The following is a 56275-nucleotide window of genomic DNA, read 5'->3' as shown; positions in this document are numbered from 1 at the left end:
GCGCCGTCGGGGCCCACGCAGGCCAGTGCGAGCAGGCGCCCACCGCCGCCGGAAACCAGGGCGCAGACCACTGCGCACTCCGCACAGAGACCCAGGCCATATGAGACATTCTCCACATTGCAGCCGGTCACTATTCGGTCATCGTCGACCAGGGCCGCCGCCCCGACCGGGAATCCCGAATAGGGGGCATAAGCGTGCTGTGACACATCAATTGCCATGCGCCGCAACAACTCCCAATCGATTTCGGCGCTCACATCAGGCCTTCCCGGCAGACTCTGAATCCATTCCGAACCCCCTGCCTCGTGACCAGCAGTATCAGATAGGCGACCCTAATAAACGCCCGTTTTCGAGGGCATACGGCCACAGGCTAGTTCGTTCGACAGTACAAAGGAGATTAGAGTCGCTGCGAGGTTCGGAGAACCAGCCGACGGGCATATCTTCCGAGCATCCACCGATGGCGTTGGAGGGGTCAGATGAGTACGGCAACATCATCGGGCGACATTGCGGCACCACGCTCGCAGCCGTCGCGCCGACGAACCCTGTATCGCGGCGATCCCGCGATGTGGTCGTGGGTTCTGCACCGGATCTCCGGTGCCTCGATCTTCTTCTTCCTGTTCGTCCACGTGACGGACACCGCGCTGGTCCGGGTCAGCCCGCAGGCCTACAACGAGATCATCGAGACCTACAAGACGCCGATCATCGGCCTGATGGAACTCGGCCTCGTCGCGGCCGTCCTCTACCACGCGCTCAACGGCATCCGCGTGATCCTCATCGACTTCTGGTCCGAGGGACCGCGCCATCAGCGCAAGATGCTCTGGGTCGTCGCCGGTGTCTTCCTCACTGTGCTGATCGCATCCGTGGGCGTCATCGGCATGCACATGGTGGAGAGGTTCTTCTAAATGCCCGAGAACCCGTACGACCACATCAGCGACCGCGGCGGCAGCGCGCCCGTCATGCAGCGCAGCCACGACCGGCCGGCCAGCCTCGACAACCCCCGGGCGCCGCGGCGCGCGGGCGGCATGCCGAACTTCGAGAAGTACGCGTGGCTGTTCATGCGCTTCTCCGGCCTGGTGCTGGTGTTTCTTGCGCTCGGCCACCTCTTCATCATGTTGATGTGGGACGGCGGCGTGTACCGCATCGACTTCAACTTCGTCGCACAGCGCTGGTCCTCGCCGTTCTGGCAGACCTGGGACCTGCTGCTGCTCTGGCTCGCTCAGCTGCACGGCGGCAACGGCATGCGCACGATCATCGCCGACTACAGCCGCAAGGATTCGACCAAGTTCTGGCTGAACACCCTGCTGGCCCTGTCGATGGTGTTCGTGCTGGTGCTAGGCACCTACGTGCTGCTGACGTTCGACGCGTCCATCTCTTGATCGGGAGCTCACGATGATTCAAGAACACCGCTACGACGTCGTCATCGTCGGTGCCGGCGGCGCCGGCATGCGCGCCGCCGTCGAGGCCGGTCCGCGCGTGCGCACCGCCGTGCTGACCAAGCTGTACCCGACGCGCTCGCACACCGGCGCGGCCCAGGGTGGCATGTGCGCCGCGCTGGCCAACGTCGAAGAGGACAACTGGGAGTGGCACACCTTCGACACCGTCAAGGGCGGCGACTACCTCGCCGACCAGGACGCCGTCGAGATCATGGCCAAGGAGGCCATCGACGCGGTGCTCGACCTCGAGAAGATGGGGATGCCGTTCAACCGCACCCCCGAGGGCCGCATCGACCAGCGCCGCTTCGGTGGCCACACCCGCGACCACGGCAAGGCTCCCGTGCGTCGCGCCTGCTACGCCGCCGACCGCACCGGGCACATGATCCTGCAGACGCTGTACCAAAACTGCGTCAAGCACGACGTCGAGTTCTTCAACGAGTTCTACGCCCTCGACATCGCGATGACCGACACCCCGTCAGGCCCGGTCGCCACCGGCGTGATCGCCTACGAGCTCGCGACCGGTGACATCCACATCTTCCACGCCAAGGCGGTCGTCTTCGCCACGGGCGGCTCCGGCCGGATGTACAAGACCACCTCCAATGCTCACACGCTGACCGGCGACGGGCTGGGCATCGTCTTCCGTAAGGGACTTCCCTTGGAGGACATGGAGTTCCACCAGTTCCATCCGACGGGCCTGGCCGGCCTGGGCATCCTGATCTCCGAGGCCGTGCGCGGCGAGGGCGGCCGGCTGCTCAACGGCGAGGGTGAACGGTTCATGGAGCGCTACGCGCCCACGATCGTCGACCTGGCGCCCCGCGACATCGTCGCCCGCTCCATGGTTCTCGAGGTGCTCGAGGGTCGCGGCGCCGGACCGAACAAGGATTACGTCTACATCGACGTGCGCCACCTCGGCGAGGACGTGCTCGAGGCCAAGCTGCCCGACATCACCGAATTCGCCCGCACCTACCTGGGTGTCGACCCGGTGAAGGAACTGGTGCCCGTCTACCCGACCTGTCACTACGTCATGGGCGGCATACCCACGACCGTCAACGGGCAGGTGCTCTCGGACAACACCACCGTCGTGCCGGGTCTCTACGCCGCCGGCGAATGCGCCTGCGTCTCGGTGCACGGCGCCAATCGGCTGGGCACCAACTCGCTCCTGGACATCAACGTCTTCGGCCGCCGCGCCGGCATCGCCGCCGCGAATTACGCACTGGGACATGACTTCGTCGACCTGCCCGAGAAGCCCGCCGACATGGTGGTCGGCTGGGTCGGCGACATCCTCTCCGAACACGGCAACGAGCGCGTCGCCGACATCCGCGGGGCGCTGCAGCAGTCGATGGACAACAACGCCGCGGTGTTCCGGACCGAGGAGACGCTCAAGCAGGCGCTCACCGACATCCACGCGCTCAAGGAGCGCTACGCCCGAATCACCGTGCAGGACAAGGGCAAGCGCTACAACAGCGACCTGCTCGAGGCGATCGAGCTTGGCTTCCTGCTGGAGCTGGCGGAGGTCACCGTGGTCGGCGCGCTCAACCGCAAGGAATCGCGCGGCGGACATGCCCGCGAGGACTACCCGAACCGCGACGACACCAACTACATGCGGCACACCATGGCCTACAAGGACGGCAAGGACCTGCTGTCGGACATCCGGTTGGACTACAAGCCGGTGGTGCAGACGCGGTACGAGCCGATGGAACGGAAGTACTGACACATGAGCGCGCCTGTTCTGGACAAGCAAGACACTCCCCCCGTGCCCGAGGGCGCGGTGATGGTGACGCTGAAGATCGCCCGGTTCAACCCGGAGGCGCCGGATGACGCTGGCTGGCAGAGCTTCCGCGTGCCGTGCCTGCCGAGCGACCGGCTGCTGAACCTGTTGCACTACGTGAAGTGGTACCTCGACGGCACGTTGACGTTCCGCCGGTCCTGCGCGCACGGAGTGTGCGGGTCGGACGCCATGCGCATCAACGGCGTGAACCGCCTGGCGTGCAAGGTCCTGATGCGCGACATGCTGCCGAAGAACCCGAGCAAGGCGCTGACCATCACGATCGAGCCGATCCGCGGGCTGCCCGTGGAGAAGGACCTCGTCGTCGACATGGAGCCGTTCTTCGACGCCTATCGGGCGATCAAGCCGTACCTGATCACCTCGGGCAATCAGCCCACCCGGGAACGGATTCAGAGCCAGACCGACAGGGCCCGCTACGACGACACCACCAAGTGCATCCTGTGTGCCTGCTGCACCACCAGTTGCCCGGTGTACTGGAGCGAGGGGTCCTATTTCGGCCCGGCAGCGATCGTCAACGCCCACCGGTTCATCTTCGACAGCCGTGACGAGGGCGCTGCCGAGCGGCTCGACATCCTCAACGACGTCGACGGGGTGTGGCGTTGCCGCACGACGTTCAACTGCACCGAGGCCTGCCCGCGCGGCATCGAGGTGACCAAGGCGATCCAGGAAGTCAAGCGGGCGCTGATGTTCGCTCGCTGACTTTCTCTGCGACCTGCTCGTCGTAGTACCGCAGGATCACCGCGACGGCCGCGGCCACCGGAACCGCCAGGAACGCGCCGATCACGCCGAAGGTCGACGCGCCCAGCGTCACCGCCAGCAGCACGATCACCGCGTGCAGCTTCATCGACTTCGACTGCAACCACGGCTGCAGCACGTTGCCTTCGAGCTGCTGCACGGCCACGATGATGCCCAGCACGATCAGCGCGTTCACCGGACCGTTGGCCACCAGCGCGACGAGCACCGCCAACCCGCCGGCGACGAACGCACCGACGATCGGCACGAAGCCGCCGATGAACGTCAGGATCGCCAGAGCGTAGGCCAGCGGGACGCCGAGGATCACCAGGCCGATGCCGATCAGCACCGCGTCAACGAGGCTGACCAGCGCCTGGGTCCTGATGAACCCGCCGAGGGTGGCCCACACGCGCTGCATGACTTCCGCCAGGTGCGGGGCTGCGGGCATGCCGGCGACGTGGCGCAGCCACGGCAGGAACCCCGGCCCGTCCTTGAGGAAGAAGAACGCCACGACGATCGCGGTGAACACGGTGACGAGCGCCGACGTCGCAGCGCCGACACCGGTGAACAGTCCGGCCGCGATCTTGGCGCTGCTGGAATTGAGCGTGTCGTTGATCGCGTCGACCGCTGAATTCAGTTGGGCGTCACTGATGTTCAGCGGCGGCCCGCCGAGCCAGTCGCGCACCTGAACCACCCCGGCGGTGGCCTGCTCGGCCAGCTCGCCGGCCTGGTTCACGATCGCCGGCGTGACCGCGGCGATGATCCCGGCCAGCACGGCGACGGCCGCGACCAGAACCAGCAGCGCCGCGGGGGCCGGGGGCAGCCCCTTGCCGCGCAACCAGCGCACCGGCGGCCACAGCACCGTGCACAGGATCAGCGCGAGCGCGACCGGTAGCAGGATCACCCACGTCTTGCCGATCACCCACGACAGCACCCACAGCGCCGCTGCGACCGCCACGAAACGCAGCGATGCACTCGCCACGGACTGGAGATGCCTGTTGTACAGCTGGCCTCGGTCCACCCGCCCTTTCTACCCATCGGCGCGGAATTCACCGCCATCGGCGAGCCAGAAAGTCGCGGATCAGCTCGGTCACCGCGGTGAGGTCGCTCTCCAGCAGGAAGTGGCCGCCGTCGCGCAGGTGGATCTCGGCGTCGACGGCGTCCTCAGCGAAGGCTCGAGCCCCGTCGGGTCCGAAGAACGGGTCCTTGTCGCCCCACACCGCCAGCACCGGCACCGCGCTGGCGCGCAGATACTCGTGCAGCCGGGGATAGAGGCGGGGGTTGCTCGCGTAGTCGAGGAAAAGTTTGAGCTGAATCGCGTCGTTGCCCGGCCGCGACAGCAGCGCGTAGTCGTGGTGCCAGGTGTCCGGGCTGACGACGGTCGGATCGGGCACACCCGCCACGTACTGCGTCTTCGTGGCCTCGAACGACAGGAACTGACGCAGCGCTGCGGCCGTCTCCGGCGTCTGCTCACGCTGGTAATCCCAGACCGCCGCCCAGCCGTCCGGGACGAAGCCCGCGTCGTAGCCGTTGCCGTTCTGCGTGATGATCGCCGTGACCGCCTTCGGGGTGCGCAGCGCGAGCCGCCAGCCCACCGGCGCGCCGTAGTCCTGCACGTACATGGCGTAGGTGGTGACGTCGAGCTGGTCGAGCAGGCCTGCAGTCAGGTCGGCCAGTGCGTCGAAGGTGTAGTCGAACTCCTCGACCGGCGGCGCGTCCGAGTAGCCGAAGCCCAGATAGTCCGGGGCGATCACGTGGTAACGGTCGGCGAGTTCGCCGATCAGCTCACGGAACATGAACGAGCTGGTCGGGAAGCCGTGCAGCAGCACGATCACCGGCGAGCCCGCAGTGCCGGCCTCGCGGTAGAAGATCTGGCGTCCGGCGACGGTGGCGTACCGGTGATGGACTGTGTTCACGACGTAACTCCTAAAGTTGCTTTTGCTGGTTAGTCCCCAGTGAAGCGCCCACGGTGTAACCTGTCAATAGCCTTTGGGAGGTTAGTCATGGAGATGCCGGCCGCGGGACCTGACGACGAGACACTGCTGCTCGATCTGCTCAACACCACGCCCGTCGTCGACGGCGTGCCGACCGACCTGCTGGAACCGCAGTGGCTGACCGAACGCCACATCGAGCCGTCCGAGCTCACGGGCCTGGGAGCTGCGCGGGACGTATTGCAGGCGGTGGTCCGCGGCGAGCGATCGCCGGCAGCGCTACAGCCGTTTCTCGACGCCGTGACGCTGCAGCCCGTCATCTCCGACGCCGGCATCGACTGGCAGTTCACGGCCGCTGACGCCGCGGCGCGGACCGTGATCGCGTGGGACACGCTGCGAATCAGCAGCCCCGGGCGTCTGCGGCCGTGTGCGAACGACGAATGCCACCTGTTCCTGCTGGACCGCAGCAAGCCGAACACCGCGCGGTGGTGCTCGATGGCGATCTGCGGCAACCGCATGAAGGCCCGACGGCACTACCGGCGCAGCCGAGCGGACTGACGGCGCGCGCTCGGCAGTCGCGAGCGCGCGCAGAGTGCCAGCTTTGGCGGCGCGTCGGTGTGCAAACGCGCGCGCTCGCGGGGCACAGTGACACCCATCCGACGCGGGGGCGGTGACGAATGCCAGACATGCCGACTGAACTGGTTGTCCTGGTCGACGACGACGGCCGCCGCCTCGGATCCGCACCCAAGGCGCAGGTGCACCACGAGTCCACGCCGCTGCACCTGGCGTTCTCCTGCTACCTCTTCGACGACTCCGGCAACGTCCTGCTGACCCGCCGGGCCCTGCACAAGCGCACCTTCGCCGGCATCTGGACCAACTCCTGCTGCGGCCACCCCGCCCCCGACGAGTCGATGACCGACGCCGTGCACCGCCGCGTGCGCGAAGAACTGGGCGTCGGCATCGCCGAGCTGACCTGCGTGCTGCCCGACTTCCGCTACTACGCCGTGGCCGCCGACGGCGTCGCCGAGAACGAGCTCTGCCCGGTCTACTGCGGACGCGTCGACGGGCCCGTGCGTGCCGACGCGGACGAGGTCATGGACCAAAAGTGGGTGCCGTGGGAGCAGGCCCGCACCGCCGCCCGGCTGGGCTGGGCCATCAGCCCGTGGGCTGTCGAGCAGATCCCGCTCCTCGACAACGCCGGCGTCCCGCGGAGCCGCTAACCCCTGGTCTGGAACAGCCGCTCGGCGTACGCCAAATCGTCGCGCCACAGCCGGGCCGCCGCGCGTCGCATCAGCGGACGCAACAGCGGGCCGGCCACCAGGCCCTTGCCGAAGTGAGGCCGATCCGAGTGAGCGATCACGGCCTCCACCACCGCGGTCCGCGGCCTCCCGTCAGGACCCGGCCCGAGAGGCGTCGCGTGCGTCTCGACGACGCTGCCCTGCCCCTCGCCCTCGATGATGCGCATCGTGACCGTGCGCGGGCCCGGCGTGGTGAACTCCGCGATCACCGGAACGCCGAGACGGCCGATGCGGAACGTGACGTCGACGACGAACCGGTCCAGCGCGTCGGGCAGATCGTCCTCGGCCGGCGGGGCGCTGAGCACCTTGAGCTGGGTGAACGAATACGGGTGAAACCACGCGCCGTGCCACGGGTCGAGCCGGTTGGCCACCACGTCGGCCGGTTCGCAGACGCCCTCGAGCCGCGTCACCGCGGCCAGCGCCGGATCGCCGGGGCGTGGCATCGGCGGCGGCGTGTCCGAGAGCGGCGACGTCGCCGGGTCGACGGCGTCGTCGAAGCGCACCCAGCACAGCACCCCGTCGTCGTGGGACGCATGCGGCTTCCACGTGCCGTGCCTGCGCTCGCCGAGCCGCAGCCCGTGCCACGGGCACACCAGCGTGCCGCACTCCACCGGCGCGGTCGCCAGATCGGCACCCAGGTGCGGGCACGCCCGCGGCGCGACCAGCAGTGCACCGTCGGCCCCACGCCACGCGACGATCTCCCGCCCGGCGACCGTGGTCCCCAGTGCCGAGGAGGTGAGCGTGGAACTCTCCGCGAACGCGAACCAGTTACCGCCCGCCTTGCGCTGGGCGCGGCGCAGCGCGGCCGAGATCAGCGCGGGATTGGCATCAGCGTAGGTCGGGGTCTGGCCCGCCCAGTCGAGCGCCGGCAACGTCTCGAACGGCCATGCGGCAGCAACCCTTTGGCGCCAGCCCTTCTGCTCGCTCATCGGGCCGCACCCGCAGTGGCCAGCCGGCGCAACACGCCGGAGCGTCCCTGGTTGGGCACCGTGTGCAGAGGATGGCCGGCCACCCCGAAGCCGCCCAGCAGCTCGTTGGCCGCCGTCCAGCCCGTCGTCGCGGCCCGCTCCATCAGGGCGACCGGAAGGTCGATGCGAATACCGTCCCCTGCCAGCATGATTCGCGGATCGGGAGTGGACACGCCCGGCCGGTCGGCGAAGTCTCCGGGGGCGAAGCGCGGACAGTCGTCGCGGCGCAGGAGCCGCTCGTCGACAATCGAGGCAGTCACCGTCTCAGGGTAGAGCTCGTGCATCCGCTCAATCAGTGCGGCGCGCACCGTATCCACCGGTTCGGTGACCGAGTAGGCGTGCAGTTCCACGACCGATCCCCCGGTCCGCGCGGCCCACCGCGCCGCCTCCCGCTCGTAACGCTCCACCACGCTGACATTGTCCAGCGGTTCACGTCCCCCAGTGCCGACGAACGCGGCGCGGTCCGGACGCACCGGACGGTCCAGCCACAGCCGCAGCACCACGAACGGCGGCGCCGTGCCCATCGCCGCGACCCGCTCCCGCCACGGCGCATCCGCCACCCCGGGTGACGCCGCGACGATGCGCTGCAGACCGGCGACGTCGGTGGCCAGCACCACGCCGTCGGCGTCCAGGACGTCACCGCCGGCCGTCTGCACCGTCACCTTCTCCCCTGCCGTCACCGCGTCGACGGTCTCGCCCGTGTGGAACACCACGCCGCGCCCTGCAAGGTAGCCGCGCAGCGGATTCCACAGGGCCACATCAAAATTCGCACTCGCGACGTCGAAGATGAGACCCTCGCTGGAACCCAGGAAGTAGATGTGGAACATCGTGACCAGCTCGCCGGCCGACAACGCCTCGGGCCGGGCGAAGAAGCTGCGGGCGAACACTTCGAACGCGAGGTGGCGCGCCGCGTCAGGAAAGTTGATGTCGCGCAGGAAGGTCTGCGCATCCCGGTGGTCGAGCAGCCGGTACGTGTCGGGCACCGACACCGCGGCCAGCGGCGCGGCGGCCTTCGCGTCGATGCGCACGAGGTCGCGCAATCGAAAGGTGGGGCTGCGCAACGCGAATGCCAACGCATTGAGCGGCGGGGTCTGCGGCAGTCCGCGGAACGTGTCCTGCCGGCCCGCGCCGTCGATCAGCGGATAGTCCGACACCGGCGTCAGCGCCGCCAGATCAGGATCGCCACGCCGCAGCAACGCGCGCAGGTTGTAGTACTGCCGGAAGAACGCGTGGAAGCCGCGGTTCATCCCGGTCTGCGACCCGTCGGCCAGCGTCTCGGTCCACCCGCCCACGCGGCCACCGAGATAGGGCTGGCGCTCGATGACGTCGACGGAGACGCCGCGTTCGGCCAGGCCGGTGGCGGCGGCGAGACCGGCGATGCCGCCGCCCACCACGACCACACGCGGTCGGGCACCGTCACCGGTGATCGCGGGACGCCCGGGGCGGGCGGGCCAGGTCTGCCGGCGACGATCAGTCACCGATCACACGCTCCCGTAGCGGGCGCGAGCCACCCACGACTTGCCCAGGCCGGCCGCAGCAACGACCGCACGCCGCGGCTTCCCCACGGTGGCGCGCCGGCCGAAGATGTCGAAGTCCGACGCCTCGATGCGGTCGAGGATCTCCGAGTACAGCGTCGACGCGGCCGCCACGCAGGGCCGCGAGGCGTGGGCGAGCTTGCCGATCCCCGGTTGCGCCTCGTCGTAGGTCGTGCGGGTGATGGCGTGCTGTTCGGCCAGCGCGGCGCGCAACCGGGGCTCGGTGCGCCGGTTCGCCTGGCACCACCGCAATAGATCCCGGTCCACGCCGTGGGCGGCGAGCTCGTCGGCGGGCAGGTACACCCGACCCCGGTGCAGATCCTCGTCGACGTCGCGCAGGAAGTTGGTCAGCTGGAACGCCTTTCCCAATGCGGCGGCATAGGGTGCGGCCTCCTGCCGCGGGACGACGGTGCCGAGGATCGGCAGCATCTGCAACCCGATGACCTCGGCCGAGCCGTACATGTACTTCTCCAGCGCGGCACGGTCCGGATAGTCGGTCACCGTGAGATCCATGCGCATCGACGCGAGAAAGTCATCGAACAGATCCCAGCCGATGTCGTATTTGCGCGCGGTGTGCACCACCGCGGCCAGCACCGGGTCGTCCCCGCAGGGCTGATTCTCGACCAGGGCGTTGAAGAGCCGCGTGGACAGCTGCTGCAACTGCTCGGCCCGCTGGTCGACGGTGCGCGGATCGTCGAGGTCGTCGAGGATGTCGTCGGCGAAGCGGGCGAAGCCGTAGAGCGCGTGCACGGCGGGCCGTTGCCGCGGCGCCAACAGCCGGGTGGCCAGGAAGAAGGTCTTGCCGTAGCGGGCGTTCAGGCTGCGGCACTGCCGGTAGGCGTCGCGGAGCAACGGGTCCCGGACGCCGGCCGCATCGAGCTCGGTGTGGATCATGAGCGGTTGACCTCCGAGGTGGGGTGGCTGGCGTGCACGCCGGTGATGCGATCGGCGGCAAGCCGCCCGGACAGGATCGCAGTCGGCACGCCGACCCCGGGGACAGTGGAGGAGCCCGCGAGGACGACGTTGTCGACGCCGCGGACGGTGTTGGCCGGCCGGAACGGCCCGGTCTGAGAGAACGTGTGCGCCAACGCGAACGGGCTGCCAGCTGCCATCCCCTGGCGGCCCCAGTCCGCGGGGGTCACGACGTGGAGCACCTCGGCGTCGTCGGCGACACCCGGTGCGCGCTTGCGGACCGCGTCGATCATGTCGTCGACGTAGCCCGGCCCCACGGTGTCCCAATCGACCACGCCCACATCGGTGTTCGGCGCCGGTGCGAGCACGTACAGCAGGTCGCGGCCTGCCGGGGCCAGCGACGGATCGCCGGCCGTCGGGCGGGTCACCAACAGCGACGGGTCCCGCATGGTGGTGCCGTCGTCGATGATGTCGCGGAACGTCTGATGCCAGGCGTCACCGAACAGGATCGTGTGGTGCCCGGCGGCCTCCCCGACGGCCTCGCAGCCGACGTGCGCGACGACGGCCGACGGCGCGGCCCGCAGCTTCACGGGACGGCGCGGCGTGCGACGCACCAGTCGGTAGGTGTCGGGCAGCTCGGTCGTGAGCACCACGGCGTCCGCCGGCACCCGGACACCCTCGGCCGTCCGCACCGCGGTGACCCGGGACCCACTGAACTCGAGCTCGGAAACCGTTGCGTTGTAGACGAATTCGACACCAGCATCCGATGCCGCCGCAGCCATCGCGTCAGGCAGCGCCCGCACCCCGCCCTGCGGGAAGTACACGCCGGCCACCGTGTCCATGTAGGCGATCACCGCGTACGCCGCGAGCGCGCTCTGCGGCGGCACGCCCGCGTAGAGGGCCTGGAAGGTGAACACCCGCAGCAACCGCTCGTCGGTGATGTGGCGGCGCACCATGCGCTCCCAGCCGCGGAAACCGCCGAGCGCGGCGAGCCGGGCCAGCTGTGGCGTCACCAGCGACAGCGGTGAGTCGAAGTTCGCGCCGATGAAGCCGTCGAACTCGGTGCGGTAGAGCCGGGTCAGCCAATCCCGAAGGCGCAGATAGCCGTCGGCCTGCTCGCGGCCGGCGAAACGCTCCACCTCGGCGGCCATCGCCGCGGCGTCGGTGTGCACGTGGACCGCGCTGCCGTCGGCGAAGCGGGCCTCGTAGGCCGGATCGACCCGTTCCATCGGTAGCCGCGCAGCCAGTGTGTCGCCGACGGCGGCGAACGCGTCGTCGATGATGTCCGGCATCGTCAACACCGTGGGACCGGTGTCGATCTTGTAGCCGCGGATGTCCTCGCGGCCGACGCGCCCGCCCGGGTGGGCGCCGCGCTCGACGACGGTGACAGCCCGGCCGCGGCCGGCGAGCTGCAGTGCGGCCGAGAGCCCGGACAGTCCGGCTCCGACGATGACGACGCGGTCGGTGCGTCCGGTGACGGTGCGCATCACGCCGCCCGCTGGGTGCAGGCGACGGCCATGTCGGCCAGCGCGGCTCGGGCGACATCGGGCAGCTCGACCGCATCGAGATGGTCCAGCGCCAGGCTGTGCCGATCGGCGATGAGCTCCTCGATCCACTCGACAGCGCCGCTGGCGACGATCAGGTTGCGCCAGTGCTCGGCGGCCTCGGCATCGATGTGCGGGCGGTTCATCAGGTCGAAGAGCTGATCACGCAGTGGCGGCTCGGCCAGCTGATAGGCCGCGATGATGACGCTGGTGGCCTTGCGTTCCTCCATGTCGGTGCCGGCCGACTTCCCGGTCAACGACGGGGTGCCGAACACTCCGAGGAGGTCGTCGCGCAGCTGGAACGCCTCGCCGATGGCGGCGCCGTAGGCCGAGAGCGCGTCGACGACGGCGTCGTCACAACCAGCCATCACCGCGCCGATCTCCAGCGGCCTGCGCACGGTGTAGTTGCCTGACTTTCGACGGAGCACGTCGAGGACCTCCTCGAGGGTGGGCAGTGCATGTGAACTGTTCACGAGGTCGGCGAACTGTCCGATCGCCAACTCGGTGCGCATGTCGTCGTAGTGGGGCCACACCCGATCGAGGGCGCGCTGGCCGACGCCGCTGCGGCGCAACATCTGTTCGGCCCACACCAGGCACAGATCTCCGAGCAAGATCGCGGCCGATTCGCCGAACCGATCGGACGACCCCGCGAGCCCGCGCTCGCGGTGCCACCGACTGAACGACACGTGCGCGGCCGGCCGGGCGCGGCGCAGTGGCGAGCAGTCCATCACGTCGTCCTGGATCAGCGCGAAGGCGTGCAGAAGTTCCAAGCTCGCCGAGGCCCGCATCGCGGCTGTATTCACTTCCACGTTCATCTGGACGTTCTCGCGGTCGTCACCGGCTCTGTCGTGTCCTCCGCACAGCCAGCCGATGTACATGAACGTCGACCGCACGTACTTCCCCCCGTCGAGGAAGTCGGCGAGCAGACCGCCCGCGATGTCGACGTTGGCCGCCGCCAAGCGGTCGACGCATTCGGAGCGCACGAATTCGGCGAGATGACCGCGCACCGCCTCGCGCAGACTGCCTCGCCAGGCGTCCAGAGGTGCCACCGGCCGCGCACCCGACATCACCAAGCGAGAGCCCGTCCACTTGCCATCTCTCAAGCTGACCCCTCCTGGTGCACGCCCTGGTCGACTCGCGTCACCACCCATTCGTAGCGCCGTCGGCCCCGGATGGGTCGCCGTGGCGGACAACGACAGTGGCGCGCGCCACACCCGAATCCCGACGAACTGACTCAACCAGTACCCGTTCCAGAGCCAAACACGTATCGGCGGCGAGATCACCTCGAATTCGGACCGGACGTCGAACCCCACCCCCACTGGGGCCGCAAACAACGAATTCCGAACCTGTGAGGTTGCTGAATCGAGGGAATCAGTCGATAGTGATCCCGTTCACAACGGATTCCAAGCAGGAGGCGCGATGACCAGCGTGGAAAGCAAAGGACTCAAGGGCGGGGCGCTCGGCCTCGTCTCGAGCATCGTGGTCGGGATGGCCTCCACGGCTCCCGCCTACAGCCTGGCCGCCACGCTGGGCCTGATCATCGCCAGCGGCGGAGCCATCCTCTCCGGGGTCAAGGCGCCGGCCATCGTGCTGATCTCGTTCATCCCGATGTACCTGATCGCGGTCGCCTACCAGGAGTTGAACAAGGCCGAACCGGACTGCGGAACCACCTTCACCTGGGCCTCCCGCGCCTTCGGTCCGGTCATCGGATGGCTCGGCGGCTGGGGCATCATCGCCGCCGACGTCATCGTGATGGCCAACCTCGCCCAGATCGCGGGCGCCTACTCCTTCACCTTCGCCGGGGACCTGGGCTGGGACGCCGCCGCCACGCTGTCGAACAGCACCTTCTGGTCCACGGTCGCCGGCGTCATCTGGATCGCCGTGATGACCTACATCTGCTACCGCGGCATCGAGGTGTCGGCGAGGCTGCAGTACGCGCTGCTGGCCATCGAAGTGGTGGTCCTGATCGGGCTGTCCATCGTGGCGCTGGTCAAGGTCTACACCCGAACCGCGGAGAGCTACTCGCTCATGCCGTCACTGTCCTGGTTCTGGCCCGGCGGACTGGACTTCAGCACCGTCATCGCGCCCGCGGTACTGACCACGATCTTCATCTACTGGGGCTGGGACACCGCGGTCGCCTGCAACGAAGAATCCGACGATCCCGGTCGCACCCCGGGCCGGGCCGCAGTGATCTCCACCTTCCTGCTGCTGGCCACCTACGCGCTGGTCAGCGTCGCCGCCGTGGCGTTCGCGGGCGTGGGAACCGACGGCGTCGGGCTGGGTAACCCGGACAACTCCGCCGACGTGTTCGCCGCGATCGGTCCGGACCTCTTCGGCGACAGCGTGCTCGGCCACATCGGAATGCTGCTGCTGTCCGCCTCGATCCTGACCTCGGCCTCCGCGTCGACCCAGACCACGATCCTGCCCACGGCCCGCACCACCCTGTCGATGGGCGTCTACCGGGCACTGCCCGAATCGTTCGCCAAGATCCACCGGCGCTACCTGACCCCGACGACGTCGACGATCGCGATGGGTGTCGTCTCCGCCGTGTTCTACGTCCTGTTCACCGTCATCAGCACCAACCTGCTGACCGCGCTGATCGGCTCGGTGGGCCTGATGATCGCCTTCTACTACGGGCTGACCGGCTTCGCCTGCGTGTGGTTCTACCGAAAGACGTTGACCCGCAACACCCGTGACCTGGTGATGCGCGGCGTGGTTCCGCTGCTGGGCGGCATCGTGCTCACCGTCGTCTTCGTCTACGGCCTGCTCCAGTACGCCAAGCCCGATTGGCTCACCGACGACGACGGCAACAACGTCACGATCTTCGGTGTCGGCGCTGTCGCGGTGGTGGGTATCGGCGCGCTGGTCCTCGGCCTGGTGCTGATGATCGTCTGGCGGATCGCGTCACCGGACTTCTTCGCCGGCCGCACGCTGCCCCGCCGCAGCCACGACCTCGTGCTCGAGACCGTGCCGGACCAGGAGGCGGCCGTGGCGCACTTCGGCCTGCCCGATGCCGGCGACATGCCGACCGTCATCGCCCGCGACCTGTCGAACCTGCCGCCCGGCGAGCGTGCGATCGACCCACGCACCGGCGAAGAATTCACCAAGGGCTGACTTTCACACAGGTTTCACGCACTGGCCTGCCAGCAAGCTGACAGGACCGTATATTCCGGCCCATGGCGATCACGGAGGAACCGTCGACACCCGCTGTCGGCGGGAAGGGTCTTCAGGCGGGCGCCCTGGGGCTGGTGGGCAACGTCGTGATCGGCCTGGCCGCAGTCGCCCCTGCGTACAGCCTGGCGGCCACGCTCGGCTACGTGGTCCTCGAAGTCGGCGAGAAAGCGCCGTCGATGTTCGTGCTCGCGTTCCTGCCGATGCTGCTGGTCGCGTTCGCCTACAAGGAACTGTCCCAGGACACCCCGGACTGCGGGACGACGTTCACCTGGGGCACCAAGGCGTTCGGGCCGTGGATCGGCTGGATCGGCGGGTGGGGTCTCGCGGTGTCGGCGATCATCGTGCTGGCCAACGTCGCCGAGGTCGCGGCGATCTACCTCTACAACTTCCTCGGCCTGGACTCGTTGGCCGACAACCCCGTCGCCACGGTGTCGCTGGGCTGCTTCTTCATCATCGCGATGACACTGATCTCGGCCCGCGGCATCGTGGTCAGCGAGCGGGTGCAGAACGTCCTGATCGCCATCCAGTTCGGGGTGCTGATCGTGGTCAGCATCATCGCCCTGGTCCGGGTGTTCTCGGGAAATGCGGGCGCGCAGGCGATCACACCGCAGTGGTCCTGGCTGTGGCCCAGCGGGCTGGACGTGTCGTCGATCGCGGCGGCGGTGATCCTCTGCATCTTCATCTACTGGGGGTGGGACGCGTGCCTGGCCGTCGGCGAGGAGACCAAGGACCCCGGAAAGACGCCGGGCATCGCCGCGGTGATCACCACGCTGATCCTGGTGTGCACCTACGTGCTGGTGGCCTACGCGCTGCAGTCCTTCGCAGGCTTCGGTGACGTCGGGATCGGGCTGAACAACCCCGACAACACCGACGACGTGCTGACCGTGCTCGGCGAACCGGTGGCCGGCGCGATCGCCGCGTCGGCGCTGCTGCTCACCGTGTCGGTCTCGGCGCTGTCCTCCACGCAGACCACGATCCTGCCGACCGCGCGCGGCACCCTGTCGATGGCCGTGTACGAAGCGATTCCGCGACGGTTCGCCAACGTGCACCCTCGCTACATGACGCCGGCGTTCGGCACCATCGTGATGGGCGTGTCCGCGCTGTTCTTCTACCTGATTCTGAAGGTGTTGTCGGAGAACGCCCTTGCCGATTCGGTCGCGTCGCTGGGTCTCGCGGTGGCCTTCTACTACGGGATCACCGCGTTCGCCTGCGTGTGGTACTTCCGCCGCACACTGTTCACCTCGGTGCGAAACATGTTCTTCCGCGGCATCTTTCCGCTTCTCGGCGGCCTCGCGATGGCGGCCGCGTTCGTCATCAGCGCCAAGGACATGATCTCCCCCGACTACGGCTACACCGCGTTCGGCCCGATCGGCGGCGTGTTCGTGCTCGGCATCGGCATGCTGGTGCTCGGCGTGCCGCTGATGCTGGCCTGCTTCGCCTTCGGCACCAAGAGGTTCTTCCGGGGCGAAACGCTCAATGCCCGCACCGAAGTCAAGGTTCCCGACGTCTTCTAAGGACTCACCATGCACCTGACCGTGGGCTATCTCGCCACGCCGACCGGCGACGACGGCGTCGCACTGGCCAGCGCGCTCGCCACGACGTTCGGCGCGACCGTCGACGTCGTGCTCGTCGTGCGCGAAGAGCTGCCGGACGGCCATCCCGGCCGCCAGGAGTACCAGCGCCTTCTGCTCGAACGCGGCGAGGAGTGGGTGGGGCGGGCGGTGGCCACGCTCGCCCGCGACGGTGTCGAGGCGAACTCGTCGGTGATCGTCGGAGAGTCGTTCGCGCAGAGCCTGATCGACGTCGCTCTCGAGAAGTCGTCGGACCTCATCGTGGTCGGCGGGGCGCGGGACGGCTTCTTCGGCAGGCACACCATCGGCCCGGTCACGGGGGCGCTGCTGCATTCCTCGCCGCTACCGGTGGCGTTGGCACCGCGCGGTTACGCCGAAGACCCCGACGACAGTTTCGCGGCCGTGACCGCGGCGGTGCCCACCCGGCCCGGCGACGACAACCCGTTGCCGTTCGCGATCACGCTCGCCAGCGCGGCCGGTCTGCGGATTCGCATGCTGTCGCTGGTGTCGGCGGAGAACCTCGCCGAGGCGGGCAGCGCCCGGGAAGTCCGTCAGCTCCAGGTGGCCGCGGCCGAGGAGAATCTCGCCGTCGCAGCGCGGGCGCTGCCCGACGCGCCGGACATCGAATCGCTGGTGGCCGACGGTATGACGCTGGAGTCGGCACTCAAGAAGCTCAAGTGGGACGACGGCGACCTACTCGTGGTCGGCTCGTCGCGCTTCGCCGCGCCACGCCGCATCTTCCTCGGGTCGACGGCATCGCGGATTCTCGCCGGGGTCGACGTGCCGGTGATCGTGGTGCCGCGCGACGACGAGTAGGCGCCGCGAGCGCAGCCATGGCTGTGATCAGCACGCCATCACAACCAGGAACGCTATTCCGCGGCAGCTCAGCGCTTGGTGAAAATCGTTCGGTGCCACTCCTTGTCGGCCACGCCGGTGATGTCGCTCATCACGTGCTTGATCGACAGGTATTCCTCGAGGGAGTACTGGCTCATGTCCTTGCCGAAGCCTGATGCGCCGAACCCGCCGTGCGGCATCTCGCTGATGATCGGGATGTGGTCGTTGATCCACACGCAGCCCGCGTGGATCTCCCGCGACGCCCGCTGCGCGCGGTAGACGTCACGCGTCCACGCCGAGGCCGCCAGCCCGTAGGCGGTGTCGTTGGCCTGCCGGATCGCGTCGTCGTCGTCGGTGAACGACCGGACCGTCAGCACCGGGCCGAAGATCTCGTCCCGGTAGACCTCGGACTGTTCGGACACGTCGGCGATCAGCGTGGGCCGGTAGAACGACCCCGGGCCGTCGGGTGCGACGCCGCCGGTCACGATGCGGCCGCCCTCGCCCGGCGCGCGCGCCACCATGTCGGCCACCTTCGCCCGGTGCGCCCGCGTGATCAGCGGTCCGAGATCGGTGTCGGGATCCTGCGGGTCACCCACGACGATCTTGCCCATCACCTCGGCGACGCCGGCGACGAAGTCGTCGTAGACCTCGCGGGCGACGATCGCGCGGGTCGCCGCGGTGCAGTCCTGGCCGGTGTTGATCAGCGAGCCCGCCACCGCGCCTTGGATGGCCGCGTCGAGATCCGCGTCGTCGAACACGACGAACGGCGCCTTGCCGCCGAGCTCGAGCTGGGTGCGGTGCCCGTGCACCGCGGCCGCCGCCATCACCTTGCGCCCGACGGCGGTCGACCCGGTGAACGTCACCATGTCCACCCCGGCGTGGCCGGCCAGTGCGGTACCCACGTCGGAGCCGGCACCGGTGACGACGTTCAGCACGCCGGGTGGTAAGCCCGCCTCGCTGGCCAACCGGGCCAGGGTCAGCGTGGTAAGCGGGGTGATCTCGGCGGGTTTGATCACTACCGAGCAGCCGGCGGCCAACGCCGGCAACACTTTCCACACCGCCATCTGCAGCGGGTAGTTCCACGGCGTGATCGTCGCGACCACGCCGACGGCTTCGCGGCGAATCGAGGACGTGTGGTCGCCGGAGTACTCCCCGGAGGCCTTGCCCTCGAGGTGGCGTGCGGCGCCGGCGAAGAAGTCGATGTTGTCGACGCTGCCCGGCACGTCGAACTCGCGCGCCAGGCGCACCGGCTTGCCGGTCTGGCTGACCTCCTCGGCGACCAGCGTCTCCGACGCCGCGTCGGCGAGCTTGGCCAGGGTGGCCAGGACCGCCGAGCGTTCCGCCGGGGTGGCCCCGGCCCAGCCGGACAGTGCCGCGCGCGCCGAGGCGACGGCTCGGTCGACGTCACCGGGGGCGGCCAGCGCCATCTGCGCGACCGGCGAATCGGTGGCCGGGTCGATCACGGTGTGGGAGGCGCCGCCGGTGCGCACCGCTTCGCCGTCAATCCAGCTGCTGGAGACATCAGTCTCGGAAACCACAGTCATGGACCGAAACTACCGTGCCGGCACCGGAGAAATCTACGCATTACGGCACCGTCAACGACTCACAGCAAGTGATTTCATGGTTATGGTTGCTTGAAACGACGGATTCCGTGCACAATCACAGGCATGGTCAACCCGGGCGTTCCGCACGTCGGCCCCGTCTCCTTCCGAGTGAACCAGTCCCGTCCCGGTGCCGCCTTCCAGCTCGACGAACTGTCCAAGGCGATCATCGAGAAGCTGCAGCAGGACGGCAGGCGGTCCTACGCGGGGATCGGGAAGGCCGTCGGATTGTCCGAGGCCGCGGTGCGCCAGCGCGTCCAGCGCATGGTCGATGCCGGGGTCATGCAGATCGTCGCGGTCACCGATCCGATGCAGCTCGGATTCGCCCGTCAGGCGATGATCGGGGTCCGCTGCACCGGGGACACCACCAAGATCGCCGAGAAGCTCGCCGCGCTGGACTCCGTCGATTACGTGGTCCTGACCGCGGGCTCCTTCGACGCCATCGTCGAGGTGGTCTGCGAAGACGACGACCATCTGCTGCAACTGCTCAACACCCAGATCCGCGCGCTGCCGGGAGTGATATCCACAGAAACCCTCGTTTACCTGAAACTCGTTAAACAGCAATACAATTGGGGCACTCGATGACTATCATTTCCGAAACCGCACAAACAACTTCCTCCGACCTGGGGGCCCGGGCCAACCGGCACCTCTGGGGCCACTTCGCCCGCCACGGCGGCGGCATCACGCCGACGGTCATCACCCGCGGCGAAGGCGTCCACATCTGGGACAGCGAAGGCAACAAGTACATCGACGGACTCTCGGGCCTGTTCGTCGTCCAGGTCGGGCACGGCCGCGCCGAGCTGGCCGAAACCGCTGCCAAGCAAGCGGAATCGCTGGCGTTCTTCCCGCTGTGGTCGTTCGCGACGCCGCCGGCGGTCGAGCTGGCCGAGCGCCTCGCCGGCTACGCACCCGGCGACCTGAACCGGGTGTTTTTCACCACCGGTGGCGGCGAGGCCGTCGAGAGCGCCTGGAAACTGGCCAAGCAGTACTTCAAGCTGACCGGTAAACCCGGTAAGTACAAGGTGATCTCGCGGTCCATCGCCTACCACGGCACCCCGCAGGGCGCCCTGGCGATCACCGGCATCCCGACGTTCAAGGCGCCGTTCGATCCGCCGACACCCGGCGGCTTCCGCGTTCCGAACACCAACTTCTACCGGGCACCCGAGCAGTTCAGCTCCGACCCCAAGGCGTTCGGCCGCTACTGCGCCGATCGGATCGCCGAGGCCATCGAGTTCGAGGGCCCCGACACGGTCGCCGCGGTGTTCCTCGAGCCGGTACAGAACGCCGGCGGCTGCTTCCCGCCGCCGCCCGGATACTTCGAGCGGGTCCGCGAGATCTGCGACGAGTACGACGTGCTGCTGGTCTCCGACGAGGTGATCTGCGCGTACGGCCGCATCGGCTCGATGTTCGCGTGCAACGACTTCGGCTACGTCCCGGACATCATCACCTGCGCGAAGGGACTCACCTCGGGCTACTCCCCGATCGGCGCGATGATCGCCAGCGACCGGCTGTTCGAGCCGTTCAACGACGGCTCGACCGTGTTCGGGCACGGTTACACCTTCGGTGGGCATCCGGTGTCGGCGGCAGTGGCGCTGGCCAACCTCGACATCTTCGAGCGCGAGGGCATCAACGATCACGTCAAGCAGAACGCTCCGGCGTTCCGCGCGACGTTGGAGAAGCTGCTCGACCTGCCGATCGTCGGCGACGTCCGCGGCGAAGGCTTCTTCTACGGAATCGAACTCGTCAAGGACAAGGCCACCAAGGAGACGTTCAACGACGACGAGTGTGAGCGGCTGCTGCGCGGATTCCTGACGCCGGCCCTGTTCGAAGCCGGGCTGTACTGCCGCGCCGACGACCGTGGCGACCCAGTCGTGCAGCTCGCTCCGCCGCTGATCTGCGGGCAGCGCGAGTTCGACGCGATCTACGACGTGCTGAGCAGCGTGCTGGGCGAAGCCAGCCGCCGGATGTAGGTCCTTCGGCGAGACTGGGCGGTATGGCCAAACCGCCCATCGATCCCGTCCGCTGGCAGGCGCCCCCGGTGGGGGCCCTGCCCGCGTTCCCATCCGCCGACATCACGCTGAGCCCCGTCCCGGGCGGGGAACCCGAAGACGTCGTCGTCGACGGCGCCGGCCGACTGTGGACCGGCGCCCTCGACGGCAGCATCGTGCGGTTCGAACCCGACGGCACCGCGCCCACGGTGATCGCGAACACCGGTGGGCGGCCGCTGGGCCTGGCGTTCGCGCGCGACGGCCGCCTGCTGATCTGCGACAGCCCGCGCGGCCTGCTGGCGCTGGATCCGGGCAGCGGCCGAATCGACACACTGGTCGACACGATCGCGGGCAGGACACTGCAGTTCTGCTCCAACGTCACCGAAACTGCCGACGGCACAATCTATTTCACCGAGTCCACGTCAGCCTTCACCGTGGCCGACTACCTCGGCGCGATCCTGGAGGCGCGCGGACGCGGCGCGCTACACCGGCTCGAACCCGACGGCAGCGTCACGACCGTCGTGGACGGACTGTACTTCGCCAACGGGGTCACCCCGACTGCCGACGGGACCGCGCTGATCGTGGCCGAGACCCAGGGCCGACGACTGTCGACGTACTGGCTGAGCGGACCGCACGCCGGGACGTTGCGGCCGCTGGCCGAGAACCTGCCCGGCATGCCGGACAACCTGTCCACCGGGGCCGACGGGCGCATCTGGTGTGCGATGGTGACGCCGGCCAATCGCCTGGCCGACCGGCTGGCCGCAGGCCCGCCTTTCCTCCGGACGTTGATCTGGCGACTGCCCCCGCGGTTGCAGCCCACCCCCGAATCGGTGGTGTGGGTGGTCGCCTTCGACCCCGACAGCGGCGCGGCCGTTGCCGGGATGCGCACCACCCACCCTGCGCTACAGATGGTCACCGGCATGGTGGAGAGCAACGGCCGGCTGTGGATGGGCAGCATCGGCGGCCCGTACCTCGGCAGCATCGCGCTGACCTCGACCGTGTTGTGAGACACACCGCGCCATTTTCGGGAAGCATCTCCGGGGCCGCCGGGTTGTACCGCCCGGATCGGACACACCACGAAGTCCGGTCGCAGACCGACAATTTCACACAGTCAGAACCGCGCGACATCGCTCCACGGCTCCGACCCGATCAAGGGAAGAGCACCCCATGAAGTCACTCACGATCACCACGACCGCCGCCGCCCTCACCGCGGGCGTCCTCGGGTTCGCCGCCCCCGCGCTGGCCGCCCCGTCCGGCGCCGGCAGTGCCGCTGACACCATCAGCGCACTCGAGGCGCAGGGCAACCGCGTCGTCGTCAACCGGCAGAGCAGCACCCCGCTCGAGGAGGCATCGGTCGTGTCCGTCACGCACGGGCCCGACGTCCGCCAGGCGGTACCGAACGCCACCTCCAACGGCGACAACAGCCGCTCGGTGAGCAATCAGACGGTCTACGTCAACGTGCGCTGAGCACCTCAGACCACAAAGGGGCACCTCCGCTCAGGAGGTGCCCCTTTGTGTGGGGGGGAATCAGATGGAGTGCAACGACGTGGCACTCGTGCGCGACTGGAAGGACGGATGCCGGCGCATCGCCTCCTGCATAGCGAAGGCCCGCCGCTCGGAGGCGTTGAAGGCTGGATGTGATCGCAGGTCGATCACGCCCGCAGTGCTTGCGTTGGTGTTGCTCGCCGTTGTCGCCATCTCAACGTCCTTCCGCTGAATCGCCTGGATTCCTTCAGCGTGCTCGGCCCACCTGAGCGATTCGGTCAGTGTTAGCCGTGAAGTTGATGAGAAAGTAGCCGCCAGCGAGCACCCGTAAACACGCTCAGCCGCGCAATGTGAGCACGCTGATGTCCGGCGGGGCGCCGACACGCACCGGCGGCCCCCAGAAGCCCGCGCCCCGCGAGACGTACAGCTGCGTCCCGTCCACGGTCGACAGGCCCGCCAGCGAGGGCTGAGCCAGCTCGACCGCGTAGTGGAACGGCCACATCTGCCCGCCGTGCGTGTGACCGGACAGCTGCAGATCCACGTCGCGCCGCGCGGCCTCGGACACCTGGACCGGCTGGTGCGCCAGCAGGATCGTCGGCGTCGCGGCATCCACGCCGCGCAGCGCCGCATCGAAGTCGGGCGGCTGTTGAACCGACCGGCCCGCGAGATCGTTGACCCCGGCCAGATCGAATGCGGATGCGCCCCGCCGGATCCGGGTGTTCTCGTTGCGCAGCACCTGCAACCCGAGCCGGTCGAGCTCGGTCAGCCACTCGTCGGTGTCCTCGACGAAGTACTCGTGGTTGCCGGTGACGAAGAACGCTCCCTCCCGCGACACCAGGTCGGCCAACGGCGCCGCCGCGGACCCCAGTTGCGCGACCGTACCGTCGACCAGGTCGCCGACCACGGCGACCAGGTCGGGCTCGGTCTCGTTGATCATCCGCACGATCCGCTCGGTGTGCCGGCGGCCCAGCAGCGGCCCGAGATGGACGTCGGAGACCACGGCGATGCGGAACCCGTCGAACTCGGCGCCCAGCCGCGCCAATCGCACCGGGACCCGCACCACGTCGGGCGGCCCGAGCGCGGTGGCGACGCCCACACCGGTCACGCCGACCGCCGCTGCGCCGGCGGCCACCGCGCCTGCGCGGGCGAGGAAGAGCCGCCGCTCGAGGTCGGGCGCTTCCTCGGCGGGAAGCCGGCGCCGCCGCAGCCGGGCGACGAGGTGAAGCGGCTCGAGGACCAGCAGCGTCAGCACCAGGTAGGCCAGCAGGCCGAACCACAGATAGCCGGGCCACGCGAGCCAGCTCGAGCCGCCGGGGTCGCGCCGGAGCATCAGCGCCGCCACGAGCAGCGCGGTCAGGATCAGGAGCAACGCGGTGAGGATTCGGCGCGTGCGCCCCGGGCGGGTGGTGGATCGCACGAGGCGAAACCAGACGAACAGAGTCATCAGCCCGAGGGACGAGCCGAGAACAAGCAGGAACATGGATGACTTTCTGGGCGGCTCGGGCGGTCCCGCCAGCCTAGTGAGCGGCGGGGAGTACGGAGTTCGCCGTGTCACTTGCGAAACTCTCTTCACATCTGTCACCGCGTGGCTCACCGACACGAAAGCCGTGATCGCCTAACCTTCAACCCCGATGGCGACCTTCACGACGTTCCCGCTGCGGGTGTCTGCGCTGCTCAGCGCGGCGATGCTGGCGCTGGCCCCGGTCGCTGTGGCCCAGCCCGTCCCCGAGGCCAACACCTGCCCCTACCGCGAAGCGACCCCGCCCGCCGTCGACGCATCGGAGGTCCCGGAATCCGGCGACCCGCCCGCGCCGCTGCCCGTGCCGGCCAAGCCGATGGGCGGCGACGCTCTGTCCGGGTGTGGCGTGATCACCGCGCCAGGCACTCCCCCGCTGCCCGGCGACGTCTCCGCAGAGGCGTGGGTGGTGGCCGATCTCGACTCCGGTGACGTCATCGCCGCCCGCGACCCGCACGGCCGCCACCGCCCGGCCAGCATCATCAAGGTGCTCGTCGCGATGCAGGCGATCCGCGACCTCCCCTTGCACAAGGTCGTACCGGGCACTCAGGACGACGCGAATGCCGAGGGCACCCGGGTGGGCGTCGGCGAAGGCGGCTTCTACTCCATCAACGACCTGCTGCACGGTCTGCTGATGCACTCGGGCAACGACGCCGCGCACGCCTTGGCGATGCAACTGGGCGGGATGGACGCCACACTGACCAAGCTCAACGGGCTGGCCAACAAGCTCGGTGCCCGCGACACCCGCGTCGCGACCCCGTCAGGGTTGGACGGACCGGGGATGAGCACCTCCGCCTACGACGTCGGGCTGTTCTACCGCTACGCGTGGAACAATCCCGTCTTTTCGAACATCGTTCACACGCAGGAGTTTTCGTTCCCCGGCCGGGGCGACGGCAGCTACCCGATCGAGAACGACAACAAGCTGCTGGCCAACTATCCGGGCGCGCTCGGCGGCAAGACCGGCTACACCGACGATGCCGGCCAGACGTTCGTCGGGGCCGCCGACCACGGCGGACGACGCCTCGTGGCGGTGCTGATGCGCGGCACCCGGCAGCCCATCGCCCCATGGGAGCAAGCCGCGCACCTACTCGACTACGGCTACGCCACCGCGCCGGGCACGAAGGTCGGCTCGCTGGTGGAACCGGACCCGTCGCTGCGGACCCCCGACCCGGCCGATCCGGCCGCGGCCGCCACGACGAGCAAGGCGAGCGGGGCACTGCCCGAGATCGACGCCATGCCGGTGCGTGTCGGCGTCGGCGTCGTCGGCGCGGTGATCGTGTTCTGTCTGATCATGGGTGCCCGCGCGCTCAATCGCAGACCCCAGCACTAGAACTCAGCGCTTACGGCGCCGCGCAAAGCTCAGTGCACCCAGCGCGCCGACCGCAGCGGCGCCGGCCGCCTGCCACGGCGCGAGCCCTGGCCGGGTGATGATGCGGTTGCGGATCACGGCAGGGCCCGGCGCCGGGATGGGCGCCTCCGCCATGTTCTCCGGCAGCGTCGCTGCCCACGCCGTCGAGAACAGGATCAGCCGCGCGGTGATGTAGGCGAACACCATCAACCCCAGCACCGGTCCGAACGTGGCACCCGCCGGACCCGTCAGCACCGACTTGAGGTAGATGGAGGCCACCAGCTTGAACACCTCGAACGCGACCGCGGCCAGCAGGCCGGCGCGCACACTGCTGCGGAAGCTCGTCGACTCCCGCGGCAGCCGCGAAATCATCCACGTGAACAGCAGCCAGGACACGAGCAGCGACACCGCGATCGACCCGATACGCAACAGCACTCCGGCGACCGGCGACTCCGGCAAGCCCAGCCAGTCCAGCACGTTGCCCATCACCGAGCGGTTGGCCAGCGCCGACAACGCCGCCGTCACCACGATCGCGGCGAACGTCGACAGCAGGGCCAGCAGATCGGACAGCTTGGTCTTGAGGAATCCGTCCTGCTCCTCGCGGTACAGACCCCACATCTGGCTCAGCGCCTCACGCAGATTGGCCATCCAGCCCAGGCCGGCCCACGCCGCGGTGGCGAGCCCGATGATGCCAACGGTGCCGCGTGACTCGATCGCCGAGTCCATCAACTGCGTGACCTGCTGACCGAGGTCTCCGCTGACCGCCGTGGCGATCTTGGCCTTGAGCTGCTCGAGCAGATCTGGCTGATAGGTGAGCACGAAGCCGCCGATCGCGAACCCGACCATCAGCAGCGGGAACAACGCGAAGATCGTGAAGTAGGTGATGCCGGCGGCGTAGAAGTCACCCTTGCTGTCGTTGTAGCGCCCCTGTGCCCGCATCACGTGGTCGAACCAGGGCATACGCGCCCGCAGCCGATCCAGGAACCCCGGCTTGTCCTCGTCCTTGTCCGGGTCTTCTTCCGGGGCTCTTTCCCGGGAGGCCGAACCGTCCGGCGCCGTCATCGTCAGCCTCCCGTTATCGCGGTGCGAGGAATCCCAGCCGGTCGTATACCCGAGCCACCGTCTTGCCAGACACCTCACGCGCACGCTGCGCGCCTGCGGCCAGCACGTTCTCCAGTTCGGCCGGGTCGGCGAGGAACTCGTCGACCCGCGACTTGATGGGGGTGACGAACTCGACGACGGCGTCGGCCGTCTCCTTCTTCAGGTCACCGTAACCGCGGCCCTCGTAGCCCGCGACCAGAGAATCCACCCGGGTGCCCGTGACCGCCGACTGGATGGTCAGCAGGTTCGAGACCCCCGGCTTGGCGTCAGGATCGAAGCGGATCTCGCGGTCGCTGTCGGTGACGGCGGAGCGGATCTTCTTCGCTGTGCGCGCCGGATCGTCGAGCAGGCTGATCAGCCCGGCATCGGTGGCTGCCGACTTGCTCATCTTGGCGGTCGGGTCGGCCAGGTCGTAGATCTTCGCCGTCGCCTTGGGGATCATCGGTTCGGGGACGACGAACGTGTCGGGGAAGCGCGCATTGACGCGCTGGGCGACGTCGCGGGCAAGCTCGAGGTGCTGGCGCTGATCCTCGCCGACCGGCACCAGGTCGGTGTCGTAGAGCAGGACGTCGGCGGCCATCAGGATCGGATAGGTGAACAAGCCGACGGTCTGAGCGTCGGCACCGTGCTTGGCGGACTTGTCCTTGAACTGCGTCATCCGCGACGCCTGCCCGAACCCGGTGAAACAGCCCAGCACCCAAGCCAATTGGCTGTGCTCGGGGACGTGACTCTGCACGAACACCGTGGCGCGGGACGGGTCGACACCCAGCGCCAGGTACTGCGCGGCGGTGGCCAGCGTGCGGCGCCGCAGCGTCTCGGGTTCCTGCGGCAGCGTGATCGCGTGCAGATCGACGACGCAGAAGTAGGCGTCGTGCCCGTCCTGCAGACCCACCCACTGCGCGACCGCGCCGAGCGCATTACCCAGGTGCAGGGAGTCGGACGTCGGTTGCGCCCCGGAGAAGACGACGGGCTTGGCTGAAATGGTCATGGTGATGACCAGTTTTTCACGGGTGTCCGCGGTTCGGTCCGGCGGCTGACCCGTCCCCGGTAGCATCCGCGCAACCGAGGGGGGTTCTGATGCGACGGTTGTCGTCGGTCCTGGTCGTGCTGCTGCTCGCCGCGCTTCTTCCGTGCGGTGCAGCGCACGCCGCACCCGGTCGCGCGGTCGTCATCGTCTCCGGCGGTGACGCGATCAGTCCCTTCACCACACCGGAGGCGGCATGCCGGTCCGGCCTGGCCGCCGGCAACACCGACACCGCGCTGCGAGAGAACCTGCTCGCCGCAGGCCACACCGTCTTTACGTCGCCGGCCATGGCGGGCCGCGGACCCGTCGTCGACCAGGGCGGGTTCGGCGCGTTCGGGGACTGCCCGATCACTCTGCCCGACACCATGACCGTCGACTCCACGGCGTCGATCGACCTTGCCGGTGAACATCTCGCCCGGTTCCTGACCTACCTGCACGACACCCGCGGGGTGGACGTCGTCGACGTCGTCGCCCACTCGATGGGCGGGCTGTACTCACGATCGGCGTTCCGCGTGATGCAGAACCTCGGCTCGCCCATCCGCATCCGGTCGCTGACCACGCTGGGCACGCCCTGGGAGGGGTCGTTCCTGTCCGACTACGCCAACGGCATCACCCCGCTGGCGGACTGCCAGGGCGACGCCTACTGCGAGAAGGCATCGCTGGCGATGGCCGCCGAGGTGACGCGGCTGCAGACCGGATCGGGACGCGAGGTCAACCAGGGATACCTGATGGGTCCGCAGGGATGGAACGACTTCCAGGCCGGCGTGCTGGACCGGATTCCCGTCGTCCTGATCGGCGGCTCCCACTTCTCCCGACCCGCGCCGGTCAACCCGATGGTGTGGCCGAACGACGGCATCGTGACCACCCGCAGCGCGCTGGCCACCGACATCAGCGATCGCGTGCTGCCGCACCGCCGCTGCGTGTCCTTCGACGACACGCACAGCATCTTCGTCGCCGATTCCGTGGGCCTGCCGTGGGAGGCCGGGATGACGTGGGACCCGCGGGTGTTCGACGTGGTTCGGGGCGCGATCGACGGCGCCGACGGCGCGCTAGCGACCCCCACCCGCGTCGGCTGCTGAGTAGGTGACCGTCACGGGGCAGTGGTCGGACCAGCGCAGCGCATACGCCGCGGGACGTTCGGTGTGTACCGCGGCGACTCGCGCCGCCAGCCCCGGGGTGGCCAGCTGGTAGTCGATGCGCCAGCCGGCGTCGTTGTCGAACGCCTTGCCGCGCCATGACCACCAGGCGTAGGGACCGGGCTGGTCTGGGTGCGCCACCCGCACCACGTCCACCCAGCCGGTCGCCAGCAGCTCGGTGAGCCACTGGCGTTCCTCGGGCAGGAAGCCGGCCTTCTTGACGTTGCCCTTCCAGTTCTTGATGTCGTTCTCGGTGTGGGCGATGTTCCAGTCGCCGCACAGCACCGCGTCGCGGCCGTCGGCCCGCAGAACCGCCATCCGCTCGGCGACCGCAGCCATGAACCGCTCCTTCTCCCGCTGCCGTTCGGTGCCGGCCTCCCCGGTCGGGAAGTAGACGCTCGCCACCGTCACACCGCCGGTGTCGACCTCGACATAGCGGCCGTGCTCGGCGAATTCGTCTGCCCCGCAGCCGATCTGCACGCGGTCATGGCCGGTGCGGGACATCACTGCGACGCCGTTGCGGCCCTTGACGTGTGGCGCGGCCGAGGCCAGGTGCCAGCCGTCGGCCAGCAGCGGCGCCAGCGCCTCGGCCACCTGCTCGTCATCGGCACGGGTCTCCTGAAGGCAGACCACGTCGGCGCCTGTCTGGCCGAACCACGGCAGCAAGCCACGGTTGTCTTCCGAGCGCTGCTTGATCGCGGCGCGGATTCCGTTGACGTTGACAGTGCTGATCGTGAGGGAGCGCGTCACGGCCGTCGACCCTAGCGGGCGTCCTTGCGGTACCGCGGGTATCACCTTTAGGGTCGGGCGCTATGAGCCCACGCGCGCCCATCCACCTCGGCTCCGGGGAGCCGGTGTTGCTGCTGCACCCGTTCATGATGTCGAACAACGTGTGGAAGGACGTCGCGCCGGCGCTGGCCGACACCGGCCGCTACGAGGTGTTCGCACCGTCGATGGCGGGCCACCACGGTGGCAGCCCCAACCGCTCCTGGCTGCTCGACAGCGGCACGCTCGCCGACGACATCGAGCGCCACCTCGACCGCATCGGGTGGGACACCGCCCACATCGTCGGCAACTCGCTGGGCGGCTGGGTGGCCTTCGAACTCGAACGCCGCAACCGGGCCCGATCTCTGGTCGGCATCGCCCCGGCCGGCGGGTGGCACCGATGGACGCCGGCAAAGTACGAGATCGTGTTCAAGTTCGTGATGGGGATGCCCGTCTGGATTGTCGCGAAGCTGCTCGGCGAGCGCGCGGCGCGCGTGCCCAGCGCACGATTCCTGACCAGCCTTCCCGTCAGCGCGCGCCCCGACGGGATCAGCGACGCCGACATCCTCGAGATCATCGACGACGTGCGGCACTGCCCGGCCTACTACCAGCTGCTGGTCAAAGCCCTGCTCATGCCGGGGCTGATGGAGCTCGCCGACACGAAGACCCCCACCTATCTGGTGGTGTGCGAGAAAGACCGGGTGCTGCCCGATCCCCGGTTCACCGCCCACTTCCGCAAGTTCCTACCCCAGTCGACCCGCTACACCAGACTCGATGGCGTCGGGCACATTCCGATGTTCGAGGCGCCCGAGCGGATCGCCGAGGTGATCCGCGAGTTCCTCGACGAACAGACCGGCCCGCAGCGCGCCATCAGCTGAACCCGGTGGCACCCGAACTGCAGGGTGCGTTATTCTTCGAAACGGTCATGAGTGCCAGCGTCAAGCCCCGGCTTGCTGGCCGGCAACCCTCCAACCGCGGTGGGGTGCCCCGGGAGACGACCAGGTTGAGTAGCCGAATCCGGCTATAAGGCAAGCGCGGGTCCGCTGTGAATCGGGCCCCCCGTTCACGGAGGAGACATCGATGAGCCTCGATGACTTGGACGACCCCACGAGTCGCTGGGCGTTCGAGACCAAACAGGTCCACGCCGGCCAGGCACCCGACACCGCCACGGGCGCGCGGGCTTTGCCGATCTACCAGACCACCAGCTACGCATTCCGCAACACCGACCACGCGGCCGCGCTGTTCGGGCTGGCCGAGCCGGGCAACATCTACACCCGCATCATGAACCCGACACAGGACGTCGTCGAGCAGCGCATCGCCGCTCTCGAGGGCGGCGTCGCCGCGTTGTTCGTCTCGTCCGGGCAGGCCGCCGAGACGTTCGCGATCCTGAACCTGGCCCACCACGGCGATCACATCGTGTCCAGCCCCCGGCTCTACGGCGGCACCTACAACCTGTTCCACTACTCGCTGCCCAAACTCGGCATCGACGTCAGCTTCGTCGACAACCCCGATGATCCCGAATCGTGGCGGGCCGCAGTGCGTCCCAACACCAAGGCGTTCTTCGCCGAGACGATCTCCAATCCGCAGATCGACGTGCTCGACATCCCGACCGTCGCTGCGGTGGCCCACGACGCAGGGGTACCGCTGATCGTCGACAACACGATCGCCACGCCCTACCTGATCCAGCCCATCGTCCACGGCGCCGACATCGTGGTGCACTCGGCCACCAAGTATCTGGGCGGACACGGCACCGCGATCGCCGGCGTGATCGTCGACGGCGGCACCTTCGAATGGACCAACGGACGGTTCCCCGGATTCACCGAACCCGACCCGAGCTACCACGGCGTGGTGTTCGCCGAGCTGGGCGCACCGGCGTTCGCGCTGAAGGCCCGCGTGCAGCTGCTGCGCGACTTGGGTTCGGCCGCATCGCCGTTCAACGCGTTCCTGATCGCCCAGGGCCTCGAGACGTTGAGCCTGCGCATGGAGCGCCACGTCGCCAACGCCCAGCGCGTCGCCGAATACCTGGCCGGACACGACGGCGTCGTCTCGGTCAACTACGCGGGCCTGCCGAGCTCACCCTGGCACGAGGTGGGCAAAAAGCTGGCGCCCAAGGGAACCGGCGCGGTCCTGGCGTTCGAGCTGGCCGGTGGGGTCCCCGCCGGCAAGGCGTTCGTCGACGCGCTGACACTGCACAGCCACGTCGCCAACATCGGCGACGTGCGCTCGCTGGTGATCCATCCGGCGTCCACCACCCACCAGCAGCTCTCCGCCGAGGAACAACTCGCCACCGGCGTGACCCCCGGACTGGTGCGCCTGGCGGTCGGCATCGAGGGCATCGACGACATCCTGGCCGACCTCGAACGGGGCTTCGCCGCGGCGCAGCGCGCCGGCAGCACCGCCGATGCGCAGCTGCTCGAGGTCCAGACATGACCGTCGTGGACGTCGCAGCCGATCGCGTGGCGCTGCCGCCCGAAGGCGAGATCGGCGTCGTCGACATCGGATCGCTGCGCCTCGAGAACGGCGCCGTGCTCGACGACGTCTCCATCGCGGTGCAGCGCTGGGGCGAGCTCTCCCCCGAGCGCGACAACGTGGTGGTGGTGTTGCACGCACTCACCGGCGATTCGCACATCACGGGTCCCGCCGGCCCGGACCACCCGACCCCCGGCTGGTGGGACGGCGTGGCCGGCCCCGGCGCCCCGATCGACACCGACCGCTGGTGTGCGATCTCGACGAACGTGCTGGGCGGCTGCCGCGGTTCGACGGGGCCGAGCAGCATCGCCCCGGACGGAAAAGCCTGGGGCTCACGGTTTCCCGCGACGACGGTACGCGACCAGGTAGCCGCTGACATCGCTGCGCTGGAACGGCTGGGCATCACCCAGGTGGCCGCGGTGATCGGCGGCTCCATGGGTGGCGCCCGGGCTCTCGAATGGATCGTCGGCCATCCCGACGACGTGCGCGCGGCGCTGGTGCTCGCAGTCGGCGCTCGTGCGACCGCCGACCAGATCGGCACCCAGAGCACGCAGGTCGCCGCGATCACCTCAGATCCCCACTGGTGCAACGGCGATTACCACGACACCGGCCACTCCCCCGACACCGGCATGGAGATCGCCCGCCGCTTCGCTCACCTGACCTATCGCGGCGAGGCCGAACTCGACGAGCGCTTCGGCAATTCCGCGCAACCGGGTGAAGACCCCACCGCGGGCGGCCGGTACTCGGTGCAGAGCTATCTCGAATACCAGGGCCGAAAGCTGGTGGCACGCTTCGATGCCGGCACCTACGTGGCGTTGACCGACGCGCTGTCCAGCCATGACGTCGGCCGTGACCGTGGCGGTGTCGCGGCCGCGCTGCGGGGTTGCCCGGTGCCGACCGTAGTGGGCGGGATCACCTCCGATCGGCTGTATCCCCTTCGGCTGCAACAGGAATTGGCCGATCTGCTGCCGGGTTGCGACGGGCTCGACGTCGTCGATTCGGAGTTCGGCCACGACGGGTTCCTCGTGGAGACCGATGCAGTAGGGGTACTGATCCGACGCGCGCTGGAGTTGGCCAGCCGGTGAGTGGTTCGGCACAGCAACGGTCGCTGTCCTTCGGCGCCGAAGCGGCCGCCTACGAGCGGGGCCGCCCGTCCTATCCGCCGGAGGCCATCGACTGGCTGCTTCCTCCCGATGCTCACACGGTGCTGGATCTCGGTGCGGGCACCGGCAAGCTGACCACGCGACTGGTCGAACGGGGCCTCGACGTCGTCGCCGTCGACCCCATTCCGGAGATGCTCGAACTGCTGCGCACCTCTCTGCCCGACACGCCCGCGCGGCTGGGTACCGCCGAAGACATTCCGTTGCCGGACAACAGCGTCGATGCAGTACTCGTCGCCCAGGCGTGGCACTGGTTCGATCCGGCACGCGCGCTCGAGGAGGTGGCCCGTGTTCTTCGGCCCGGCGGCCGGCTCGGCCTGGTGTGGAACAACCGTGACGAAAGACTGGGCTGGGTCAAGGATCTCGGCCAGATCATCGGCCACGAAGTCGATCCGTTCACCCAGACCGTCGAGCTTCCCGCGCCGTTCGCCGACGCGTCGAGGCACCAGGTCGAGTGGACCAGTTACCTGACGCCGCAGGCGTTGATCGACCTGGTGGCCTCGCGCAGCTACTGCATCACCTCACCGGAGCAGGTGCGTACCCGCACGCTGGACCGGGTGCGTGAACTGCTTGCCACACACCCGGCCCTGGCGAATGCCACGGGGCTGGCACTGCCGTACGTGACGGTGTGCGTGCGCGCGACGCTGTCGTAGCGCTCGGGCGCCTACGAGTCGATGAGACCCTGCACACGAGCCGCGGCTGCTCGGTGTCGTTCCAGAGCCCGTGGCACATCCACGGTGACGGGTTCACCGTCGCGGACCACGAACTTCCCGCCGACGATGGTGTGCCACGCCGAGGCGGGGCCGCAGTGCATCAGCCCGGTCACCAGGTCGTCCAGCACCCCTGCGTACGGCAGGGTGTCCATCCGCCACACGGACACGTCCGCGTTTGCGCCGACAGACAGCTGACCGATCTCGCCGTCGCGACCCAACGCACTGGCACCTCCGCGGGTAGCCATTCGGAGCGCATCTCTGGCAGTCATCGCCGATGCACGACCCTCCCGTTGGCGACTCAGCAGCATTGCCGTTTTCGTCTCCAACCACAGCGACTGGTGATCTGCGGCAGTCGCCCCGTCACAACCGATTCCGACGTTCACACCGGCGTCGAGCATGGTACGGATCGGTGGTGCCCCACCGGGCAAGCCACCGTCGATCATCGTCATACTCGGGCAGTGCGCGACGGACACACCAGCTTTCGCGAGTGCGTCGATCTCGTCGCGGTTCGGGTAGATGACGTGCGCGAACCAGGAGCGCCGGTCCAGCCAGCCGAAATCCTCGTAGACCTGGAGCGGGCGCCGTCCGAAGCGGGCTCTGACGTACGCCTCCTCGTCGGGGTCGTCCGCGGCGTGGCTGTGCAACCGGACATCGAAAGCGTCTGCGAACGCCACCGATTCGGTCATCGCCGCATCCGAGGAACTCATGAGCGTGCTCGGTCCGACACCGAGGCGAACCATCGAACGCGGGGTCGGGTCGTGGTAGGCCTCGACGAGCCGTCGACTGTCGTCGAGAACGGCGTCGACGCTCTCGACGAGGTTCGGTGGGCAGATGGCACCGTCGGCCTCCCCGAGGGTCATCGATCCGCGCACCGGGTGGAAGCGGACACCGATGTCGGAAGCGGCCTGGATCTGCGCATCGATCAGTTCCGGCTCGGGATGCAGATAGAGGTGGTCGGCGCTGGTGGTGCACCCGCTGAGCGCCAGTTCGGCGAGCCCCACCGTGGTCGAGATGGCCACCGCCTCGGCGTCGAGCCGGCTCCAAGCGGTGAAGTACGCCCAGAACCAATTGGTGAGATTGTCGACGTGCGCAGCAGCGGCGTAACACCGGGTCAGGTTTTGATAGAGATGTTGATGGGCGTTGACCAGACCCGGCAGGACGAGGCACCCGGTCGCGTCGACGACGGTATCGGCCTGCGGCGGCGCGGTGTCCTTGTCTCCGACTGCGACGACGACACCCTGGGCAACGGCCAGCCAACCGCCGGGTAGCTCTGTGCCCTGATCGTCGAAAGCACAGAGCAGCAGCGAATTTCGGATCAGCAGGTCCACGGGTGGGGTCATGACGGTTGCTCCATCGGTTGCGGGAGGGAGGCGGCGGGGACGACGCTGCGACCGGCGCCCACACGACTCCGGCGAGTCCGCGCCGTGCGTCGTCGAATGTCAGTCACGCCGGTCCGGCAGTTGTCCCGAGTGGTCGTCGAGCACGCTCAGCGCGGCGGCGGTGGCGGCGATGGGATCTCCGCGCTCGATGGCGCCGAAGAGTTCGTCGTGGAACTCGCCGTGCGGGTCATCGGCGACGGCCATGCAGTTGGTCCGGCGCACCGAATCCCGCAGGGAGGTCTCGAAACTCTGGTACAGCCCGGCGAGGAGTGTGTTCTTCGACGCTCGAGCGATGCCTAAGTGGAAGGCGACGTCGTGGTCGATGAATGCGACAACGTCGCCGGCTGCGACTGCAGCGGCGCGACCGTCGAGCGCGTTGCGGAGGTCGTCGAGGTCGGCCGGGGACCGGCGTTGAGCGGCCTCGCGAGCCGCCAGTACGTCGAGGGCGCGGCGCACTGCGAGCACTTCCAATTCGTCGGAGGCGTCGAGCGCGTTCTGCAGAGCCACCGTCATCTCGTCCTCTGCCACCACGTAGGTGCCGTCGCCCTGGCGTGTTTCGAGCAGGCCCAGTTGAACCAGTGATCGCACACCCTCGCGGACCGACGGGCGGCTGACCCCGAGCATGTCGACCAGCCGCGCCTCCGTCGGGATCTTGCTGCCGATGGGGAAGTTGCCACTCCGGATCTCGTCGCGCAGACGCTCGACCACAGAGTCCACGAGTGAGACGCGGGCAATCTGCTTCATCGGTGTTCCCTCTCCGGAGTTTGTGTGATAACCATATCATCTGACAAATTTTGTGGTGCCGAACACAGCGCCGACTTTCGAGAAACGTAGGCTCCGATGCTCCAGACCTCAGCCCCGCCCATCGTCGTCGCGGCCCCCCTCGTCGACGCTCACATCCACCCCGACAAGTCGTCGTGGGGCGGGCCGTGGTTCTCCCGCACCCGCGCGGACACCCTTCGCGACTTCATCGACAACGACGTCCGCACGCAGGCCGCCTACACCCGATCGGTCGAGGACCGGGCGCTGGCCTTGTTCCGCACCGCCGCCGGATCGGGGACCCGGGCCATGCGCGCTCACGTCGATGTGGGTCCGGCGTGCGGCGTCGCGAACGTACACGGTGTGCGCGCTGCGGCCGATCGACTCCGCGGTGTGCTCGACGTCGAGATCGTCGCATTTCCTCAGCAGGGATTGCTCACTGCACCTGGCACTTTCGACCTCCTCGACGCTGCGCTCACCGAAGGCGCGGACGTCGTCGGCGGCATCGACCCGGTGGGGCTGGAGGGTGACTTCGACGGACATCTCGACGCGATCTTCGGTCTCGCCGCGAAGCACGACGTCGACGTCGACATCCACCTGCACGACGGCGGAGATGCCGGTCTCGACGAGACGCGCCGCATCGCCGCCAGGGCGGTCGCCGAGGGAATGGGGCCGCGCGTCACGGTGAGCCACGCCTTCGCCGTCGCGGCCGCCAGCGGTGACGCACTGAGCGCCATCGCCGACGACGTCGCCGCGGCTGGAGTGTGGCTGGTGACGTGCGCGCTCGGCGGCGACCCGGCACTGCCCGTCGCATTCCTCCGCGAGCGCGGCGTCAACGTCGCGGCCGGCTCCGACGGCGTGCGCGACGCGTGGACGCCGTTCGGCAGCGGCAGCATGCTCGACCGCGCCCATCTGCTCGCCTACCGCACCGACGCCATGACCGACGCCGACCTCGAGCTGGCCTACGACGTGTGTTCGACCGCCGGCGCGAAACTCCTCGGACTCACCGTCGACGCCTCCCGCGACTACGTCGAGTACCCCGGAGAGTGCCTCGCCCAGATCGTCATCGACCGCCCCACCCCCACCCGCGTGCTGCGCGACGGCGACGAGATCGCACGCGACGGCGCGCTGGTGCCATGACCGCGAAAGACAAAGGAGTCTGCGCGATGCAGTCACTTCACCCGCGCTCCCGGTTCGGCCCCCGATCACTGGCCTGCTGGCTGACCACGGCGATGATGATCGCCGGGTGCTCCATGCCCGGCGCGGATCCGTACGGTTCGGCCGTCGACCAGAACGACCTCGTCACCACCACCACGCCGGGTGCCGCGGACATCGACACGCTCACCTGGAACCTGCCCTACGAACCGCTGTCGCTCGACGCCATGCACTCGTTCAACTACGCCGAGAACACCGTCATCGCGAACATGTGCGAATCGTTGCTCCGACTCACACCGGACCTCGAGATCCGGCCGGGGCTGGCAGTTCGGGTGGACAAGCCCGACGATCTCACCCAGATCTACACGCTGAGAAGCGATGTCACGTTCTGGGACGGCACACCCATGACGGCGCAGGACGTCGCCTACAGCCTCAATCGCCAGCTCGACCCCGACAACGCGTCGTACTTCGTCGGCTACTACGGCCACGTGAAGTCGATACAGGCCACCGGTCCACACCAGGTGACGGTCCGCTTCACCCAACCCGACGCACTGTTCGAGAAGGCGATGGCCACCGCCGCCGGGGCGGTGTCCCAGCAGGCGTTCACCGAACGAGCCGGCGAGGGTTTCGGCACACCTCAGACCGGTGTGATGTGTACCGGTCCCTTCGCATTCGACACCTGGACACCCGGCCGCGATCTGCGCCTCACCCGCAACGACGCCTACTGGGATCCCGCCATGAAGCCCCGCGCCCACCACATCGATTTCAGCTTCATCGCCGACGAGTCGACGGCGGTGAACGCCCTGCGCAGCGGCGAGGTCGACGGGCAGTTCTTCTACCTGCCACCCGCCGGGTTGATCCAGTTGCAGAAGGACAACAACCTGACGCTGAACTTCGGCAAATCGTTGGTGTACTTCGCGCTCGTCACCGCCAATGCCAACGGCCCACTCGGTGATGTCCGTGTGCGACAGGCGCTTTCGGCGATCATCGACCGCAAAGCCATCGCCGGTGTCGTCATGCAGGGGGCGGGGCTACCCGCACCGACGCTAGCGGGGCCAGACTACTGGGGTTATCAGAAGGACGCCCTCGGGGCGGCCTTCGCCGAATTCGGCACGGATCCCGACATCGAACGCGCCAAGGCCCTGCTCGAGCAGGTCGGCAACGTCGGCCCGATCACGATAGGCGTCCAGGGCAGTTCCGCTGTGCACGAGCAGACCGCCAACGTCATCCAGGCGGCCGGCCGCAAGCTCGGGCTCGACATCCGGACGAAGGTCATCCCCGTCGAACAATTCGGCAACCTGTACAGCGATCCGACGGCCCGGGAGGGTCTCGACGCGTTCTTCACCACCTGGTACGGGAATCTGCCGGATCCACTCGAGGCCTACTCGATGTTCGTGCACGACGGGACGAACAATTTCGGCGCCTACGACGTGGTCAGCGACCAGGTGAACCAGGCGATCGGCACGCTCGATCCGGCCGAGCGCGCCAAGCGAGTCATCGCGATACAGCAGAAGGTGACCGAAGACGTGCCATGGACGCCGCTGGTGTACCTGCCCACCATTCTCGTGCAGAACTCGCGCATCTCGGGCGCCACCGCCTCGATCGCCTATCTCTACTACCCGTGGGCGGCCAGCGTCGGCGGAACGGAGGTGTCCTCCAAATGAACCTCGCCACATACGTTCTCAAACGGCTGGGCGGCCTCGTCCTGGTGCTGTTCGTCACGTCGTTCCTGGTGTTCTCACTGCTGTACCTGGCGCCGGGCAGCCCACTGCCGTTCATCCTCGGCCCGCGGGGCGGCACTCCAGAACAGGTCGCCGCCGTCACGGCGAAGTACCATCTCGACGATCCGTTCTACCTGCGGTACATCAGCTGGCTCGGCGACGTGCTGCACGGTGACTTCGGCCAGTCGATCGTGTACCGGCAGAACGTCTCCGACATGATCGACGGACGGATCGGCACCACAGCGATGCTGGTCGCCATCTCGGCGGTCATCATCGCCGTCGCAGGTATCGGCTTCGGCACCGTCGCGGCGCTGAAGGGCGGACGGACCGGCGGCCTCATCACGACGCTGGCGTCCATCGCGCTGTCGACGCCGGTGTTCGTCATCGGTGTCGCACTCATCAGCCTGTTCGCGGTGGCGCTCAACTGGTTTCCGGTGTTCGGCAGCGGATCCGGCGGGATCGACACGCTGCACCACCTGGTGCTGCCCGCGATCGCCCTGAGCCTCGGCAGCATCGGGTATCTGACCCGTATCACGCGCGCGTCGGTGGACGAGGAGCGCGGCCGCGAGCACGTGCAGACAGCGCTCGTCAGGGCCCTACCCGGTTCGGTGATCATCCGCAGGCACATCCTGCGAAACGCGCTGATACCCATCACCACCGTGCTGGGTCTCACAGTGGCGTCGTTGATCGCCGGGGCTGTCGTCGTCGAGAACGTCTTCGCCATCGACGGACTGGGCTCGCTGCTGGTGAAAGCGATTCTGCAGCGCGACTTCGCCGTGGTGCAGGCCGTCGTCCTCGTGCTCGTCTTCGGATTCGTCATCGTCAACGCGGTCGTCGACGTGCTGTACACCGTCATCGACCCGCGCATCGCCCTGGGGAGGAAATCGTGAGCCAAGCGGTATCGATTGCACCCGTGGTACGTGCGGCGCCGCTGTCACATCCGCTGCGTCGCATCACCACGCTGACCGATCGGCTCGGGGTCCTCGGCACCACCGCCGCCATCACGCTCATCGTCATCGTTCTGGCCGCGATCCTCGCGCCGGTCATCGCGCCGTTCGATCCCAACGAGCCCGACCTGCTCAACGTCTTGAGCAATCCGACGACGACACACTGGTTCGGCACCGATGCGCTGGGGCGAGACATCTTCTCGCGCCTTCTGTTCGGCACCAGATACACCTTGGCCGGCCCGGGGTTGGTGATCCTGCTGTCCACGGTGGTCGGCTCGATGCTCGCGCTCACCGCGGCCTGGTGGGGCGGCCGGGTCGACACCGCGATCTCCTGGGTGCTCGACGTGCTGTTCGCCGTCCCGGGCATCGTGTTCGCACTCATCGCCGTCGCGTTGTTCGGGCCGAGTTTCGGCACGGTGGTTGCCGGTTTGACCATCGCCTACATCCCGTACGTGGCCCGGGTGGTGCGCGGTGCAGCACTGCGTGAGCGCAACCTGCCGTACGTGTCCGCGGCCTGGCTGCAGGGCCAGCGCAGTCTGTCGATCACGACGTGGCAGATGCTGCCCAACCTGATGCCGCTGATCGTGGCGCAGGCGGTGTCGTCGCTGGGCTTCGCCGTCATCGACTTAGCGGCAGTGTCGTTCCTGGGCTTGGGTGTTCAGCCGCCGACCGCTGATCTGGGCCTCATGGTCAAGAGCGGCTTCGACAGCGTGCTGCGAGGCTTCTTCACCGAATCCCAGTCCGCGGGCACGCTCATCGTGCTGATCGTCCTGTGCGTCACCGTCATCGGCGACCGACTCACCGCATCAGCAAGGAGTGGTCAGTGAACAAGACTCTGCTCACCATCCGCGACCTGACCGTCGACGCACCGTCGAAGGCGGGCACCAAGCGCCTCCTCAACGGCGTCACCCTCATCGTCGGAGCGGGGGAAGCCGTGGCCCTCGTCGGCGAATCCGGCTCGGGCAAGTCGCTCACCACCCGCAGTGTGATGCGGCTGCTACCCGGGCACTTCGTCGTCGGCGGGACCATCGAATTCGACGGCGCCGACGTGCTCGCGATGAAACATGCTGAGCTGCAGCGCTTCCGGGGTCGCGACGTCGGAATGATCTTCCAGGACCCGAGGGCCCACATCAACCCGGTACACCGTGTCGACGACTTCCTCACCGAGGCGCTGCGGACCACCCGCGGTGTGTCACGGTCCGAAGCCGAGGACCGCGCCGTCACGCTGCTCGCAGAGGTGGGTGTCCGCAACCCGGCCAGCGGATGCGCCAGTACCCCCACCAGCTGTCCGGGGGACTGTTGCAGCGCGTACTCATCGCGTCGGTACTGCTCGCCGAACCCACTCTGCTGCTGGCCGACGAGCCGACCACCGCCCTCGATGTGACCGCGCAGTCCGATGTCATGGCCATCATCGGCGAGCAACGCGAACAGCGCGGGTTGGCGCTGTTGTTCATCACCCACGACCTCGAGTTGGCCGCCGCGTGCTGTGACCGGCTCGCCGTGATGTACGCGGGCGAGATCGTCGAGCAGGGAACTGACGTCTACGACGATCCGCAACACCCCTACACCAGGGAGCTGCTCTCGGCGCGGCCCAGCATCGACCATCGAGTCGACAGACTGCCTGTGCTGCAGTACAACCGGGCACGCCACGATGAATTGAAAGCGGTCTGACATGACGAACACACCGGTGCTCTCGGTCAGAAACCTCTGCAAGCGGTATCCGTCGCCGGTACGGGGCGGAGCGCCTGTCCTTGCCGTCGACGACGTCAGCTTCGACGTGGCCGACGGCGAATGCCTGGCGATCGTCGGCGAATCAGGTTCTGGGAAGACCACTGTGGCCAAGACGATCGTGGGGCTGGAGTCGCCGACCTCGGGCACGATCGCCGTCAACGGCGAGACGCGCGGTCGTGCGCCCAGCCGACAGCGCCAGCGGGCACGGTGGGCCGCCGAGGTGCAGTACGTGTTCCAGGATCCGTACTCGTCGCTCAATCCCCGGCAGCGCATCGTGGACGTGATCGCGACGTCGGTCGGTATTCACCAGGGTGACCTCGACAAGGTGCGCCGCACCGCGGCGGCACGCACGCTGCTCGAGGACGTCGGACTGGGCGACGAGTTCGCGTCGCGCCTACCGTGGGAGTTGTCCGGCGGTCAGCGTCAGCGGGTGGCGATCGCGCGGGCACTTGCCGCCAACCCTCGGCTGGTCATTCTGGACGAAGCCGTCGCGGCCTTGGACGTTTCGATCCAGGCCCAGATTCTCAACCTGCTCAAGGACATCCGGGCGCAACGCCCCGTGAGCTACCTGTTCATCACCCACGACCTCGCAGTGGTGAACCAGGTCGCCGATCGCGTCGTGGTGATGGAGCAGGGCACGGTGGTGGAACAGGGCACGACCGCCCGGGTGTTGACGCAGCCCGCACACGCATACACCCGCGCGCTCGTCGCCGCGGTCCCGCGTGCCGGATGGCGACCTCAGCGGCGCGCTCAGTTGGCGGCGGGCTGAGATCACCACCCGACGTCTCAGGCGGCGACCTTCCTGCGCTCCCGGATCGCGGTGCGCAACCCACGCTTCGGCGTCCCCGGGGTGGCGTCGACGCGGCCGAACCGCCGCTCCGACGCCGTCTCCGGGGCATCGTCGCTGGGAGCCTTCAGGTACTTGTCCGGCAGCGCGAGCTTGAGGATGGTCCAGAACGACTGCCAGTACTGCCGCAGCAGCGGGCCGGTCGTGTAGGGCAGGTCGTACTTCTCGCAGATCTCCCGGATGCGCACGCTCATCTCGGCATACCGGTTGCTCGGAAGGTCGGGGAACAGGTGGTGTTCGATCTGGTAGCAGAGGTTACCGCTCATGAACGCCATGATCGGACCTGCGTGGAAGTTGGCCGATCCCAACATCTGTCGCAGATACCATTCGCCGCGCGTCTCGTTCTCGAACTCCTCGACGGTGAACTTCTCGGCGCCGTCGGGGAAGTGACCGCAGAAGATCACCATGTAGGACCAGTAGTTGCGGATGAAGTTTGCCACCGCGTTGCACTTGAGCGTGTGCTTCCAGTTGGTTCCGGTCAGCGCGGGGAAGATGATGTAGTCCTTGCCCACCTGCTTGACGATCTTGCGGCCCATCACGCGCATGTCCTTGCGCGCCTCGGCCCAGGTCTTCTCCTTCTTGCGGATCTTGTCCACCTCGATGTGGTGGGCGGCCACCCCCCACTCGAAGAACGTGCCGAGCAGAAGGTTGTAGATCGGGTTGCCGATCATCCACCGCTCCCACGGTTCGTCGCGCGTCACCCGCATGATGCCGTAGCCGACGTCGCTGTCCAGGCCGACCACGTTGGTGTACTTGTGGTGCACGAAGTTGTGCGAGTACTTCCACTGCGACGACGGGCAGGTGGTGTCCCACTCCCACTCGGTGGAGTGGATCTCGGGATCGTTCATCCAGTCCCACTGACCGTGAATGACGTTGTGCCCCAACTCCATGTTCTCGATGATCTTCGCCGAGGCGAGCATCGCGGTGCCGCCGATCCGAGCGATGCGGCTGCTGCTCGCGAAGAGCGCGATCCGCCCGCCGGCGGCCAGCGCGCGCTGTAGCTGGATGCTGCGCCGGATGTAGCGTGCGTCGCGCTCACCCCGCGACTCTTCGATGTCGGCGCGGAGCTGGTCGAGCTCGGCGGCGAGATTCTCCACGTCCTGCTCGGTGAGGTGTGCGTAGGCCTTGATGTCGGTGATTGCCATGGGGAGTCTCCTCAGATCTTGATGGTGCAGTCACCGGAGGCGGTGGACACACATGTCTGGATACGGTCGCCCGCACCGTGTTCCTGCCCGGAACGGATGTCCCGGACGTGCCCCTCTTCGAGCGGGAGCACACAGGTCTGGCAGATACCCATCCGGCAGCCGAACGGCATCTGAATGCCGGCGTCCTCGCCGGCCTGCAAAATGGTTGTCGCACCATCGATCTCAGCGGATTTGTCCGAGATCCCGAAGTGCACGGTGCCGCCTTCGCCGCCCTTGTCGGTGGCTGCGATCGTGAACCGCTCCATGTTGAGCTGGTCGGCCAGACCGTGTTCCTCCCACACCTCCTCCGCCGCGTCGAGCATCGCCGAGGGGCCGCACACCCATGCGGAGCGCTTCTGCCAGTCCGACACGAGCTTGTCGAGCTCGGTGAGCTCGACCTTGCCGTCCTCCTGGGTGAGTTGCAGATGGAGTTTGTACCCGCGCTGCCGGCTTTCCAGCTCGCGCAGCTCGTCGTGAAAGATGACCGACTCGGCCGAGGGCGCCGAGTGGATGTGGACGATGTCGGGTTCCTGACCGCGGGCGTTCAGCGAGCGCAGCATCGCCATGATCGGGGTGATGCCGCTGCCCGCGGTGATGAACAGCAGGTGCTCCGGCGGCGGATTCGGCAGCGTGAACTCGCCCTGCGGCGCGGCGAGCCTGATGATCGTGCCGGGCTCCACCCCACCGACGAGGTGCGTGGACAGGAACCCCTCCGGCGTGGCCTTGACGGTGATCGAGATCTCACCCTCGGTCTGTTCGGGGACCGAGGTCAGCGAGTACGACCGCCAGTGCCAGCGACCGTCGACCCGCAGACCGATGCCGACGTACTGGCCCGGCTGGTAGTCACGGGTGAAGCCCCATCCCGGCCGGATGACCACAGTGGCCGAGTCGTCGGTCTCGGAGCGAACCTCGACGATCTCACCGCGCAGCTCACGCGCCGACCAGAGCGGATTGAGCAAAGACAGATAGTCGTCGGGAAGCAACGGCGTGGTGGCACGGGCCGCTAGCCCGCGCACCATGTTCACCCACCCCCCGCTCGGCGCCTCGACGTCACGAGCCGGCGCTTTGGACCACCGCGCCACCGTCTTGACCAAACCGGCCATGGATCACCCCTGTTGCGCTCCGCAGGTAACGGTGTGACTGTAGTCACACCGTTGAGGACGCCCCTGGGGTATCCCTACTCGCCGGTAACGAAACATTTGTTCACCGTTGAAAATGAACGTTGTGGGAACCGCCTTGACCTGCGGTAACAACCCTCGATGTGGCACCTCCGGAGATGTGGCGCGACGTGTCACATCGGCGCAGACCGCCGATTCGGATTCGACCCTCGGCACGTCGGCCCTGTGAGACTCGGCCGCGCATCGTGGCGCAGCTCAGCCCACCCGGCGACAGCTCTCCCGACCGGGCATCCGTTAGCTGGTGCCCAACGGGTCGATCGTCCACGCGATGTAGAGCATCGCTGCGCTGACCGCCGCGGTGGTCGCGACATCCACGGTGCGGCTGCGCACGGCGAGCAACCCCACCCGGTCCTCGGGCAGGGTCAGCCGCAGCGCCGAGGCCACTCCCACGGAGATCGCGATCACCAGCGCGCCGCGGCGCCAGTACCCCGCCGCCACCAGTACGAACGCGGCCAGCAGGGACAGTCCCACGACCAGGATCGGCCACTGCCCGGTGAACAGCCTGCGCGTTGACCTCACGACGCGGCGGCAGCCTCGGCGCGCTCGACGACATTGGTGAGCAGGAAGGCCCGGGTGAGCGGACCGACACCGCCGGGATTGGGCGACACGTGCCCGGCCACGTCCCAGACATCGGGGTGGACGTCGCCGACGAGCTTGCCGGCGTCGTCGCGGCTGACACCGACGTCGACGACCGCCGCTCCGGGCCGCACCATCTCCGCGGTCACCATGTGCGGCACGCCCGCGGCGGCGACGATGACGTCGGCTTCCCGGGCGATCTGGGGCAGGTGGCGGGTCGCGGTGTGGCACAGCGTCACCGTCGCGTTCTCCGAGCGACGGGTGAGCAGCAGGCCGAGTGGACGACCGACCGTGACGCCGCGGCCGACCACCACGACGTGTGCCCCGGCGATCTCGACCTCATAGCGCCGCAGCAGATGCACGATCCCCCGCGGCGTGCACGGCAGCGGGGCGGGCTCGTTGAGCACGAGCTTGCCGAGGTTCATCGGGTGCAGGCCGTCGGCGTCCTTATCGGGGTCGATGCGCTCCAACGCGGCGTTCTCGTTGAGGTGGCGCGGCAGCGGGAGCTGCACGATGTACCCGGTGCATTCGGGGTTGGCGTTGAGCTCGTCGAGCGTGGCCATCAGATCGGCCTGGCTGATGTCGGCGGGTAGGTCGCGCCGGATCGAGGTGATGCCGACCTTCGCGCAGTCGGCGTGCTTGCCCCGCACGTAGGCCTGCGACCCGGGATCGTCGCCGACCAGGACGGTGCCCAGTCCCGGAGTGTGACCGGCCTCGACGAGGCGCGCCGTGCGCGCCGTGAGGTCGACGAAGATCTCGTCGCGCGTGGCCTTACCGTCCAAAGTGATCGCACCCACGGCGATCATTGTGACAGGCTCTCTGACATGACAACTGTCCGCGATGTGTTCACTCCGGCCACGCTGGGTCCCATCACGTTGCGCAACCGGGTGATCAAAGCGGCGACGTTCGAGGCCGCGACCCCGAACGCTCTGGTCACCGAAGACCTCATCACCTACCACCGGCTGCCCGCCGCCGGCGGCGTCGGGATGACCACCGTCGCCTATCTCGCCGTCGCCCCCGGCGGACGCACCGAGGGCAACCAGATCTACTGGCGACCCGAGGCGATGGCTGGTCTGCGACAGCTCACCGACGCGGTGCACGCCGAGGGCGCCAAGATCAGCGCGCAGATCGGCCACGCCGGCCCCGTCGCCAACTCCAAGTCCAACCGGAGCGCGGCCTACGCCCCGGTGCGCTTCTTCAATCCGCTGTCGATGCGCTTCGCCAAGCGGGCCACCCGCGACGACATCACCGACATCACCGAGGCGCACGCCCAGGCGGCCCGGATGGCCATCGACGCCGGCTTCGACGCTGTCGAGGTGCACCTCGGCCACAACTACTTCGCCAGCTCGTTCCTGTCCCCGCTGATCAACCGGCGCGACGACGAGTTCGGCGGCTCGCTGGCCAACCGGGCGAAGGTGGCGCGCGGCATGGTGCTCGCCGTCCGCCGGGCCGTCGAGAAAGCCGGCACGCCCATCGCGGTGACCGCCAAGCTGAACATGAGCGACGGAGTTCGGGGCGGCATCTCGACCGAGGAGGCGCTGCAGACCGCGAAGTGGCTCGAGTCCGACGGTGGCCTGGATGCCATCGAGCTCACCGCGGGCAGCTCATTGGTCAATCCGATGTACCTGTTCCGCGGCGACGCGCCCGTCAAGCAGTTCGCGGGTGCGTTCAAACCACCGTTGCGCTGGGGAATCCGGATGACGGGCAACAAGTTCTTCCGCGAGTATCCCTACCGCGAGGCCTATCTGCTGCGCGATGCCCGGCTGTTCCGCGCGGAGCTGTCGATGCCGCTGATCCTGCTGGGCGGCATCACCAATCGCGAGACCATGGACCTCGCGATGGCCGAGGGCTTCGACTTCGTCGCGATGGGACGGGCCCTGCTCGCCGAACCGGACCTGATCGACCGCATCGCCGCCGACGGGCATTCGGTGCAGTCGATGTGCACGCACTGCAACCAGTGCATGGCGACGATCTACAGCCACACGCACTGCGTGGTGACGGGATCGCCGTCACCGGTCAGCTCGGGTCGATGAGCGCTCGCGCGCAGTCGGTGACGATCGCATCAGCGGCGGCGGGGATCGTCTGACGCGCCCGTAGGTGGCGTCGCACGATCGCGTACGGCACGTCGATCACGGCCGCGCTGACCCGGGCGGCATCGCCGTCGATTTCCCCGAGCGTCTTATTCAGTCTGCGCTGCAAGCGTTTCCGGCGGCCGGCGAGATTCTCGGGCCAGTCGCCGAGCCCCAGCTGGCCGGGGCCCGTCAGCAGTACCTGGGCCTCGGTCGGATGTGCGCGGCACCAGGCGAGCACGCAGAGTGCGCCGGCGACGCAGCGTTGCGCCGGATCACCGTCACTGTCACTGTCGAGCGCAGACAGCAGCGCCTCCTGCAGACGTTCCTGGGTGCGCACCCACAGCTCTCCGCACAGCGCCGCCCGGGTCGGGAACCTGTGGTAGACCGAGCCACTCGGCGCACCGGTGGCACGCGCGACCGCCGACATGGTCACCGCGCCCGGGCCGTCTGAGGCCAACAGGGCCGCCGCTGCGTCGAGGAGGACGTCGACGGTGTATCGGGCGGGCCGCGGCATTGCTCCACCCTAAAGTAGAGGATTGCCTCTAAAATGCCGTCGCGCACGGGGTCGAACCTGGGAGTTCTGCCAGGAAGACAGTGAACACACGCTATTCCCGGTATTCCCAGGACATTTCACGCCACACAGGGCGGGCGTGTCGCACCACGCCGGGCAACGGTATGCACACGCCAACGTAACGGCCCGGCCACAGATCGCCCACATCTCTCCCGCAGAGTCACGTTAGAGTCACGTGAATCCTCGACACTGCCGGCCTACCGATACAGTTGGGCGCGATGTCTGATGTCGCCGCGGGAGCGGCTCTGTGACCCGAGCAGCACCCCCAGCACTGACCGTGCGCTACGACGGGTCCACACGTACCTTCGCGGCCGGTAACGACGTGGTCGTCGGCCGAGATCTGCGCGCCGACGTCCGGATCGCCCATCCGCTGATCTCCCGCGCGCATCTGGTGCTGCGTTTCGACCAGGGCCGCTGGCTCGCGATCGACAACGGGTCACTGAACGGGATGTTCGTCAACAGCCGGCGGGTGCCTGTCGTCGACATCACCGACGGCACCCAGCTCCACATCGGCAATCCCGACGGACCGCTGCTGACGTTCGAGGTGGGCAGGCACCAGGGGTCGGCCGGCACGCCGCCGCCCACCACCGCGGTCCCCGTGGCGAGCCGCCCGAGCGGACAGTGGCCGAGCCAACCGGTCACCCACCCCGGCCCGCCCACCCGGACGCCCGGTCCGCGGACCGGCTATCCCCCGCCACCGCCGCCGTCGCGACCCCTGCAGCAGCAACCGATCTCGTCGCCGGCGATGGAGTCGGTCACCCAGATGGGGCCCGCCGCCGCACCCCGGTCCGGTGGTGACAACAACCTCGCCACCAGCATGCTGAAGATCCTGCGGCCCGGCCGTGCGCCCGAGGTGCCGCCCGGTTCGGTGAAGATCGGCCGCGCCAGCGACAACGACATCGTCATCCCCGACGTGCTGGCGTCGCGCCACCACGCCACCCTGGTCACCACGCCGGGTGGCACCGAGATCCGCGACAACCGCAGCATCAACGGCACGTTCGTCAACGGCTCGCGCGTCGAGACGCAGGTTCTCGCAGACGGCGACACCGTCACGATCGGCAACGTCGACCTGGTCTTCCGCGACGGCACGCTGGTCCGGCGGACCGAAACGGCCGCCGCCACCGCCACCGGCGGCCTGGACGTCCACGGCGTCACGTGGACGATCGAGAACAACAAGACACTGCTCGACAACATCTCGATCTCCGCACGGCCCGGCACGCTGACCGCGGTCATCGGCCCGTCAGGCGCCGGCAAGTCGACCTTCGCCCGGCTGGTGGCCGGCTACACCCACCCGACGACGGGACAGGTGTCGTTCGAGGGCCACGACGTCCACGCCGAGTACGCCTCGCTGCGCTCCCGGATCGGGATGGTGCCGCAGGACGACGTGGTCCACGGCCAGCTGACCGTGCGCCAGGCCCTGATGTACGCCGCGGAGCTGCGACTGCCGCCGGACACCACGAAGGCCGACCGGGAACAGGTCGTCAACGAGGTGCTCGAGGAACTCGAGATGACCAAGCACCTCGACACCCGCGTCGACAAGCTCTCCGGCGGCCAGCGCAAACGTGCCTCGGTCGCGCTCGAACTGCTGACCGGCCCGTCGCTGCTGATCCTCGACGAACCCACCTCGGGCCTGGACCCCGCGCTGGACCGGCAGGTCATGACGATGCTGCGTCAGCTCGCCGACGCCGGTCGCGTCGTACTGGTGGTCACGCACTCGCTGACCTACCTCGACGTCTGCGATCAGGTGCTGCTGCTGGCGCCGGGCGGCAAGACGGCGTTCTACGGGCCGCCGAACCAGATCGGCGCCTCGATGGGGACCACCAACTGGGCCGACATCTTCTCCGCCGTCGCCGGTGATCCCGATGCGGCGGCGCAGCGCTACCTGGACCAGCACGGCCCGCCGCCGCCGCAGCCGCCGGCACTGACACCGTCGGAGCTCGGCAATCCCACGCGCACGAGTTTGCGCAGGCAGCTGTCCACGATCGCACGTCGGCAGATCCGGCTCGTGGTGTCCGATCGCGGGTACTTCGCGTTCCTGATGCTGCTGCCGTTCATCATGGGCGTGCTGTCCCTGTCGGTGCCCGGCGACGTCGGATTCGGTGTGCCCAAAACGGCGCTCGAGGGTGGTGAGGCCCCCAACGAACCCGGCCAGATCCTGGTGATGCTCAACGTCGGCGCGATCTTCATGGGCACCGCGCTGACCATTCGCGCGCTGATCGGCGAGCGGGCCATCTTCCGGCGCGAACAGGCCGTCGGGCTCTCGACTTCGGCGTATCTGCTGGCCAAGATGGTGGTGTTCACCGCGTTCGCGGTGGTGCAGTCCGCGATCGTGACCGCGATCGCGATCATCGGCAAGGGCTGGGGGCCCGGCGCCGTGGACGCCGGCAACGTGATCGGCAACCGCAGCCTCGAACTGTTCGTCGACATCGCGCTCACCACTGTTGCCGCGGCGATGGTAGGCCTGGCCCTGTCGGCGCTGGCGCGCTCGGCCGAGCAGATCATGCCGCTGCTGGTGGTCGCGATCATGAGCCAGCTGGTGTTCTCCGGCGGCATGATCCCGGTGACTGACCGGCTCGTGCTCGACCAGATGTCGTGGGCGACGCCGGCCCGCTGGGGCTTCGCCGCGTCGGCGTCGACAATCGACCTGATCCGTCTGGTGCCGGGGCCGCTGACCCCGCAGGACGACCACTGGAAACACACCTCGGGTGCGTGGCTGTTCGACGTGGGCATGCTCGTCGCGATCAGCGTGGTGTACGTCGCGTTCGTGAGGTGGAAGATCCGCCTGAAAGCCGCGTGACGACGAGCGTGCGAGGAGTCGCGCCATCAGACACCGCGTGACGACCAAACCTCTGCGCGGAGGGCCCTTGCGAACGCAATAGACTCGGTCCCCGGGGTTCTGCAGGGGGGATGTATCACGTGGGTGACAACGATGCGGCGGTCCGCGCCGTCGCGCTGGATGCGGCACTGATGGAGTTGCAGCAGTGGGGTGTGGACCGGTTCAGCATCGAGGGTGTCGCGCACCGATGCGATCTCGACCCCGACTTGATCCGTCGGTCGTGGTCGAGCTCCCAGGATCTGATGGTCGACGCGCTCCTGAGCTCGACCTCGGTCACGATCGGCACACCGGACACCGGCAGCCTCGCCGGGGATCTGCGTGAGCTCGCGGAATCGGTGGGCGCCTATCTCAACGATGCCGTCGGCCGCCGCATCGTCCGGATGCTCGTCATCGACAGCAAGTCGCACACCGTCGACGACGAGACCCGGCGGCTTCTTTGGCGCAGGCACCTCGAGATGATGGAGACGATCGTCGAGCGCGCGACCGCCCGCGGCGAGGTCCGCACCGAGGTCCGGCCCATCACCGTGCTGCAGTTGCTCGTGTCGCCGCTGCAGACCTGCGCGCTGTACACGAGCGGGGCTGTGGCCCCCGACTACTGCCACACGATCGCCGATCTGGTGACGCGCGCGATCGAAAACTGATCAGCCGCCGTGGATGTCGAGTCCGTGCGCGGCTGCGAAGGCCAGCGCCTGCTCGAGGTCGATCTTGGCGCCGCGCAGCATGGCCGTCGTCCAGAACGTCGGATCCGCGCGCGCCCCGCGCAGATCCGCGTCGTCGAGGCGAGCGCCCTGCACCCGCGCCCCGGTCAGATCGACACGGGCCAGCACCGCTTTGCGTAGATCAGCACCGACGAGACTCGCCTCACGGAGGCGGCAGTCCGACAGATCGACGGTGCGGAGGTCAGCCCCACCGAGCACCGCGAGCGTGAAGTCGCATTCGACCAGCGTCACGGGCCGGATCCGGCATTCGAGAAACGTCGATCCGAGAAAGCTGCAGTGACGAAAAGTACTGTGCCACAGCGAAGTACGCCGGAAAGTGCAGTTCCGGAACGCGGAGCCCACGTGCTCGGACTCCGACAGGTCGACTCCTGAGAAGTCGCAGCCGTCGAACACGACGCGCTCCGTGCGCCATCGGCTGAGGTCGTCGTCGCGAAAATCCTCGTCGACGAATTCGTGGTCGGTCCGATCGTCCATCGCAGTCAGCCGGCAGGCGCCAACCGGCTCAGCGCGTACTCGGTGACCGCGATCAGCGCCGACTTCGTCGACTCCCGGCTGCGGGCGTCCACGGTGATCAGGGGCACATGTTCGGGCAGCGCCAACGCGGTCCGCACCGCGGACGACGGGTGGCGCGGCGCCCCGTCGAATTCGTTGACCGCCACCAGGAACGGCAGGTCGCGAGCTTCGAAGTAGTCGACCGCGGCGAAGCTGTCGTCCAGTCGGCGGACGTCGACCAGGATGATCGCCCCGATCGCACCGCGGATCAGGTCGTCCCACATGAACCAGAACCGGCGCTGCCCCGGGGTGCCGAACAGGTACAGCACCAGGTCGTCGCTGAGACTGATGCGACCGAAATCCATCGCGACCGTCGTCGTGGTCTTGTCGGGCAATCCGGCGAGTTCGTCGACGCCCAGTGAGGCGTCGGTGAGCAGCGCCTCGGTGCGCAACGGCACGATCTCCGACACCGCGCCGACGAAGGTGGTCTTGCCGGCACCGAACCCGCCGGACACGACGATCTTCGTCGAGGCGGTCCTCGAGTGCCCGGCCCTAGAGTGACCTGAGCCCACGCAGCGTCCTTCCGATCAGATCCCGTCGCTCGTCGACCGTCGCCGTCGTCGCCAGGGTGTCGTGCACGGTCACATAACCCTGCACCACCAGATCCCCCACGACGACCCGCGCCACGCCGAGAGGGAGGCGCAGATGCGCGGCGATCTCGGCGACCGACGGACGACCGGCGCACACCGACATGATCTGAGCCCGCACGTCGGCGCTCGGCCAGTCGTAGGAGGGCGGCGGCGTGGCGGGACCCACCGGGGCTTCCCACGGCAGGTCGACCCGCGCGTCGGTACGGCCCGCGGTCAGCGTGTACGGGCGGACGAGGCGGGGCCCCGGATCGTCGGTCATCGGTCGGTCACAGCTCGACGCCTCACGAACGCAACGGGTCCCGGCGCGGCGAGGCGACCGCGGCACCCACTCGCTCGACGAGGATCGCCATCTCGTAGCCGATCTGGCCGATGTCGCTGCCTCGCGCGGCCAGTGCGGCGAGGTTGGAGCCGTCACCCACCCGCATAAGGAGCAGATAGCCGTTCTCCATCTCGACGACCGACTGCAGCACGTATCCGCCGTCGAACAACTGCGCGGCGCCGGCCGAAAGGCTCGCCAACCCGGAGGCGACGGCGGCCATCTGATCAGCCCGTTCGGCAGGCATGTGCTCGCTGGCCGCGGTGAGCAGTCCGTCGGCCGAGACGAGGATCGCGTGCGACACCCCCGGCGTGTCCCGGGCGAATCGCGCCACCAGCCAGTCGAGCGTGTCAGCCACCTGCGTCCTCTCGTTCGTCGCGGGCATGCCGGCGTCCGGCGGCGACCCCGCCGAAGTGGCTGGCGATGCCGTTGCGGACCGCCTCGGGATCGCGGGCCACATCGCGGGCCACGCCGCCGCCGTCCGCGGGGTCGGTCTGCTGGGCGGCGCCGGGAACCAGCCGCGCGCCGGGACGTCGGATGGGCAGCCCCTCGGCGGTGCGCTCCTGCACTGGCGCGGACTGGGCGGCGGCCGCGGCCGACCAGCCGTGGTCCCAGACGGTCTGCCAGTTCAGGTCGGTGCTGTGGGTCAGCTCGTGCGGGTCGACGAGCCATTCGGAGAGCATCGTCTGATAGATCGCGTCGTCGTCGGAGTCGTCCCTGGCGTGCCGCGCACGAGTGTGGCCGTTCTGCGGAGGGGTCACAGCGACGGGTGTGGGCGCTGGTGGTGGTGGTGGTGGCGCGGGTGCTGGTTCGGGTATCGGTGCCGGTGCCGGTACCGGTTGGGGTGCCGGTGGGGCCGCTGCCAACAGTTCGGCCGGTACGTAGACCCCGGCGGTGGTCCCCGACGACGGCCGTCCGGCGACGGTACTGCGCAACCGCACGACCAGACCGTGCTGGGCGGCGAGGCGGCCCGCCACGAACAACCCCATGTGTCGCGCGGTGTATGGGTTGACCTCACCGCCTGACTGCAGCCGGGTGTTGGCGACCCGCAGATCGGACTCACTCATCCCGAGGCCCGCGTCTGCGACCTCGAGCACGAGGCCGCCGTTTCCGGTGTGCGCCGCCGAGACACGCACCGCGGACGTCGGCGGCGAGTACCGCAGCGCGTTGTCGAGCAGTTCGGCGAGCAGATGCACGAGGTCACCGGCCACCGCACCGGACACCGCGGTGTCGGGCAGCCCGTCGGCGTCGACCCGGTGATAGTCCTCGACCTCAGACGCTGCGGCGTGGGCCACGGCGACGACAGCGACAGGCTCGGCGTTCTGGCGCGGGATGCGGGCGCCGGCCAGCACCATCAGGTTGGCCCCGTTGCGGCGCATCCGTGCTGCGAGGTGATCGAGGCGGAAGAGGCTCTGCAGTCGGCCGGCGTCCTCTTCGTCGCTCTCCAGCTGGTCGATCAGGGCCAGCTGCTGATCCACCAGCGTGCGGTTGCGCCGGGACAGCGTCTCGAACATGTCGGTCACCTGCATCTGCAGCCGCGCCTGCTCGGCCGCCAGCAGAACCGCCTGTTCGTGTAGCTCGTCGACGGCATGCGAGACCTGGCCGATCTCTTCGGACGTCGGCACCGCCAGCGGCGCGATGGTCGGCGTCTTGCCGTCGGTGCGTGCCTGCTCGACCTCTCGCGCCAGATCCTCGTGCGCCACCCGCAACGCACTGTCGCGCAGGGTCCGCAGCGGCCGCACCAGGCTGCGCGCCACCAGCGTGACGAGCAGGAGCGCGATGAGGATCGCCGCGCCGACGATCGCGGCGTCGCGCAGGGCTGCGGTCCGGGCGGCGGCGGCCTGATCCGAGACGGTCGCGGGGATGCTGCGGGACGTATCGGTGATGATGCTGTCGGCGATGCCGCGGGTGACGCGCTGCGACGCGAGCAGGTCGGGATTGCCCACCAGTGCCACGCCGGGGTCCGACAGCAGCGACATCCGCTTGACCATTTCCGAACGCAGTGCCGCCGCGGCGTCGGTGGAACCGCCGAGATAGGCGCCCATCGCGGCGACGGTCGACGGTTCGGTTCCGGCCAGCGTGATCATCGACGAGCGCAATTCGGGCTCAGGCAAATCTGCGCCACGGTCAACGAGCATCTGCTGCATCGTCATCTGGCCGCGTGCACCGATCGCGCGGGCGAGTGCCTCGCCCGCCTCCCGTACCGTCTCGTCGTCTCCGGCCACCAGACCGGTGATCGCGGTCTCGGCGGTGATCAGCAGCGGGGCGTACGTCTTCACCCGGCCGCGCAGATCGTTGCCCCCCGACGTCGACTTCGCGACGAGATCCCGCCCGAAGTCGAGCAAGGTGTTGGTAGCCAGGCGGACCGCGTCGTCGACGTCGGTTGCGGCTAACTGCCGCTGGAGATCGGCGGCCTGCGACTCGAATGCGGTGACGCTGGCGGGCACGTCGCCGCCGTCCGTCGCGCTCACCAGCACCGCTTCCACGGAAGCCAGGTACTGCCCCACCGCCGGCACCATGTCGGCCCGGGCGGCCGCGACCCTCAGATTCTGTGCGGACGAGTTTGCGGCGTGGATGCGCAACCCACCGAACGCGCCGGCCAACAGCAGCGGCACGACCACGATGGCCACGACCTTGACGCGGACAGGCCAGTTGGACAGCGCCCACCGAGGCGGCCGCTTGATCGGGGATCGAGCGTGGTTCATGAAGCATCCTGGCTGGTGGCGCCCGCGTCGGGGAGCGTGAAGCGCCTGGTGAATGCGCTGAGTATGCCAGCCCGATCATCGGGTCGCCAGAGTTAGACGCACACGTGCAGAACCAGCAAAGGAGATTGCACCGAGTGCGTTGTGGGCGTTGCGATTTCGTTTCAGACCCGTTGCGTGTCAGAGGGTGAAGTGCCGCTGATCTGCAGGCACAATCGGTGGTGACCCCTTTGGAGGAGTGCAATGACCCACAATGGCGTGGAGATGGCTCTGCTTGCCGATGCGTCCGAAATCGGTGACTCACCCCTGATGCGAGCGATGAGCAGCGAGATGGTCGACATCGACACTCTCGAGGGCCTGATCTCGATCGCGAGCTACGAGACCTGCCTGGACTGACACCCGTTTACCCTGCCAAGGGT

At 68.3% G+C, this 56275-nt stretch carries 55 protein-coding genes and 1 riboswitch (1 of these 56 cut by a window edge); of the genes, 30 read left to right on the top strand and 25 right to left on the bottom strand.

Annotation, left to right across the window (positions count from 1 at the left end; genetic code table 11):
* A protein-coding gene (locus PGN37_RS22585) for a cytidine deaminase (protein WP_335333222.1) crosses the window boundary here: on the bottom strand, positions 1–254 show its 5' portion. 163 nt of this gene lie to the left of the window's left edge; only the first 254 of its 417 coding nucleotides appear in the window; it begins with the start codon at positions 252–254; the stop codon falls past the left edge of the window.
* Positions 255–473: 219 nt separating this feature from the next.
* Between PGN37_RS22585 and sdhC the strand changes: the two genes are divergently transcribed.
* The 4 genes from sdhC to PGN37_RS22565 are packed head-to-tail and all read left to right on the top strand — an operon-like array spanning position 474 to position 3915.
* Entirely contained in the window at positions 474–899 is a 426-nt protein-coding gene (sdhC, locus tag PGN37_RS22580) for a succinate dehydrogenase, cytochrome b556 subunit (RefSeq protein WP_335333221.1), read from the top strand.
* On the top strand, positions 900–1373 hold the full coding sequence (locus PGN37_RS22575; RefSeq protein ID WP_143819659.1) for a succinate dehydrogenase hydrophobic membrane anchor subunit: 474 nt from the start codon (positions 900–902) through the stop codon (positions 1371–1373).
* Between the two features lie 13 nt (positions 1374–1386).
* Complete coding sequence (gene sdhA, locus PGN37_RS22570; protein WP_335333220.1) at positions 1387–3141, top strand: succinate dehydrogenase flavoprotein subunit; 1755 nt, start codon at positions 1387–1389, stop codon at positions 3139–3141.
* Between the two features lie 3 nt (positions 3142–3144).
* A complete protein-coding gene (locus PGN37_RS22565; protein ID WP_335333219.1) occupies positions 3145–3915 on the top strand; it encodes a succinate dehydrogenase iron-sulfur subunit in 771 nt (256 codons plus the stop codon).
* On the opposite strand, the gene PGN37_RS22560 is transcribed toward PGN37_RS22565, so the two are convergent.
* A complete protein-coding gene (locus PGN37_RS22560; RefSeq protein WP_335333218.1) occupies positions 3887–4969 on the bottom strand; it encodes an AI-2E family transporter in 1083 nt (360 codons plus the stop codon). The genes PGN37_RS22565 and PGN37_RS22560 overlap by 29 nt on opposite strands.
* A 28-nt stretch (positions 4970–4997) precedes the next feature.
* The gene (locus tag PGN37_RS22555) at positions 4998–5864 is read right to left on the bottom strand and encodes an alpha/beta fold hydrolase (RefSeq protein ID WP_335333217.1); all 867 of its coding nucleotides are present in this window, start codon (positions 5862–5864) and stop codon (positions 4998–5000) included.
* Positions 5865–5951: 87 nt separating this feature from the next.
* Between PGN37_RS22555 and PGN37_RS22550 the strand changes: the two genes are divergently transcribed.
* Both PGN37_RS22550 and idi read left to right on the top strand, forming a co-directional pair.
* Entirely contained in the window at positions 5952–6437 is a 486-nt protein-coding gene (locus tag PGN37_RS22550; protein WP_335333216.1) for a CGNR zinc finger domain-containing protein, read from the top strand.
* A gap of 119 nt (positions 6438–6556) precedes the next feature.
* Positions 6557–7099, top strand: coding sequence for an isopentenyl-diphosphate Delta-isomerase (gene idi, locus PGN37_RS22545; RefSeq protein ID WP_442932995.1), 543 nt, complete (start codon positions 6557–6559; stop codon positions 7097–7099).
* On the opposite strand, the gene PGN37_RS22540 is transcribed toward idi, so the two are convergent.
* Genes PGN37_RS22540 through PGN37_RS22520 form a run of 5 tightly spaced genes read right to left on the bottom strand, consistent with a single transcriptional unit; the run spans position 7096 to position 13203 of the window.
* Positions 7096–8106: a DUF5914 domain-containing protein gene (locus PGN37_RS22540; protein WP_335333214.1), complete on the bottom strand. Its 1011-nt coding sequence runs from the start codon at positions 8104–8106 to the stop codon at positions 7096–7098. The genes idi and PGN37_RS22540 overlap by 4 nt on opposite strands.
* Complete coding sequence (locus PGN37_RS22535; protein ID WP_335333213.1) at positions 8103–9623, bottom strand: FAD-dependent oxidoreductase; 1521 nt, start codon at positions 9621–9623, stop codon at positions 8103–8105. Before PGN37_RS22535 ends, PGN37_RS22540 begins: the two co-directional genes overlap by 4 nt.
* A gap of 3 nt (positions 9624–9626) precedes the next feature.
* Positions 9627–10574 (bottom strand): phytoene/squalene synthase family protein, encoded by a 948-nt coding sequence (locus PGN37_RS22530; RefSeq protein WP_335333212.1) that lies wholly within the window; start codon positions 10572–10574, stop codon positions 9627–9629.
* The gene (gene crtI, locus PGN37_RS22525) at positions 10571–12079 is read right to left on the bottom strand and encodes a phytoene desaturase family protein (protein ID WP_335333211.1); all 1509 of its coding nucleotides are present in this window, start codon (positions 12077–12079) and stop codon (positions 10571–10573) included. Before crtI ends, PGN37_RS22530 begins: the two co-directional genes overlap by 4 nt.
* Positions 12079–13203, bottom strand: coding sequence for a polyprenyl synthetase family protein (locus tag PGN37_RS22520; protein WP_335333250.1), 1125 nt, complete (start codon positions 13201–13203; stop codon positions 12079–12081). The genes crtI and PGN37_RS22520 overlap by 1 nt, the downstream gene beginning before the upstream one ends.
* Positions 13204–13555: 352 nt before the next feature.
* On the opposite strand from PGN37_RS22520, the gene PGN37_RS22515 reads away from it, so the two are divergent.
* The 3 genes from PGN37_RS22515 to PGN37_RS22505 all read left to right on the top strand — a co-directional run bounded on the left by PGN37_RS22515 (position 13556) and on the right by PGN37_RS22505 (position 17697).
* Positions 13556–15250, top strand: a complete 1695-nt coding sequence (locus PGN37_RS22515) for an APC family permease (protein WP_335333210.1) — start codon at positions 13556–13558, stop codon at positions 15248–15250.
* 62 nt (positions 15251–15312) lie between these two features.
* The gene (locus tag PGN37_RS22510; protein WP_335333209.1) at positions 15313–16824 is read left to right on the top strand and encodes an APC family permease; all 1512 of its coding nucleotides are present in this window, start codon (positions 15313–15315) and stop codon (positions 16822–16824) included.
* Positions 16825–16833: 9 nt separating this feature from the next.
* Positions 16834–17697 (top strand): universal stress protein, encoded by an 864-nt coding sequence (locus tag PGN37_RS22505; RefSeq protein WP_335333208.1) that lies wholly within the window; start codon positions 16834–16836, stop codon positions 17695–17697.
* A 68-nt stretch (positions 17698–17765) separates the two neighbouring features.
* Here PGN37_RS22505 and PGN37_RS22500 read toward each other — a convergent pair whose 3' ends face one another.
* Positions 17766–19259: a gamma-aminobutyraldehyde dehydrogenase gene (locus tag PGN37_RS22500; protein WP_335333207.1), complete on the bottom strand. Its 1494-nt coding sequence runs from the start codon at positions 19257–19259 to the stop codon at positions 17766–17768.
* A gap of 123 nt (positions 19260–19382) precedes the next feature.
* Here PGN37_RS22500 and PGN37_RS22495 point away from each other — a divergent pair, with 123 nt between their 5' ends.
* The 4 genes from PGN37_RS22495 to PGN37_RS22480 all read left to right on the top strand — a co-directional run bounded on the left by PGN37_RS22495 (position 19383) and on the right by PGN37_RS22480 (position 22771).
* The gene (locus PGN37_RS22495) at positions 19383–19901 is read left to right on the top strand and encodes an Lrp/AsnC family transcriptional regulator (RefSeq protein ID WP_335333206.1); all 519 of its coding nucleotides are present in this window, start codon (positions 19383–19385) and stop codon (positions 19899–19901) included.
* Positions 19898–21286: an aspartate aminotransferase family protein gene (locus PGN37_RS22490; RefSeq protein ID WP_335333205.1), complete on the top strand. Its 1389-nt coding sequence runs from the start codon at positions 19898–19900 to the stop codon at positions 21284–21286. Before PGN37_RS22495 ends, PGN37_RS22490 begins: the two co-directional genes overlap by 4 nt.
* Positions 21287–21309: 23 nt before the next feature.
* Positions 21310–22311 carry an SMP-30/gluconolactonase/LRE family protein gene (locus PGN37_RS22485; RefSeq protein WP_335333204.1) on the top strand — a complete coding sequence of 334 codons (1002 nt, stop codon included), beginning with the start codon at positions 21310–21312 and terminating at the stop codon, positions 22309–22311.
* 160 nt (positions 22312–22471) lie between these two features.
* On the top strand, positions 22472–22771 hold the full coding sequence (locus tag PGN37_RS22480; RefSeq protein WP_335333203.1) for a hypothetical protein: 300 nt from the start codon (positions 22472–22474) through the stop codon (positions 22769–22771).
* Between the two features lie 355 nt (positions 22772–23126).
* Here PGN37_RS22480 and PGN37_RS22475 read toward each other — a convergent pair whose 3' ends face one another.
* Positions 23127–24269, bottom strand: coding sequence for a metallophosphoesterase (locus PGN37_RS22475; RefSeq protein ID WP_335333202.1), 1143 nt, complete (start codon positions 24267–24269; stop codon positions 23127–23129).
* 151 nt (positions 24270–24420) lie between these two features.
* On the opposite strand from PGN37_RS22475, the gene PGN37_RS22470 reads away from it, so the two are divergent.
* Positions 24421–25635, top strand: a complete 1215-nt coding sequence (locus tag PGN37_RS22470; protein ID WP_335333201.1) for a D-alanyl-D-alanine carboxypeptidase family protein — start codon at positions 24421–24423, stop codon at positions 25633–25635.
* A 3-nt stretch (positions 25636–25638) separates the two neighbouring features.
* Here PGN37_RS22470 and yhjD read toward each other — a convergent pair whose 3' ends face one another.
* Positions 25639–26715 (bottom strand): inner membrane protein YhjD, encoded by a 1077-nt coding sequence (yhjD, locus tag PGN37_RS22465; RefSeq protein ID WP_442932994.1) that lies wholly within the window; start codon positions 26713–26715, stop codon positions 25639–25641.
* Positions 26716–26728: 13 nt separating this feature from the next.
* A complete protein-coding gene (trpS, locus tag PGN37_RS22460; protein WP_335333200.1) occupies positions 26729–27742 on the bottom strand; it encodes a tryptophan--tRNA ligase in 1014 nt (337 codons plus the stop codon).
* Positions 27743–27831: 89 nt separating this feature from the next.
* On the opposite strand from trpS, the gene PGN37_RS22455 reads away from it, so the two are divergent.
* Positions 27832–28857 (top strand): esterase/lipase family protein, encoded by a 1026-nt coding sequence (locus PGN37_RS22455; RefSeq protein WP_335333199.1) that lies wholly within the window; start codon positions 27832–27834, stop codon positions 28855–28857.
* Here the strand turns inward: PGN37_RS22455 and PGN37_RS22450 are convergent.
* Positions 28828–29664, bottom strand: coding sequence for an exodeoxyribonuclease III (locus PGN37_RS22450; RefSeq protein ID WP_335333198.1), 837 nt, complete (start codon positions 29662–29664; stop codon positions 28828–28830). The two genes, PGN37_RS22455 and PGN37_RS22450, sit on opposite strands and share 30 nt — an antisense overlap.
* A 62-nt stretch (positions 29665–29726) precedes the next feature.
* Here PGN37_RS22450 and PGN37_RS22445 point away from each other — a divergent pair, with 62 nt between their 5' ends.
* The 4 genes from PGN37_RS22445 (at position 29727) to PGN37_RS22430 (ending at position 33961) form a co-directional block, all read left to right on the top strand.
* Positions 29727–30557 (top strand): alpha/beta fold hydrolase, encoded by an 831-nt coding sequence (locus PGN37_RS22445; RefSeq protein WP_335333197.1) that lies wholly within the window; start codon positions 29727–29729, stop codon positions 30555–30557.
* 43 nt (positions 30558–30600) lie between these two features.
* Positions 30601–30720: riboswitch (SAM riboswitch) on the top strand.
* A 39-nt stretch (positions 30721–30759) separates the two neighbouring features.
* Complete coding sequence (locus PGN37_RS22440) at positions 30760–32109, top strand: bifunctional o-acetylhomoserine/o-acetylserine sulfhydrylase (RefSeq protein WP_335333196.1); 1350 nt, start codon at positions 30760–30762, stop codon at positions 32107–32109.
* The gene (gene metX / locus PGN37_RS22435) at positions 32106–33233 is read left to right on the top strand and encodes a homoserine O-acetyltransferase MetX (RefSeq protein ID WP_335333195.1); all 1128 of its coding nucleotides are present in this window, start codon (positions 32106–32108) and stop codon (positions 33231–33233) included. The genes PGN37_RS22440 and metX overlap by 4 nt, the downstream gene beginning before the upstream one ends.
* The gene (locus PGN37_RS22430) at positions 33230–33961 is read left to right on the top strand and encodes a class I SAM-dependent methyltransferase (protein ID WP_335333194.1); all 732 of its coding nucleotides are present in this window, start codon (positions 33230–33232) and stop codon (positions 33959–33961) included. Before metX ends, PGN37_RS22430 begins: the two co-directional genes overlap by 4 nt.
* 11 nt (positions 33962–33972) lie before the next feature.
* Here the strand turns inward: PGN37_RS22430 and PGN37_RS22425 are convergent, their stop codons facing one another.
* Positions 33973–35361 (bottom strand): amidohydrolase family protein, encoded by a 1389-nt coding sequence (locus tag PGN37_RS22425; protein WP_335333193.1) that lies wholly within the window; start codon positions 35359–35361, stop codon positions 33973–33975.
* 99 nt (positions 35362–35460) lie between these two features.
* Complete coding sequence (locus PGN37_RS22420) at positions 35461–36144, bottom strand: FadR/GntR family transcriptional regulator (RefSeq protein WP_335333192.1); 684 nt, start codon at positions 36142–36144, stop codon at positions 35461–35463.
* Between the two features lie 96 nt (positions 36145–36240).
* Between PGN37_RS22420 and PGN37_RS22415 the strand changes: the two genes are divergently transcribed.
* The 7 genes from PGN37_RS22415 to PGN37_RS22385 are packed head-to-tail and all read left to right on the top strand — an operon-like array spanning position 36241 to position 42482.
* Entirely contained in the window at positions 36241–37299 is a 1059-nt protein-coding gene (locus PGN37_RS22415; RefSeq protein ID WP_335333191.1) for an amidohydrolase family protein, read from the top strand.
* A 26-nt stretch (positions 37300–37325) separates the two neighbouring features.
* Entirely contained in the window at positions 37326–38978 is a 1653-nt protein-coding gene (locus tag PGN37_RS22410) for an ABC transporter substrate-binding protein (RefSeq protein ID WP_335333190.1), read from the top strand.
* Entirely contained in the window at positions 38975–39925 is a 951-nt protein-coding gene (locus tag PGN37_RS22405) for an ABC transporter permease (RefSeq protein WP_335333189.1), read from the top strand. Before PGN37_RS22410 ends, PGN37_RS22405 begins: the two co-directional genes overlap by 4 nt.
* A complete protein-coding gene (locus tag PGN37_RS22400; protein WP_335333188.1) occupies positions 39922–40809 on the top strand; it encodes an ABC transporter permease in 888 nt (295 codons plus the stop codon). Before PGN37_RS22405 ends, PGN37_RS22400 begins: the two co-directional genes overlap by 4 nt.
* Complete coding sequence (locus tag PGN37_RS22395) at positions 40806–41366, top strand: ATP-binding cassette domain-containing protein (protein ID WP_335333187.1); 561 nt, start codon at positions 40806–40808, stop codon at positions 41364–41366. The genes PGN37_RS22400 and PGN37_RS22395 overlap by 4 nt, the downstream gene beginning before the upstream one ends.
* Entirely contained in the window at positions 41282–41653 is a 372-nt protein-coding gene (locus PGN37_RS22390) for a hypothetical protein (RefSeq protein WP_442932993.1), read from the top strand. Before PGN37_RS22395 ends, PGN37_RS22390 begins: the two co-directional genes overlap by 85 nt.
* A gap of 1 nt (position 41654) precedes the next feature.
* Positions 41655–42482 carry an ABC transporter ATP-binding protein gene (locus tag PGN37_RS22385; protein ID WP_335333185.1) on the top strand — a complete coding sequence of 276 codons (828 nt, stop codon included), beginning with the start codon at positions 41655–41657 and terminating at the stop codon, positions 42480–42482.
* Between the two features lie 17 nt (positions 42483–42499).
* On the opposite strand, the gene PGN37_RS22380 is transcribed toward PGN37_RS22385, so the two are convergent.
* The 4 genes from PGN37_RS22380 to PGN37_RS22365 form a co-directional block, all read right to left on the bottom strand.
* On the bottom strand, positions 42500–43705 hold the full coding sequence (locus tag PGN37_RS22380) for a fatty acid desaturase family protein (RefSeq protein WP_335333184.1): 1206 nt from the start codon (positions 43703–43705) through the stop codon (positions 42500–42502).
* Between the two features lie 11 nt (positions 43706–43716).
* Entirely contained in the window at positions 43717–44847 is a 1131-nt protein-coding gene (locus tag PGN37_RS22375) for a ferredoxin reductase (protein ID WP_335333183.1), read from the bottom strand.
* A 309-nt stretch (positions 44848–45156) separates the two neighbouring features.
* On the bottom strand, positions 45157–45441 hold the full coding sequence (locus PGN37_RS22370; protein WP_335333182.1) for a DUF3017 domain-containing protein: 285 nt from the start codon (positions 45439–45441) through the stop codon (positions 45157–45159).
* Positions 45438–46295: a bifunctional methylenetetrahydrofolate dehydrogenase/methenyltetrahydrofolate cyclohydrolase gene (locus PGN37_RS22365; RefSeq protein WP_335333181.1), complete on the bottom strand. Its 858-nt coding sequence runs from the start codon at positions 46293–46295 to the stop codon at positions 45438–45440. Before PGN37_RS22365 ends, PGN37_RS22370 begins: the two co-directional genes overlap by 4 nt.
* A gap of 27 nt (positions 46296–46322) precedes the next feature.
* Here PGN37_RS22365 and PGN37_RS22360 point away from each other — a divergent pair, with 27 nt between their 5' ends.
* Positions 46323–47531 carry an NADH:flavin oxidoreductase gene (locus PGN37_RS22360; RefSeq protein WP_335333180.1) on the top strand — a complete coding sequence of 403 codons (1209 nt, stop codon included), beginning with the start codon at positions 46323–46325 and terminating at the stop codon, positions 47529–47531.
* On the opposite strand, the gene PGN37_RS22355 is transcribed toward PGN37_RS22360, so the two are convergent.
* Positions 47515–48084 (bottom strand): TetR/AcrR family transcriptional regulator, encoded by a 570-nt coding sequence (locus PGN37_RS22355; protein ID WP_335333179.1) that lies wholly within the window; start codon positions 48082–48084, stop codon positions 47515–47517. The genes PGN37_RS22360 and PGN37_RS22355 overlap by 17 nt on opposite strands.
* 304 nt (positions 48085–48388) lie before the next feature.
* Here PGN37_RS22355 and PGN37_RS22350 point away from each other — a divergent pair, with 304 nt between their 5' ends.
* A complete protein-coding gene (locus tag PGN37_RS22350) occupies positions 48389–50938 on the top strand; it encodes an FHA domain-containing protein (RefSeq protein WP_335333178.1) in 2550 nt (849 codons plus the stop codon).
* Positions 50939–51057: 119 nt separating this feature from the next.
* Entirely contained in the window at positions 51058–51618 is a 561-nt protein-coding gene (locus PGN37_RS22345; protein ID WP_335333177.1) for a TetR-like C-terminal domain-containing protein, read from the top strand.
* On the opposite strand, the gene PGN37_RS22340 is transcribed toward PGN37_RS22345, so the two are convergent.
* From PGN37_RS22340 to PGN37_RS22320, 5 genes are read right to left on the bottom strand one after another with little or no spacing between them, the layout of a single operon-like run.
* Positions 51619–52170 (bottom strand): pentapeptide repeat-containing protein, encoded by a 552-nt coding sequence (locus PGN37_RS22340; protein ID WP_335333176.1) that lies wholly within the window; start codon positions 52168–52170, stop codon positions 51619–51621.
* Between the two features lie 5 nt (positions 52171–52175).
* Positions 52176–52760, bottom strand: a complete 585-nt coding sequence (locus tag PGN37_RS22335; protein ID WP_335333175.1) for a GTP-binding protein — start codon at positions 52758–52760, stop codon at positions 52176–52178.
* On the bottom strand, positions 52741–53097 hold the full coding sequence (locus PGN37_RS22330; RefSeq protein WP_335333174.1) for a DUF742 domain-containing protein: 357 nt from the start codon (positions 53095–53097) through the stop codon (positions 52741–52743). Before PGN37_RS22330 ends, PGN37_RS22335 begins: the two co-directional genes overlap by 20 nt.
* Positions 53098–53119: 22 nt before the next feature.
* Positions 53120–53512: a roadblock/LC7 domain-containing protein gene (locus tag PGN37_RS22325; protein ID WP_442932992.1), complete on the bottom strand. Its 393-nt coding sequence runs from the start codon at positions 53510–53512 to the stop codon at positions 53120–53122.
* Entirely contained in the window at positions 53505–55859 is a 2355-nt protein-coding gene (locus PGN37_RS22320) for a HAMP domain-containing sensor histidine kinase (protein WP_335333172.1), read from the bottom strand. The genes PGN37_RS22325 and PGN37_RS22320 overlap by 8 nt, the downstream gene beginning before the upstream one ends.
* A 240-nt stretch (positions 55860–56099) precedes the next feature.
* Here PGN37_RS22320 and PGN37_RS22315 point away from each other — a divergent pair, with 240 nt between their 5' ends.
* A complete protein-coding gene (locus PGN37_RS22315) occupies positions 56100–56252 on the top strand; it encodes a hypothetical protein (RefSeq protein ID WP_185976216.1) in 153 nt (50 codons plus the stop codon).
* Positions 56253–56275 lie beyond the last annotated feature (23 nt).

It is taken from the genome of Mycobacterium kyogaense (genome assembly GCF_036946525.1).
GTDB lineage: Bacteria > Actinomycetota > Actinomycetes > Mycobacteriales > Mycobacteriaceae > Mycobacterium > Mycobacterium kyogaense_A.
The sequence above is the reverse complement of the archived record's forward strand: the minus strand, read 5'-3'. Positions and strand labels throughout refer to the sequence as shown.

Bases quoted from the DNA above. Each gene is read 5' to 3' on its own strand.
- sdhC (WP_335333221.1), top strand. From the start codon at position 474: ATGAGTACGGCAACATCATCGGGCGACATTGCGGCACCACGCTCGCAG.
- PGN37_RS22575 (WP_143819659.1), top strand. From the start codon at position 900: ATGCCCGAGAACCCGTACGACCACATCAGCGACCGCGGCGGCAGCGCG.
- sdhA (WP_335333220.1), top strand. From the start codon at position 1,387: ATGATTCAAGAACACCGCTACGACGTCGTCATCGTCGGTGCCGGCGGC.
- PGN37_RS22565 (WP_335333219.1), top strand. From the start codon at position 3,145: ATGAGCGCGCCTGTTCTGGACAAGCAAGACACTCCCCCCGTGCCCGAG.
- PGN37_RS22550 (WP_335333216.1), top strand. From the start codon at position 5,952: ATGGAGATGCCGGCCGCGGGACCTGACGACGAGACACTGCTGCTCGAT.
- idi (WP_442932995.1), top strand. From the start codon at position 6,557: ATGCCAGACATGCCGACTGAACTGGTTGTCCTGGTCGACGACGACGGC.
- PGN37_RS22540 (WP_335333214.1), bottom strand. From the start codon at position 8,106: ATGAGCGAGCAGAAGGGCTGGCGCCAAAGGGTTGCTGCCGCATGGCCG.
- PGN37_RS22530 (WP_335333212.1), bottom strand. From the start codon at position 10,574: ATGATCCACACCGAGCTCGATGCGGCCGGCGTCCGGGACCCGTTGCTC.
- crtI (WP_335333211.1), bottom strand. From the start codon at position 12,079: ATGCGCACCGTCACCGGACGCACCGACCGCGTCGTCATCGTCGGAGCC.
- PGN37_RS22520 (WP_335333250.1), bottom strand. From the start codon at position 13,203: ATGTCGGGTGCGCGGCCGGTGGCACCTCTGGACGCCTGGCGAGGCAGT.
- PGN37_RS22515 (WP_335333210.1), top strand. From the start codon at position 13,556: ATGACCAGCGTGGAAAGCAAAGGACTCAAGGGCGGGGCGCTCGGCCTC.
- PGN37_RS22510 (WP_335333209.1), top strand. From the start codon at position 15,313: ATGGCGATCACGGAGGAACCGTCGACACCCGCTGTCGGCGGGAAGGGT.
- PGN37_RS22505 (WP_335333208.1), top strand. From the start codon at position 16,834: ATGCACCTGACCGTGGGCTATCTCGCCACGCCGACCGGCGACGACGGC.
- PGN37_RS22500 (WP_335333207.1), bottom strand. From the start codon at position 19,259: ATGACTGTGGTTTCCGAGACTGATGTCTCCAGCAGCTGGATTGACGGC.
- PGN37_RS22495 (WP_335333206.1), top strand. From the start codon at position 19,383: ATGGTCAACCCGGGCGTTCCGCACGTCGGCCCCGTCTCCTTCCGAGTG.
- PGN37_RS22490 (WP_335333205.1), top strand. From the start codon at position 19,898: ATGACTATCATTTCCGAAACCGCACAAACAACTTCCTCCGACCTGGGG.
- PGN37_RS22485 (WP_335333204.1), top strand. From the start codon at position 21,310: ATGGCCAAACCGCCCATCGATCCCGTCCGCTGGCAGGCGCCCCCGGTG.
- PGN37_RS22480 (WP_335333203.1), top strand. From the start codon at position 22,472: ATGAAGTCACTCACGATCACCACGACCGCCGCCGCCCTCACCGCGGGC.
- PGN37_RS22475 (WP_335333202.1), bottom strand. From the start codon at position 24,269: ATGTTCCTGCTTGTTCTCGGCTCGTCCCTCGGGCTGATGACTCTGTTC.
- PGN37_RS22470 (WP_335333201.1), top strand. From the start codon at position 24,421: ATGGCGACCTTCACGACGTTCCCGCTGCGGGTGTCTGCGCTGCTCAGC.
- yhjD (WP_442932994.1), bottom strand. From the start codon at position 26,715: ATGACGGCGCCGGACGGTTCGGCCTCCCGGGAAAGAGCCCCGGAAGAA.
- trpS (WP_335333200.1), bottom strand. From the start codon at position 27,742: ATGACCATTTCAGCCAAGCCCGTCGTCTTCTCCGGGGCGCAACCGACG.
- PGN37_RS22455 (WP_335333199.1), top strand. From the start codon at position 27,832: ATGCGACGGTTGTCGTCGGTCCTGGTCGTGCTGCTGCTCGCCGCGCTT.
- PGN37_RS22445 (WP_335333197.1), top strand. From the start codon at position 29,727: ATGAGCCCACGCGCGCCCATCCACCTCGGCTCCGGGGAGCCGGTGTTG.
- PGN37_RS22440 (WP_335333196.1), top strand. From the start codon at position 30,760: ATGAGCCTCGATGACTTGGACGACCCCACGAGTCGCTGGGCGTTCGAG.
- metX (WP_335333195.1), top strand. From the start codon at position 32,106: ATGACCGTCGTGGACGTCGCAGCCGATCGCGTGGCGCTGCCGCCCGAA.
- PGN37_RS22425 (WP_335333193.1), bottom strand. From the start codon at position 35,361: ATGACCCCACCCGTGGACCTGCTGATCCGAAATTCGCTGCTGCTCTGT.
- PGN37_RS22420 (WP_335333192.1), bottom strand. From the start codon at position 36,144: ATGAAGCAGATTGCCCGCGTCTCACTCGTGGACTCTGTGGTCGAGCGT.
- PGN37_RS22415 (WP_335333191.1), top strand. From the start codon at position 36,241: ATGCTCCAGACCTCAGCCCCGCCCATCGTCGTCGCGGCCCCCCTCGTC.
- PGN37_RS22410 (WP_335333190.1), top strand. From the start codon at position 37,326: ATGCAGTCACTTCACCCGCGCTCCCGGTTCGGCCCCCGATCACTGGCC.
- PGN37_RS22405 (WP_335333189.1), top strand. From the start codon at position 38,975: ATGAACCTCGCCACATACGTTCTCAAACGGCTGGGCGGCCTCGTCCTG.
- PGN37_RS22385 (WP_335333185.1), top strand. From the start codon at position 41,655: ATGACGAACACACCGGTGCTCTCGGTCAGAAACCTCTGCAAGCGGTAT.
- PGN37_RS22380 (WP_335333184.1), bottom strand. From the start codon at position 43,705: ATGGCAATCACCGACATCAAGGCCTACGCACACCTCACCGAGCAGGAC.
- PGN37_RS22375 (WP_335333183.1), bottom strand. From the start codon at position 44,847: ATGGCCGGTTTGGTCAAGACGGTGGCGCGGTGGTCCAAAGCGCCGGCT.
- PGN37_RS22360 (WP_335333180.1), top strand. From the start codon at position 46,323: ATGACAACTGTCCGCGATGTGTTCACTCCGGCCACGCTGGGTCCCATC.
- PGN37_RS22355 (WP_335333179.1), bottom strand. From the start codon at position 48,084: ATGCCGCGGCCCGCCCGATACACCGTCGACGTCCTCCTCGACGCAGCG.
- PGN37_RS22340 (WP_335333176.1), bottom strand. From the start codon at position 52,170: ATGGACGATCGGACCGACCACGAATTCGTCGACGAGGATTTTCGCGAC.
- PGN37_RS22330 (WP_335333174.1), bottom strand. From the start codon at position 53,097: ATGACCGACGATCCGGGGCCCCGCCTCGTCCGCCCGTACACGCTGACC.
- PGN37_RS22320 (WP_335333172.1), bottom strand. From the start codon at position 55,859: ATGAACCACGCTCGATCCCCGATCAAGCGGCCGCCTCGGTGGGCGCTG.
- PGN37_RS22315 (WP_185976216.1), top strand. From the start codon at position 56,100: ATGACCCACAATGGCGTGGAGATGGCTCTGCTTGCCGATGCGTCCGAA.